Raw genomic sequence first — 57,020 nt, forward strand, 5'->3', positions numbered from 1 at the left:
GGTCGGCTGCGCTTCGGCGGGCATCTGAATGCCGCCAGGTAGAGCCGACCGCCGTTGGTCGGCTGCTTTTGATCGGACCATCCGGGCGCCTTGGCGAAGGGCAGCCGACCAACGGTCGGCTCTACCGTTGATCATTCCATCCGGGCGCCTTGGCGAAAAGCAGCCGACCAACGGTCGGCTCTACCTTTGATCATTCCATCCGGGCGCCTTGGCGAAAAGCAGCCGACCAACGGTCGGCTCTACCCGCTGGAACAAGGGCTTGCCCTTATTCCAGCTGTGACAGCGGCAGCGCGCGGAAATCCTTCACGGTGCGCAGCACGAAGCTGGAATTCACGTCGGCCACGCCTGCCGCGTTGAGCAGCTTGTCCAGCAGGAAGCTGGAGAAGTGCTCCAGGTCGCGCACGTAGATGTGCAGCAGGTAGTCCATGTCGCCGGTGAGCGCGTGGCAGGCCACCACCTCATCCCACTCCACCACGCTGTCGGCAAACACGCCGATGGCGTGCTGGTCGTGCTTCTCCAGCTGCACGCGCACGAACGCCTGCAGGCCCAGGCCGATCCGGCGCGGCTCCAGGCGCGCACCGTAGCCGGCGATCACCCCCTCGCTTTCCAGGCGCTGCACGCGGCGCAGGCAGGCCGACGGGGACAGGTTCACGCGCGCGGCCAGCTCGGCGTTGGTGGCGCGGCCATGTTGCTGGATCTCCGCCAGGAGACGCAGATCCGTGCGGTCGAACTGGGCATCTCCGGACATTGCTGCTCCGCAACATTGAATGGACGCAACGATATTGCGCCAATCCGCCATATCCGTGCAACTTTGCAATCCTCTTGCGCGCGCCCTGCCCTAGCATCGACAGATGACTTCCCAGGAGACCACCACGATGGAAACCGCCACCGCCCCGCGCCGCGTCGAACACCAGCAGACCGACAAGGGATACGTGCCGGTCTATACCACCGCCATCGTGGAACAGCCGTGGGACAGCTACACCGCCGATGACCACGCCACCTGGAGCACGCTATACCAGCGCCAGCGTGCGCTGCTGGAAGGGCGTGCCAGCCGGGAGTTCCTGCAGGCGCAGGACGAGATGGGCATGAGCGCGCACATGATTCCGCGCTTCGACCAGCTCAACGAGGTGCTCGGCGCGGCCACCGGCTGGACCCTGGTCGGCGTGGAGGGCCTGCTGCCCGAGCTGGACTTCTTCGACCACCTGGCCAACCGCCGCTTCCCGGTCACCTGGTGGATCCGCCGCCCGGACCAGATCGACTACATCGCCGAACCGGACATGTTCCACGACCTGTTCGGGCACGTGCCGCTGCTGATGAACCCGGTGTTCGCCGACTACATGGCCGCCTACGGCCGCGGCGGCGTCAAAGCGCACGCGATCGGCCCGGAGGCGCTGCAGCACCTCACCCGCCTGTACTGGTACACGGTGGAGTTCGGCCTGATCAACACCGACGAAGGCCTGCGCATCTACGGCGCCGGCATCGTCTCGTCCAAGGGCGAATCGCTGTACTCGCTGGAATCGGACGCGCCCAACCGCATCGGCTTCGATCTGGAGCGGATCATGCGTACCCGCTACCGCATCGATACCTTCCAGAAGACCTACTTCGTCATCGACAGCTACGAGCAGTTGATGGAAGCGACCGCGCCGGACTTCACGCCGATCTATGCGGCGCTGGAAGCGCAGGAGCATCTGCCTGCGGGTGACGTCCAGGACGGCGACCGGGTGTTCCAGAAGGGCACCGGCGAAGGCTGGGCGGACGGCGGCGACGTGTGAGGTAACGCGCCTCCATAAACGCTCAGGCGGTGACGCAACTCACCGGGCTTTTGAAGGTTGCGCACCTATCCTTCAAAAGCTCCTGGAGCATTTGAAGGTTGGCAACGGGTAGCGCCGGGCTCTGCCCGGCTGCTCATCAGCGCGGATACGCCAACAGGACCACCAGATCCTGCTCTCCCACCTGCTGCAGTGCATGCAGGCTGCCCACCCGGGTCAGCAGCGCATCGCCTGCCGCCACGTCGTACTGCCTGCCGTCCAGCACGTAGCTGCCCTGCCCGCTGACGATGTAGTAGATCTCGTCCTTGTGCTGCGGGTGCAGGCCGATGCCCGCGCCCTTGTGCAGCACGCGCTTGCGCAGCACGAACGGCAGGTCAGTGTCGTCGGCGAAGAACGGGTACGCGGTGGTGGGGCCGGGACCGCCATGTGGGCCGGGCTGGGTGATCGCGATGTCGCGTTCGTGCACCACGCGCGAGGGCTTCGCCGGATCGGCGCCCTGCCCTGCGGGCTGGCGCACGTCGCAGTCGATGTCGCGCTTCAACGCAGGCGTCATCGTCGGCTGAAAGGCCACCCAGTCGCGCATCACCAGACAGGCCACTGCGTTGGCACCGGCCACGCTGAAGTGCGTGCCATCGGCCTTGTTCTGCTCGGGCACGAACAGGAAGTACGGTTTGGCGCCCTGCTCGCCCAGTGCACGGATCCAGCGCGTGGAACTGCCGTTGAGATCGATCAGCGCGACCTGCTCGCGGGCAGCCAGCTGCTTGACCGCCTGGGTGTACACACCATGCGTATCCAGCAGCGAACCGAAGTCATACAGCAGCCGCGCCACCGGGGTGATCAGCACCGGCGTGGCGCCCTTGTCGCGGGCCACCTGCACGTAGCGCATCAGGAACTGCGGGTAGGCCGTGGCCGGATCGGTGTAGCGGGTGGGATCTTCGACCTTGGCATCGTTGTGGCCGAACTGGATCAGCAGCACGTCACCGCGCTGCAGCTCGGCGGCGATCGCGTCCAGGCGTTTCTCATCGATGAAGCTGCGCGTGCTGCGGCCGCCCTTGGCGTGGTTGCGCACTTCCCACACCGCCGGATCGAGGTAGCTCTGCAGGGCCTGGCCCCAGCCGGCCTGTGGCGCGCGCTCCGGGCCGTACGCGGCGGCGGTGGAGTCACCGGCAATGAAGACGCGGTGCGGCGCGCACAGCGCGCTGGGGGCCGCCATCAGCAGCGACAGGGACAGCAGCAAACGCAGCATGGTCATGCTCCTTGAGGAAAAGCTGCCGGCCAGCGGCCGGCACTACCGGGGAAGGGAGAGCGGCCGGCACTACCGGGCAGATGGGGGGCCCGAATGACAGATGGGCGCCCAAGGGCGCCCATCGTCTGCCCGCGTGGGCGCATCGTTGGAGGGGGTGGCTTACCGGGCCAGCCAGCCGCCGTCGACCGGAATGACCGAACCGTTGACGTAGTCCGAGGCGCTGGACGCCAGGAACACCGCCGTACCGGCGAGATCTTCCGGCGTGCCCCAGCGGCCGGCCGGAATGCGGTCGAGGATGGACTTGTTGCGGTCCTCGTCGGCGCGCAGCGCGGCGGTGTTGTCGGTGGCCATGTAACCCGGGGCGATCGCGTTGACGTTGATGCCCTTGTTGGCCCACTCGTTGGCCAGCAGGCGGGTGATGCCGGCGATGCCGCTCTTGCTGGCGGTGTACGACGGCACGCGGATGCCACCCTGGAACGACAGCATCGAAGCAATGTTGATGATCTTGCCGCGACCCTGCGCGATGAAGTGGCGGCCGGCCGCCTGCGAGATGAAGAACGCGGACTTGATGTTGACGTTCATCACGTCGTCCCAGTCCTGCTCGCTGAAGTCCACGGCGTCGGCGCGGCGGATCAGGCCGGCATTGTTGACCAGGATGTCCAGGCCACCCAGGCCCTCGACGGTTTCGCGGATGACGCGCTCGACCGGTTCGATGCTGATCAGGTTGGCTTCGATCGCCAGGCAGCGGCGGCCCAGCGCGGTGATCTTGGCGATGGTCTCGGTGGGCGGCGCGATGCCGGCCACGGCGACGTCGGCACCGGCCTGCGCCAGTGCCACCGCGATGCCCTGCCCCAGCCCGGTATTGCCACCGGTGACCAGAGCGACCTTGCCTTCCAGACTGAACGGATTAGCCATTGCGTATGCGGTCCTTTTCAATGCGTAACAGGCGCCGCCCGCACACTGCGGGCGGCGCGCGAGGGGTCACTTGAGCTGGCAGATGTCCAGCACGTGCATGTCGGTGTAATCCAGGTTTTCGCCGCCCATCGCCCAGATGAAGGCGTAGTTGCTGGTGCCGGCGCCCATGTGGATCGACCACGGCGGGGACACCACCGCTTCGTTGTTCTGGATGACGATGTGGCGCTGCGCGTCCGGCTCGCCCATGAAGTGGTACACGCGGTCGTTCTGGCCGAGATCGAAGTAGAAATACACTTCGCTGCGGCGGTCGTGCAGGTGCGGCGGCATGGTGTTCCAGACGCTGCCCGGCTTGAGCACGGTCAGGCCCAGCAGCAGCTGCGAGGACTGGCAGGTGGCCGGCACGATGTACTGGTAGATGGTGCGTTCGTTGCTGGTTTCCAGCGCACCGCGGTCCAGGGCCACTGCGTCCTTGATCGACAGCGCCTTGGTCTCGAAGCGCGCGTGCGCCGGGGTCGAGGCCAGGTAGAACTGCGCCGGGGTGGCGGCATCGTCGGACGCGAACACCACGTCCTCGCTGCCCATCGCCACGTACAGGCCGTCCTTCGGCCCGAGGGTGTAGACGGTGCCGTCCACGGTGACGGTGCCGCTGCCGGCGCCGACATTGATCACGCCCAGCTCGCGGCGCTCCAGGAAGGCATGGCCGGCGGCCGAGGCCGGTTCGGTCTGGCGCGGCAGCGAGACCGGGCCGGTGACCGGGGCGGCACCGCCGAGCACGAAGCGCTCGTAGTGGGTGTACTTCAGCGTCACCGCATCGGCATTGAACAGGCCGTCGAGCAGGTACAGCTCGCGCAGGTCGTCGTTGCTGGCGCCCTTGATGGCGTCGGGATGGGTGGCGTAGTGGGTCTTGCAGTACATGGCGTCTCCAGAGCAGGGGTGGGCCGACGGGTCGGCCCCGGCGCGGTTTCCGATCATTCTAGCCAGATAGGAAACCGGTGTCATTTTGCGGTGCACCGTGGCGGGGCTGGCACCGGCTGAAGGGTGCGTTGGGGGTTGCGGGGGGGTGGGGTTGGGGTTGGGGAGTCACGACTAACAGTCGTGACCTACCGTCGTGACCTACCGTCGTGACCTACCGTCGTGGCCTACCGTCGCGGCCTGCCGGACTGGCGCCTTCGGCGTCAGTCCTCCGGCGGTTGGCAGGAATCGCGGACGATCAGATGCGGGCGCACGCTGGCGATCTGCAGCGCGGCCTGGCCATCGGGCTGGATCAGCATCGCCGCTGCGGTACGCCCGGTGTCACGGGTGTGGCGGCGCACCGAGGTCAGCGACGGCCACAGGCGCGAGGCCAGCGGGCTGTCGTCGTAGCCGATGATCGAGAGCTGGCGCGGAATGTTGATGCCCGCGCGCAGGGCGACCTTGTACACACCGGCCGCCATTTCATCGTTGCCGGTGAAGATCGCGGTCGGGCGCTGCTTGCCCAGCAGCAGCTTCTCGGCCGCAGCCACGCCGGATTCGAAGGTGTAGCCGGCCTCCACGATGCGCGCCGGCGGCAGCTCGATGCCGCGCTGGGCGAGGGCATCGATGAAGCCGGCGGTGCGTTCGTGGGCCGAGCGGTACGCGCTCGGGCCGGTCACCAGCGCGATGTCGCGATGGCCCAGCGACAGCAGGTAATCGGCCGCCTCGGCCGCGCCGTCGCGGTCGTGGGTGACCACCATCTGCGAGGTGTCGTCCAGCGGCAGCGAGGCGATGCGGGTGAAGCGGCAGCCGATCTCATCGAGCATGTCCACCAGCGCCTGGTCTTCCGACGCACGCGGCACCAGGATCACGCCGTGCAGCTTCTGCTGCTGCACGAAGCGGCGCACGCCTTCGATGTAGCCGGGGCTGCGCGAGTCGCACGGGTGTACCACCAGCTCGAAACTGGAGCCGCGCAGCGCGTCGAGCGCGCCGTACTGCATGTCCACGATGTACTGGGCGGTGGGGTTGTCGTACACCATGCCGATCAGGAACGAGCGGCGGAACGCCAGCCCGCGCGCCAGCGGATCGGGCGCGTAGCCGACTTCGCGCATCAGCGCCTCGACCTTCTCGCGCGTGTCCTTACGCACCAGCGGGGAGTTGTTGATGATGCGCGAGACGGTCTTCTTGGATACCCCGGACAGACGCGCGATGTCGTTGATCGTGGCGGCCTTGCCCTTGGTCAATCCGTGCGGGGACGGATCGGTTTTGCTGCGCAATGACATGTCGTTTCGAACCGGGATGAGTCAGGGGATTCTAGCGGCCCTCTCAATCGAGGGCGCGGTAGCGGAAGTTGCGGAAGCGGACCTTGCCGTCGCCGGCGGCATACAGCGCCGGTTTCAGGGCCAGGAACTTCCCGGCCACATTGTGATGGTAGCCGGAGACTTCCATCTGAACCGGGTACTTCTGCCAGGTTTTGCCGTCGGTGCTGGAGTGGATGGTGACGATGTGGCGGTTGTTGGTCACCCGCAGCCACAGCCGGCCGCCGGTGGCGCTGGGGGCCAGGCGGGTAGGGCGCTCCTCGCCGTAGCGGTGCATGATGAACTTCTCGCCGTTGCTGCCCACGCCCACGTACAGGCGGTCGCTGTAGAAGAGCAGGGCGCCGCCGACCGCGCCGGGGGCGATCTCCATCTCCACCTCGAACTGGTAGGCCTTGTCGCCGGCGATGGCGGTCAGCGGCGAGCTGTCGCGCGGGGTTTGGCCCTTGCCCTGCAGCAGCAGGCCCTCGCCACTGAAGTCCAGGCGGCGGTATTCGTCCTGCGCCGGGTTGAAGAAGGACCACTGCGCGCCTAGCGCCGGGCCGGCGAAGGTGTCCGACAGCGCCATCCCATGCGCGCCTACCGAGCTCCCGGAGGGCTTGGCCAGCGGCTGGCCGAGGTCGCCGCCCTTGGCCACGAACCAGCCGTCGGCGGTCCACTCGATCGGCTCCAGCAGCGCCTGGCGGCCCAGCGTCCAGTACCCGTTCTCGTAGCCGTGGTACATCATCCACCAGCGCCCGTCGGTGCCCTCGATCACGGTGGCATGCCCACGCGACCACCACGGCTCGGCGGCCGAGCGGGTGCGCATGATCGGGTTGTTCGGCGCATTCACCCACGGCCCGTGGATCGAGCGCGAGCGCGCGGTGATCACCATGTGGCCGGTCGGCGGGCCGGCGGTGCCGCCCACGGCGGTGGTCATGTAGTACCAGCCATCGCGGAAATTGATCTTCGGTCCTTCCTGCGCGTACGCCTCCACATCCCAGCTTTCCGGGTACTTCCAGCCGTCGTAGACGTGCTTGGGCGTACCGGCCACGCTGAGGCCGTCGTCGGCCAGCTGCACGTAGTCGCCGCCGCTCAGGAACAGGTAGCGTTTGCCGTCTTCACCCACCGCATGGCCCGGATCGATGTAGCCGCCCAGGCCGATGTCGATCGGCTCGCTCCACGGGCCCTTGATGCTGTCGGCCCAGACCACGAAGTTGCTGCGGTGCTCGCCGGTGCGGGCGGGGAAATAGATGTAGTAGCGGCTGCCGTGCTTGACGATGTCCGGCGCCCAGATCGCGCCCACGTTCTTTGTGATGGCGTGGCCCAGCGGCTGCCAGTTGACCAGGTCGCGCGAGTGCCAGATCGGCAACCCGGGATAGGCGTCGAAGGACGACAGCGTCAGGTAGTAGTCCTCGCCGTCCTTGAGCACCGACGGGTCGGGGCGGTCGCCGGCGAACACCGGATTGAGGAAGGTGCCGTTGCCCAGGTCGGCCTGGCGCTGGTTCTCGATGCCGCGCGTCCAGGCGGTGGACGGCTCGGCCGCATGGCCGGCGCCGGCCAGCAGCAGGCAGGCGGTGGCGATGCTCGCCAGGGTCTTCCTCAGATGCATCCGTTCTCTCCCGATGGGTGGATCGTGGGCCGGCCGCGCTCAGCGCGTGCCGGTCCGGGCAAGGCGCTGCTGCCAGCGCGGGTAGTCGGTGGCGATCAGCGCCTGTGGCCAGGTGCCGTACCAGTGGTAGCCGGTGCGGCGCTCGCGCGGCACCTGGTCGAAGCGCGCCACGCGCTCCCCCTCGCGGTTGGCCAGCACCACCGTGCTGTCGCGCAGGTCGTGGAAGCGGCCCCACAGCAGTGGTGCGCCGGGATCGTCCACCAGGCGGCGGTCGATCGTGCTGCGGTGATGCTGGAACTGCTCTGGCGCGGCCTCGAACGTCTCCAGGCGCACGCCCTGCAGCGCGTGCGCCTGGAACCACGCCATCGCCCCGTCGACCGCCGCGATCACCTCCGGCGACGGGTCGGGAATGGACATCAGGTAGCGCACCACACCCACGCTTTCATCGACCACCAGCGCCGGCAGCTCGAAGCGGCGCCCCTGTGCGGGCTGCAGCGTGGTCGGGTCGTACTGCCCGGCCCAGAGCGTCAGCACATCGCCCTGGCGCACCTGCAGGCGCAGCACGCAGGCATCGCCCTGCTGCACGGCACGGTCGACGCCGGCGCGCTGGTCGGCATCGATGAAGGCGAAGACCGGGTCCTGCTGCACCCGCCGCAGCGTGGTCAGCACGCCGCTGGTGACGTCGTCAGCGAAGGTCACATGCCCGTGATACGCGGTGCGTGCGGGCACAGAATGCGGCCATCCGCCGCAGGCGGGGATCTGCTCGGCAAGGATGAACGCCAGCCCGCGTACGGCGGCCTGGCGGTAGCGCGCATCGCCGCTGCGGTCGAAGGCCTGTGCCAGGTAGGCGACCTGGGTATGGATGTTGCGGTTGTCGAAGCTGCCGCCGGCGGTGGACTGCGCGGCCACCACCTCGGCCCGCGCACGCTCATCCAGGATCCGCTGCGGGTCCTGGTTGACCGCCCAGCCACCCCCCTGGTGCTGCAGCAGCACCAGGTTGTCGGCGATCTCCCGGTACTGGTCGGGGCGATAGCGCGGATAGTCCGTGCCATGCCCGCTCTGCCAGTGGTTGATCGCATCCTGGAAGGCACGCAGCGGAATGTCCTGCGCCTGCGCGGCAGATGCGGCGCAGGGCAGGGCGATCAGCAGCAGGGCGGCAACGCGCCGCATGATCAGGCGCGCAGCAGGGCCGGCAGCCACAGCGACAGCTCCGGGAAGAAGGTGACGATCATCAGCACGCCCAGGGCGGCAAACCAGAACGGCCAGATCGAGCGCATGCTCTCGCCCACGGTGATCTTGCCGATCGAGGTGCCGATGAACAGCACCGAGCCCACCGGCGGCGTCACCAGCCCCAGGCCACCGGTCAGTACCAGCACCAGGCCGAAGTGGATCGGATCGATGCCATAGGCCTTGGCCACCGGCAGGAAGATCGGCGTGCAGATCAGGATCATCGGCGCCAGATCCATGAAGGTGCCCAGCAGCAGCAGCATCACCACGATCATCAGCAGCACCATGAACTTGCTGTGCGCGAAGGACTGCAGGAAGTCCACCGCGGCCGCCGGCACTTCCAGGTAGGCCAGCAGCCAGCCGAACACCGCCGCGGTGGCGATCACGAACAGGATCACGCCGGTGCTGCGCGCGGCATGGGTGACGGTGCCGAGGAACTCGCGCCAGTTGAGCTGGCGGTACAGCACCGTGGTGACCAGCAGTGCGTAGACCACGGCGATGGCCGCGCTCTCCACGGCGGTGAAGATGCCGGCACGGATACCGACGAAGATCAGCGCGACCAGGCCCAGGCCGGGCAGGGCGGAGACCAGCCGCAGTGCCACCGCACGCCAGCCGGGAAACACCTCCACGCCATAGCCGCGACGCCGCGCGACCACGTAACCGGTGACCATCAGCGCCAGCGTCATCAGCAGCGCCGGGGCGATGCCGGCCGCGAACAGATCGGCAATCGACAGCCCGCCACCGGCCGCGGCCGAGAACAGGATGAGGTTGTGCGACGGCGGTACCAGCAATGCCACCAGCGCGGCGGTGATGCTGACGTTGACGGCGAAGTCGCGGTCATAACCGCGCTTGACCATCTGCGGGATCATCGTGCCGCCAACCGCCGACACGTCGGCGATGGCCGAACCAGACACGCCACCGAAGAACAGCGAGGACAGGATCGAGACCTGGCCCAGGCCACCGCGCAGGCGCCCGACCAGCGAGGACGCCAACGAGATCAGGCGCTCGGAGATGCCCCCGCGCATCATGATTTCACCGGCGAAGATGAACAGTGGAATGGCGATCAACGACGCAGACCCGGTGCCGGCGGAGATCTGCTGGACCAGCACCAGCGTGGGCAGGTCCAGGTACCACAGCGTTGCCAGCGCGGCGGCGGCCAACGCATAGGCCACCGGCACGCCGAGCAGCAGCAGCACCGCGAAGACGGTGAAAAGAATCGTAATACCCATGACTCAGCGGTCTCCTTCTGCGTCGGCAACCGGCGGTTGCGCGGCCTGCACCATCTGGTTGAGCGCGAACACCGCCATCAGTGCGCCGCCGATCGACAGCGGCAGGTAGTTGATGCTCTGCGGCAGCGTGGCGCCGGCGGTCTTGATGTCCAGCCCATCGAGCAGCAGCACGGCCGCCCACCAGGCGATCACCGCGCCAAGCACCACCACCACCAGCGCGGCGAACATGTCCACCGCGCGGCGCAGGCCCGGGCCCATGTGCGCGGCCAGCAGGAAGAAGCCGAAGTGGCGGCGCGTGTGCACGCCGGTGGCCGCGCCCAGGCTCATGGCCGTGGCCAGCAGCAGCAGGGTCACCGGCTCGGTCCAGCTGGGCGAATCGTTGATCACGTAGCGGGCAAACACCTGCCAGCCCTGCACCACCACCAGCCCCAGCAGGGCGGCAACGGCAATGTAGATGGCCACGTCGGCGATACGGTCAAGCGCGCGCTGCGGCGCCGAACGCAGGTCGGCGGAAGTGTCGGAAATCGGGTCGGACATCGCAGCAGGGCCTCAGGCGAAGTCGCGGATGCGACGGGTGAGGGCGGCCAGCTCCGGCTGCTGCAGGTACTGCTGCAGCAACGGGTCGGCGGCCTTGCGGAAGGCCGGCATGTCGACCTGGTTGAAGCGGATGCCGAAGTCGGCAACGGCCTGGCGGGCCGTGTTTTCCGAGGCATCCCACTGGTCGCGCATCACCTGCACCGATTCGCGCGCGGTCTCGATCACCAGGGTGCGGTCGGCCGGGCTCAGCGCATCGAAGCTCTGCCGCGACATCAGCAGCACGTCCGGCGCATACGAATGGTCGCTCTGCGACCAGTAATGCGCCGCTTCGAAGTGGCGGCTGGAGTGGAAGCTGCGCATGTTGTTTTCCGCACCGTCGATCATGTGCGTTTCCATGCCCGAGAAGGTGTCGCCCAGCGACATCGGCGTCGGGTTGGCGCCGAGCAGGCGCATCAGCTGGATGAAGATGTCCGAAGACGCCACGCGCAGCTTGAGGCCGTGCAGGTCCTTGGGTTCCACGATCGGGTGCTTGGTGTTGTAGAAGCAGCGCGCGCCGGAATCGTAGATCGCCAGGCCGACCAGGTCGCGGCGCTCGAAGCCCTGCAGCACCGTGTCGGCCACGCCGCCGTCGAGCGCGCGGCGCATGTGCGCCACCGACTCGAACACGTAGGGCAGGCACAGCCCCTGGGTCAGCGGAAAGGCGTTGTTGAGCGCGCCGGAATACACGCGGGTGATGTCGATGGCACCGAAGCGGGCCATATCGATCGCTTCGGATTCGCGGCCGAGCTGGCCGGAGTGATACTGGCGCAGGCGCAGCCGGCCGCCGGTCTTTTCCTCGAGCGTCCTGCCGATCCACTTCACCGCGGTCACGGTCGGGTAGTCGGCCACATGGACGTCGGTGGCGGTCAACAGCTGCGCACCGGCCGGTGCGGCATTGGACGACCGTGAGCAGGCCGTCAGTGCGGGCACGGCAAGCGCGCCCAGACCGGTGGCCATGAAACTTCTGCGAGTGAACATCTGCGCCCTCCCAAGCGTGCTCGCCATGTCCGCGCGGTTACCCGGCGGCGATGGCCTTGCAGGTAATGTCGCCGTAGCCGGCGAAACGGATCAATGCCTGTTGGCCCACGGCAATGTCATGGATGCCGGTGGCGTTGCCGCTGGCGATCAGGTCGCCGGCCTTGAGCGGGCGGCCGCGTTGGGCCGAGCGCGCCAGCGCGAACGCATAGGCGGTGCGCAGGCCACCGGGCAGCAGGGTCGCACCACCGGTCCCGACCACCTCGCCCTCGATGCGGGTTTCCGCACGCAGGTCGGCGTCGTCCAGCGCGGTCCAGTCCGGGATCTCGGCGCCGAGCACCAGGCCGTTGTTGTTGCCGAAGTCGGACACCACCACGCGCGGGCCGAGCTTGTTGATGGTGGCGAGCGGGCTGCTGGCCACTTCCACGCCGATGAACAGCCGGGCGGGCAGCGCTTCGGCTTCCTCCGGGGTCCAGTGCAGCTTGTCGGCCGGGGCGTCCTGCTCGAGCTGGATCACGAACTCGGCCTCGACCGCGCCGAAGCCGCCGACGAACACCGGAATGTCCACTGTTCCACCGGTAGCATTCCAGAGCCGACGCGAGAAAATCGGGCCCAGCAGCCGGTCGTCGCCGGACCCATCGCGGCGCTCGGCGGCGATGTAACCCACTTTCCAGCCCACCACGCGGTCGTCCCAGAGATCGATGGCCTGGTCCTGCACACGGTAGGCCGTGAGCAGATCGTCGGGGATATCACCCGGAAAATCGGCCAACGCCTGCCCTTGCTGGCGGGCACTGACGAACGCGCGGGCGATCTCGCCCAACCCCTGGTCTGGCAGGTCCTGTTTGCCCTGGTCGTTGCTCAAGCGGGTCTCCCGATGATTTGTTGCACTGCCAATCGACAGCGCTTGGATGTGCTGTATATGGTAAACCGGTGTCATTGGCAATGTGCAGCGCGTCAGAATCGCGTCGGCAGGGCACGATGACCGTTCCCCACCCCTGCAGAAGGACGTTTGCGGATGCCGCGCGCCGTAGTGATGCCGTTGCTGGCCGGCTGGTTGCTGATTGCCGGGCTGTGCCTTCCCCTCCACGCCGCCGAGCGCGCGGACGCCACTGAGCCGGCCGCGGGCAGCCCGGACCGCCTCGCGCTGTGGCCGGCCGGCCAGGTGCCCGGCGAACAGGGCCCGCCGCGCGTACCCAACGTGATCGAGCGCAGCACCGATCCGGCGTTGCCGGACCGCTACATCGACGACGTCGATGCGCCCTACCTGGTGGTCTACCGGCCGGCGCACCCCAACGGTACCGGCCTGCTGGTCATTCCCGGCGGCGGCTACCAGCGCATCGTGCTGGACAAGGAAGGCACCGCACTGGTGCCGGCATTCGCCGCGCAGGGCGGGGTCACGCTGTTCGTGCTGCGCTACCGGCTGCCGGCCGGGCGCAGTGATCGACAGGCGGCGCTGGCCGACGCGCAGCGCGCGATGCGGGTGATCCGTGCCGGGGCAGCGCGCTGGCAGCTCGATCCGGCACGCATCGGCGTGATGGGCTTCTCCGCCGGTGGCCATGTGGCCGCGCGGCTGAGCAACGGTTTCGATGCGCCGGTCTATCCGCCTCGCGATGCCATCGATGCACTGAGTGCACGGCCCGATGTCGCGCTGCTGATCTACCCGGTGATCGACATGGGCCCGCATGCGCACACCGGCTCGCGCGAGCGTCTGCTCGGGCCGCACCCCGATGCCGCGCTGGAAGCGCAGTTCTCGATGCAGACGCAGGTCCGCGCGGACACGCCGCCCACCTTCCTGGTGCACGCACAGGACGACAGCGTGGTCTCCGTGCACAACAGCCTGGTCTATTACCAGGCGCTGCTGCGCGCCGGCGTGTCCGCCGAGATGCATCTGTTCCCGTTCGGCGGCCACGGCTTCGGCGTGCGCATTCCTGCCGGTTCAACCGTTGCGCAGTGGCCCGACCTGGCCCTGCGCTGGATACCTTCGCGCCACACGGAGCCTGCGCGCCATGACTGAGTCCCCCGCCGATCTGCAACGGCGTCGTTTCCTGCGCGACAGCGCGCGCTATGCACTGATGCTGGGCGCCACCAGCCTGCCGCTGCTGCCGGCCTTCGCCGGCGTACCGGGTCCGCGCCACGACGCCGCACCGCTGGCGCGCGTGCGCGGTGGCCGCCTGCGCGGGCAACTGGAGCAGGGGGTGAATGTGTTCCGCGGCATTCCCTACGGCGCCGATACCGCGCCCAGGCGTTTTCAGCCGGCCGTGCAGGAAGCCGCGTGGCGCGGTGTGCGCGACGCGCTGGCGTACGGCAATGCGGCCCCGCAGGGCGGCAGCGAAGGACCGGGCAGCGAAGACTGCCTGTTCCTCAACGTGTGGACACCGGCCCTGCGCGATGGCGGCAAGCGGCCGATCCTGTTCTACATCCACGGCGGCGCCTACAACAACGGCTCCGGCAGCGATCCGCTGTACGACGGCAGCGCGCTGTGCCGGCGCGGCGACGTGGTGGTGGTGACCGTCAACCATCGGCTCAACGTGTTTGGCTACCTGTATCTGGCGCAGCTGGGCGATGCACGCTTCGCCGCGTCGGGCAACGTCGGCCAGCTCGATCTGGTGCAGGCGCTGCAGTGGGTACGCCAGCACGCGGCGGAGTTCGGCGGCGACGCGGACAACATCACCGTGTTCGGCCAGTCCGGTGGCGGCGCCAAGATCGCCACGCTGATGGCCATGCCGGCCGCACGCGGGCTGTTCCAGCGCGCGTGGACCATGAGTGGTCAGCAGGTCACCGCCGCAGGCCCGCGAGCGGCCACCCAGCGCGCGCAGATCGCGATGCAGGCGGTGCGCGCGGCCAATGCAGATGCGCTGCGCACGATGCCGATGGAGGCGCTGCTGGCTGCCACCCGCGCGCGCGATCCGTCGCGGGTGGAGAACAGCAGCCTGTATGTGGGGCCCGTACTGGACGGACACGTGCTGCCGACGCATCCGTTCTGGCCGGACGCGCCGGCGCAGTCGGCCGGCATTCCGATGGTGATCGGCAACACGCACGATGAAACCCGCGCCTTCCTCGGCAACGACCCGGCCAACTTCGCGCTGACCTGGGAAACCTTGCCGGCCAAGCTGGAGAAGGAGCAGTACGTCGATCTGCTGCCGGCGGTGGTGATCGCCGAATACCGCCGCCTGTATCCGCACTACACGCCCTCGGACGTGTTCTTCGCCGCCACCACCGCCGGACGCTCGTGGCGCGGCGCGGTGGAGGAGCTGGAGGCACGTGCGCGGCAGGGTGCGCCCACCTGGGCCTACCAGCTGGACTGGGGCTCACCGCTGGATGGCGGCAGGCTCGGTGCCTTCCACACGCTCGACATCCCGCTGGTGTTCGACACCACCGGCCAACCCGGCTCCCGCACCGGCGATGGCGACGAGGCCACGCGCGTGGCGGCCACGATGAGCGCGGCGCTGATTGCCTTTGCCCGCCACGGCGACCCCAACCATGCGGCGCTGCCGCGCTGGGCACCCTATTCGCTCGCCCGCCGCGAAACGATGCTGTTCGATGCCACCTCGCGGCAGGCCGACGACCCGCGCGGTGGCGAGCGTCGTCTGTACCAGCAGGCCCCCTTCATTCAACGAGGCACGTTCTGATGCGATGGATGTCCTGGCTGCTGGGCAGCGCGCTGTTCGGCCTGGTGAGCGTGGCGCAGGCCGCCGTGGACCCGGCGGTGCTGGACCGCCCGGCCCCGACCCCGATCCGCGCCGGCAAGATCGTGCTTGTCGGCGATTCCACCACGGCGGTGCAGGGCGGCTGGGGGCCGGCATTCTGCGCCCGCCATGTCACCTCGTTTCTGACCTGCACCAACCTGGCGCGCGGTGGACGCAGCACCTACAACTACCGCGCCGAGGGCTCGTGGGCGCTGGCCGAGGCGGAAATGCGCACGCCGGGCTATGCGACGACCTGGGTGCTGGTGCAGTTCGGCCACAACGACCAGCCGGGCAAGCCAGGCCGCTCCACCGACCTGCAGCGCGAGTTTCCGGACAACCTGCGCCGCTACGTGCGCGAGATCCGTGCGGCGGGCGCACAGCCGGTGCTGCTGACGCCATTGACCCGCCGGCAGTTCGCCGAGGGCGTGTTGATCGACGACCTGGCGCCGTGGGCCGACGCGGTGCGTGCGGTGGCCCGCGAGCTGGACGTGCCGCTGGTCGACCTGCACGCGCGCAGCCGCGCGGTGGTGCAGGCGCTCGGCCCGGTCGGCGCAATGCCGCTGGCGCAGGCCGCCGCCAGCCCGGCGCAGGTCAGCGCCGCGCTGGGCGGCACCACGGTCGGCGCAGCCCCGGTCGCGGGTGCACCGGCGGTGCAGAACAACGCCGTGGCCGAGCCGATGGGCCAGGCCAAGGTGGCCTTCGACTACACCCATCTGGGGCCGGACGGCGCGGCGGTGTTCGCCACGCTGGTCACTGCCGAACTGGCGCGGGAAGTGCCGGCGCTGCGGTCGATGCTGATTCCCTGATCGATAGGTGCGCCAAACCAAAATCGGCGAAGTGATCGCTATTTCGCGCATCGTTGCGCAATGGCCGTGATTTGAGTCAAACACGCCGTTGACGCGGATCGCCTAGACTGGGGGCATGCAAGAGCAACTGACTCCGTTTCCGCCGTTTCATGGCCGTGATCGACTGATCGCGGCCATCGACCACGCGGTGCAGCACGACGACGCGCATCGGATCGCCGCCACCCTGCGTGGCGCGCTGTGTGATGCCATCGCCGACAGCCGCATCCAGTTGCCTGCGTGCGTACACCGTCCGATCGCCGACCATTACGCGCGGCGCGAGCTGTACCGCAGCAGCGCGCACGGCTACAGCATCGTGGCGATGAGCTGGGGACCGGGCCAGGGCACGCCGCTGCACGACCACAGCGGTCTGTGGTGCGTGGAAGGGGTGTGGCTGGGGCAGCTGGAGATCACCCAGTACCAGCTGCTGGAACGCGATGGCGAGCGCTTCCGATTCCGCGCCGAGCCCGCGATCGTCGGCGACTGCGGCAGCGCCGGCAGCCTGATCCCGCCACACGAGTACCACACCATCCGCAACACCAGCGACGACGACCTTGCCATCTCGGTGCATGTCTACGAAGGCGAGATGACCCGCAGCGCCATCTTCGAACCCGACGGCACGCAAGGCTGGTACCAGCGCCGGCTGCAGGTCATGGAAACCGACGCCGCCTAGGTCTCCAATGGGGCGTTGTAGAGCCGACCTCTGGTCGGCTTCGCGCGCAGCGCGCAGGTTTTCCGTCATCGGAACGGAGAGCAGCCGACCAACGGTCGGCTCTACCAGGGCGTTGTAGAGCCGACCTCTGGTCGGCTATCGCGCGCAGCGCGCGGGTTTTCCGTCATCGGAACGGAGAGCAGCCGACCAACGGTCGGCTCTACCAGGGCGTTGTAGAGCCGACCTCTGGTCGGCTATCGCGCGCAGCGCGCGGGTTTTCCGTCATCGGAACGAAGAGCAGCCGACCAACGGTCGGCTCTACCAGGGCGTTGTAGAGCCGACCTCTGGTCGGCTATCGCGCGCAACGCGCGGGTTTTCCGTCATCGGAACGAAGAGCAGCCGACCAACGGTCGGCTCTACCCGTACGTGTGCAGAACCCCCCGTAGAGCCGACCTCTGGTCGGCTTCGCGCGCAGCGCGCAGGTTTTCCGTCATCGGAACGGAGAGCAGCCGACCAACGGTCGGCTCTACCCGTGCGTGTGCAGTACCCCCGTAGAGCCGACCTCTGGTCGGCTTCGCGCGCAGCGCGCAGGTTTTGCGTTGTCGGAACGAAGGGCAGCCGACCAACGGTCGGCTCTACCAGGGCACGCGCAGTCCTCTGGTCGGCTTCGCGCGCAGCGCGCGGGTTTTGCGTCATCGGAGCGAAGAGCAGCCGACCAACGGTCGGCTCTACCCCCCCGTAGAGCCAGGCGAGAATGACTCACCCCCCGCGCAGGAGCGCCCCATGTCCCTCCACCCCTTCTTGCAGATCGACGTCTTCAGCACCGACCCGCTGCTGGGCAACCCGCTGGCCGTGGTGCTGCAGGCCGATGCGCTGAGCGAGGCGCGCATGGCGGCCTTTGCGCGCTGGACCAACCTGAGCGAGACCACCTTTGTCTCGGCGCCAACCGACCCACGTGCCGATTACCGGGTGCGCATCTTCACCACATTGGGTGAACTGCCGTTCGCCGGGCATCCCACCCTGGGCAGTTGCCATGCGTGGCTGGCCAATGGCGGCGTGCCACGCGACGTGGAAATCGTGCAGGAGTGCGGGATCGGGTTGGTGCGCATCCGCCGGGATGCATCCGGGTTGGCATTTGAAGCGCCCCCGTTGCGGCGCGAGGGGCCGCTGGAGCCCGCGCTGCGGGAGCGCATACGGACAGGGCTGGGCGTTGCCGCCGATGACCTGGTGGATGCGCAGTGGGTCGACAACGGTCCACCGTGGCTGGCGCTGCGTCTGCGCAGTCGTGCGGCGGTGTTGGCCGTGCGACCCGACTACGTCGCGCTGGAAGGATGGATGGTGGGCGTGTTCGCGGCGTGCGATGCGGGCGACGGTGTGGACACGCAGTTCGAGTCGCGCGTCTTCATTGCCGGTGAGGCCGCGCCGGAGGACCCGGTGACCGGCAGCCTCAATGCGGGTATTGCACGGTGGCTGCTGCGCGAAGGCGGCGTGCCCGACCGGTATGTGATCGGCCAGGGCACGGTGTTGGGCCGGGCCGGGCGGGTACAGGTGGAGCGGGTGGGGGACACGCTATGGATCGGCGGTGCGTGCGTGACCTGCATTGAGGGTTCGGTGACGTTGTAGGCGGCATGGCGGTGAAGCCATGCCGCTCGCGGTTACTCCACCGGCACCACGTTGTTGAGCTGCGTCACTTCAGCACCGCCATCGGGCAGCATCACCCGCACCCGCAGGCCCGCGCGGCTGGCGGCCGGCAACGGCAGCGCCACGGTGGTGGTCTTCGGCACCAGGTCGAGGGGCGCGTCCATCGCCGGGATCTCGACGCGGGCCACTTCACGCCCGTTCGCGTCTTCAAGCACCGCCGTTCCCACCGGCGTTGCCACGTGGCCCAGGCTGTGCACGGTGACGTGCACCTGACGGCCGTCCACCCGCACATCGCCACGGCCGACGCCGAGGTCGGGGCGCTGCTCGACCGGCGTACCGGCCTGCACCAGCACGAACTCGAACACCTGGCTCTGGCCGGGTGCGAAGCGCAGCGTGGTCGACGCACTGCGCTCCAGCGTGAGCTCCCGCGTGGTCGCCTTGCCATCGATCCTGTCGTCGCCGTCGCGATCCACGCCGCTGGTCATCCGCCATTGCCCGGCGGTGACGTTCCAGGTGGTCATGTCCGCCTCCACGGCCCGCTTGCCCAGGTTGTAGGCAATCACCTTGAAGCGGTCCGGCGAGGGCGCGTGCACCAGCAGCGCCACCTGCTCGGCCGCATCGGGCTGGGCGAACCGCCAGCTGACGGTATGCCCCGGCCAGCTCTGGTTGCGCTTGAGCGCGATGCCGCCCAGGCGCGCACGCTGCAGGAACTCGCTGGGCGCTTCGACACGGTCGGACCACCAGTGGCCCTCGGTGTTCATGTACTCGCGTTGCGCCTTGGCCTGGATGCCATCGGCATGCAGCGCCTCAAGGTAGGTTTTGTCGCCGGTGGCCTGCCAGGCCATCAGGCTGGAGAAGCCGGTGTTGCCGCCGTCGGCGTCGGCGATGAAGCGCGGATTCCACTGCGCGCCACGCCCCAGCACCTCGACGTAGTTCTCGCCCAGGTTGGAGAGCGCACCCGGGCCGCCGCGCTCCACGCGGTAGTCCAGCGCCTTGAGGTACTTGTCGTCGCCGCTCCAGCGCCATGCCGCCCAGAACGTGTGCATGACATCGCCGCTGCCCGAGCCGCTGTTGAGCTCGCCGCCGCGGGTTTTGCCGGTCGCCCAGTGGATCTCGTTGGGCAACGCCCAGCGGCCCTTGTCGTCGGTATAGGCATGCGCCAGGTAGCTGTCGGCCAGCCCGGTGACCAGCTTGCGGCCGGTCGGATCGGCGTTGTACTGGCCGATCAGGAACGCCGGATGCAGTGCCGGGAACGAGTAGGGCTTCTGCCACTGCCAGTTCGGGTCGCGGTACACCTTGTTGCCACCGAACCAGTTGCTGGAGAACAACAGGTGGCCCTGCGGGTTGGGCAGGATGATGCGCTCGTCGAAGGCCTTCACCGTCTCCATCAGGCGCTCCACGGTCAGCGGATCGCCCCAGTTGAGGTACAGCATCGCGCTGTTGGTGTTGATGCCCTCTTCGTAGGCGTGCAGCTCATCGGTCTCGATGGTGCTCAGGCCGTTGCTGAACATCCCGTTGCGGTACACCGCATCGGACAGCGCGGTGAGCGAGGCGTTGAGTCTGTCCGGCTGCACGCCCATGAGTGCCAGGCCCGGCCACTGCTGGGTCAGGTCGGAGTCGTCGGAGATGCCGCCGCCGAAGTCGCCGTAGGCGACCTGGCGATGGTCGATCCACCAGTCGATGAAGCGGCGCACGTAGCGCAGGTCTTCTGTCTGCCGGAACGCCCACAGCGGCACGCCCTTGGGCGCCTCGGGCTGGGTGAACGGCGGTTTGCCCTGGCTGTTGTAGCTGATGTAGTTCCAATACAGGCGGCCGAGCGCATGGTCCGGATCGACCCGCAGCAGGTCGCTCAGGTCGGCGTACACGCGCGCGTACAGGCGCTGGCGCTTGGACGTGGTGTGTTCTTCGACCAGGAAGCCCCAGTTGTCGCGGACCTGGTTGAAGCGGTCGGCCAGATGCTCCTTCTTCGCCTCCTCGCGGTCCTTGTAGACCATCCGGATCTCGGCGCCGTCCAGCGTGCCCGCGCTGAAACCGGGCGCCGCCGAAGCGATGGAGATCCACAGGCTGTCGGCGGTGAGGATGCGGTCGCGCAGGTCCAGCCATAGCGTGCGCTTCTGGCCCGGCTTCACCGAGACCGACACGTCGATCATGTCGCGCGCCGGCCAGATCGGGTCCTTGATGCGGATGTTGAGCGGAATCAGCCCGTCGCGCGTGGCCGGCAGGTCGAGCGCCGGCAGGTCGATGGCAACCCCGTCCAGGCCGTCGTGCATGTTTTCCCAGCTGTGCGCCCAGCTGCGGATCAGCGGCTGCGCGGCCGGCGCGTCGCTGACCCCGGAAGGAATCAGCACGTGCACGATCGGCAGTGGCTGTGCCGGCAGCGTGTCGGCGCCACGCCGGCGCGAGCCGGCGCCCTTGGGCAGGGCCATCACGGTGCTGCGTTCGGCGGGCGGGTAGCGGCCGTCGATGTAGGCGCGCAGGTCGGCGATGTTGGTGTAGTCGGGCAGCGCCTGGCTGTCGATCAGATAGCGCTGCTTGACCGTGCCGTCCGGCTCGGCGGCATCGCTGACCTGGTAGGCCCAGATCTCCTGGATCGGCGTTTCCTGCTCGGTGTTGCGGAAGTGCAGCACCCCGCCGGTCTGCGCGGGAATGTCGTTGACGCTGCGTACCACGCCCTGCGGCCGCTGGAACAGCGCCTGCGCCGACTGGTCGCCTACGCTGTGGCCGAGCCCGCCGAAGGCCGCGCCGCGCACCTCGATGCGGTTGACCGTCTCACCCTCGGGCAGGGTCAGGTCGAGCTGCTGGCCGCCGTCCACATACGTGTTCCAGTCCGGCAGCTGGAAGTAGTCGTTGCGGCCGGGCAGGCGCGAGCGGTTGTACACGCCCGGCCAGGTGGTCTCGGCAATGCCGTCGGTGGCCTTCCACATCCACTGCTTGTGGTCCTTGGCATCGGCGAACTCGACCTTGCGGATCGTGGTGGTCGCGGTGGCCAGTGCCGGGGGGGGCGCGGCGTCCCAGCCATGCCGGTGGTTCCAGGCGCGCATCGGATCGACCGGCGCAACGGCGGTGGTGGGCGCGGCGTTGCGGGCCAGCGCGGCCATGCCGGCCGGGTCGAGCAGGCGGTCGTAGACGCGGATCTCGTCCAGGTCGCTGCCGCGCAGGAAGTTGTAGCGGCTCTGCACCTGGTAGGGCGCCATCACCCGGCCGGCCAGGCCGAGCTGGTCCAGCGCCGCGTCGTAGTCGGCGGTGGTGTCCTGGCGGGCCACCTCCCTGCCATCCACGTACAGGCGCACGCCGTGGTTCTCATCCCAGCCGAAGGCGATGTGCTGCCACTGCTGCGCTGATGGCATCCGGTCCAGCCGGAACGACACGCGCGTACGCGCCAGGTTGGCGTCGGTAACGAAGGCGTCGAACCCGTGGCCGTTCCAGTCGATGCGCAGCCAGGCCATGTCCCAGCTGCTGTGGTCGGCATAGCCGACCCGGAAGATCACGAACGGCGCTTCGCCCACCGCGTAGCGCGGGCGCCAGAAGAAACCCAGCGTGCCGCGCTGGGCCTGGATGTTGCCGGGCGCGTTCCACGACAGCACGCCATCGTCGGCCCACTGGATGGCGCGGCCGTGGGCCCCATCGGCCACCGGCTTCACCTTGTCCTGGAAGTTCGGCACCGGATCGCCGGCGGCGGTGTCCGCGTCCAGGCCATGCTCGGCCGACACGTGGAACAGCAGCTGTGGCGCGTTCTGCGCCCAGGCGGGGCCGCTGGCAAGCAGCAGCGCCAGCAGGCTGGCGGAGAGGCGGGACGGGCGGAGCAGGGCAGGAGCAGCGCGGTGCATGGGGCCTTCCTTTCGACAACGGTGACGGTACAGCGGAACCAGGCGGGGCCGTCACCCCGTCAGGGCGGTCGTCCGCCGCGGCACCGCGCCCGCCAGCCCGGAGAGACGGACGGCAGCGGACGCGATACCCGGGGCGGACGCCGAAGCACGGGTCAGAACTTGTAGCGCAGGCCGACGTAGTACTGGCGGCCGGTGTGGGTGTAACGGTCGGGCAGCGACAGCGCCGAGTCGACGTAGCGCTCGTCGGCGGTGTCGAGCAGGTTGATCGCCTCGAAGGTCAGCGAGAGCTTCTTGTTGACCTTCCAGGACATGTTGAAGTCCACGTTCTCCACGCTGTACTTGCCCTGCACGTCGGCGGTGGCGTACTGGTTGTTGTCCAGGTCCCAGACGTTCTCCTGCGACAGGATGGTGCTGATGTAGGCGTCGCGGTAGCTGGTGGAGACGCGGGCACTGAAGCGGCCATCGTCGTAGTACAGGGTGGCGTTGTACGAGTTCGGCGACAGGTTGAGCAGGTCGTTCTCGGTGTACGTGGTGACGATGGTGTTGCCGGTGCCGGAGCTGAAGATGTATTTGATCTTCGAATCGACGTGCGTGTAGTTGAGCTGCACGCCGAAGTTGCGCCAGAAACCGGGCAGGAAACTGAAGGGCTGCTGGTAGGTCAGCTCGTAGCCCTTGAGCGGGCCGCCCGGGGTGTTGAAGTAGCTCTGCACATTGAACACCGTGCCCGGGCTGAAGCCGCTCGGCAGCAGGTCCAGCGAGTAGCCCATGTCTTCCCAGGTGGTCAGCAGGCGCGTGCGCTGCACGTAGCTTTCGATGTCCTTGTAGAACACCGCGGCCGAGAGCAGCCCGCCTTCCTGGAAGTACCACTCCGCGCTCAGGTCGTAGTTGGTGGAGCGGAACGGGTCCAGCTTCGGGTTGCCCAGGTTGATCGAGTAGCTGCGGTCGTCGTCGAAGTACGCCGTCGGGCCGCCGCTGACGCTGGGCGACAGGTTGGACAGGGTCGGGCGGGCCATCGTCTTGGCCGCGCCGAAGCGCAGCACCACGGTGTCGGTGAGGTCCCACGCCAGGTTCAGCGAGGGCAGCCAGTCGTCGTACGAATGGCCCACCTGGGTGCCCACCAGCAGGCGCTCGCCGGCATCGGCGGTGGCGCTTGCCACGCCCAGGAACGGTTCGCACGCTGCGGACAGGTCATTGGCATTGGCGGCCGTGCACGGCGCATAGCCGGACGCGGTGATGTCGGTGCGCACGTAGCGCACGCCGACGTTGCCGCGGAACGCACGGCCGAGCAGGTCGGTGTTGAAGTCCAGCTGCAGGTAGCTGCCGTAGCTCTTCTCGTTGACGTCGAAGTTGTTGTTGGACGCGCCGAAGTGGCCGACGCTGGCCAGACGGTAGTCGCCGCCGAGGGTGCCGGTGTTGCAGTTGCAGTAGATGTCCAGCAGCTTGGCGATCTTGTTGAAGTCCGGCACCAGCCAGCCGCTCGGGATGTTGCCGTCCAGACCCTTGCCGAACCCGTCCAGGGTGGTGCTCAGGTCGCCCACGCCCACACCGGCCGGCAACGCCTGCGACAGGCGCCCGTAGCTGATGTTGCGGAACTCCTGGGTGCGCATGTCGTAGTCCTTGTAGGCAAGGCCGCCGCGCAGGGTGAAGGTGGGGTTGATGGCGAAGGTCAGGTCGACCTTGGCGGTGTCGAAGCTGTTGTCCACGTACTGCGGGTTGAGCCGCACTTCGCTGATGTTGCCGCCGCGCGCGGTGCCGTTGGCGTTCACCGGCGTGCTGCCGTAACCCAGCCACTGCCAGTTGTTGGCACTGCCCAGGTCGAACGGGAAGGTCATGGTCGGCACCTTGCCGCCATTGCGCATGTCCAGCACGAAGCCGTCGAGGTTGCTGTTGTCGAAGCTGACCATCGAGAAGATGGGGCGCTCGTAGTTCGATTCGGAATGGCCGACCAGCGCATCCAGGCGCACCGCGTCGTTGAAGCGGTGTTCCAGGTTCAGGCTGAACTGCTTGAATTCGGTGCTTTCCTCGATCGCGGTGGACTCGGTGCGGAAGTCCACGTTGTCGAACACGCCATAGACCAGGCGGTTCTGTTCGTCGGCCTGCGCCTCGCGCACCACGATCTGGGTCTTGCCGCCGTACTGGGCGGTGCGATGCAGGTTGGCGCCGATGGAATCTTCGCGCACGTTCTTGTCGAGCTTGGAGTACAGCATGTCCAGGTTCAGCTGGGTGTCGTCGCTGACCTTGAACTGCAGCGCGCCGGTGATGCCCAGGCGCTCGATCTCGTGGTCGGTGCGCACATAGCGCGGGTAGCGCGGAATCCAGGCGTTGGTGGCGGTCTCGTAGGCGGCGATGTTCTCGGCGGTCGCCGCCGGGCGATCCAGGCCGGGACCGCAGTGGGTCGCATCGATGCCGTAGCTGCCCCAGCCGTTGTTGCGCGCCTGGTTGGCGGCGCTGCCCACACCGGCGGCGGTTTCATTGGCCAGCGGGTTGCGCGGGGTCTGCGGGTCGTAGCCGGCCGGGCTGCAGAAGCCGTAGGTGCCGTTGTTGGTGGCCGTGCTCTGGTTGGAGTTGCGGTAGTTGCCGTGCTCCCAGCGGACCGGGTTGTAGCCTTCCTCGTAGATGGTGCGCTTGCTGTAGGCCACCGACATCAGCGCGCCGACGCGGCCATCGGCCCAGGTGTTGCTGATCAGACCGGAGATGCGCGGGTCCTTGTTGCGCGACAGTTCGTTGAAGCCGTACTGGCCGCCCAGCGAGGCCTGGAAGCCCTCGAAGTCGAACGGGCGCGAGCCGCGCAGGTCCACCGTCGCGCCCAGCGAGCCCTCGTCGGTCTGCGCCGACTGGGTCTTGTTGATCTTGACCCGGCTGAAGAGCTCGGAGGCAAAGGTGTTGAAGTCGAAGCCGCGGCTGCGGTTGACGCCGGTGGTGCCGCTGCCGGCGGTGGACAGCGCTTCCAGGCCGTTGATGCGCACGCGGGTGAAGTCCGAGCCAAGGCCGCGCACCGAGATCTGCTGGCCTTCGCCACCTTCGCGGTCGATCGAGACGCCGGCGATGCGCTGCATCGACTCGGCCAGGTTGAGGTCGGGGAACTTGCCGATGTCTTCGGCGTAGATCGCATCGACCTGCTCGACGCTGTAGCGCTTTTCATCCAGCGACTGCTGCAGGCTTTCGCGGTAGGTCGCCTTGACCTCGACCTTGTCCAGGTCCACTGCATCCACCGCCGGCGCCTGCTGCGCCGAGGCGATGCCGGCCATGCCCTGCAGGGCGAACGCGATCGAGACCGCGAGCGTGGTAACCGGTGTCTTTTTCCGTGGGTACTGTCGTTCCATCGTCTGTTCCCCTCCCAGGGTGCGCCGCCATGCGAGCGTGAAGTGGTGTGGTGCGCACGGGCCGCGTCTGACACCGATGGTCAGCCGAAACGTAACAAACCCTTCACGCGCGGGCATCTTGCGCCGCAGCAGCGTGATCGCGATTGCGTGGGTAGGACGAACGGTGAAAGCAGGCGCGCGCGCGGCCGGCGGCGTGATCGCTCACGCCGCCGGATGCTTCGCGGTTGAATCAGAATTTGTAGCGCAGGCCGAGCAGGTACTGGCGGCCGGTTTCGGTGTACTGCAGCGGCAGCTTCCACTGCGAGCCCACCCATTCGTCGGAGGCTTCGTTGGTCAGGTTGACTGCTTCCAGGCTCAGTTCGAGCTGGTCGCTGATCTTGTAGCGCACCGACGCATCGATGACCGTCGTGCCGGTCATGCCATGCACGTCGAAGCCGGCTTCGGTGGCGGGCACCTGGGTCAGGTAGTCATCGCGGTTGGTGGCCGACACGCGCGCGGCGAACACCGGGCCTTCGTAGAACAGCGTGGCGTTCCACGAGTTCTTGGACAGGCCGGTCAGATCGGTGTTGAGCGAGTTGGCGCCGGTCGCGGTGAGGTACTGGATCTGCGAGTCGACGTAGGTGTAGTTCAACTGCAGGCCCAGGTTGGACCAGCTGCCGGGCAGGAAGGTGAAGGGCTGGATGTAGTTCGCTTCCAGGCCCTTGAGCTTGCCGCCGGGGGTATTGAGCGGAACGCTGAACACGAAGTCGTCATCCGGGCCGGCACCGGTGCCGTCCAGCAGGCTCAGCGGCAGGCCGCTGGACGAGTACGGGCGCACTTCGCGCGCGGTCTGCACGGCGCTCTCGATGTCCTTGTAGAACAGCGCCAGGCCCAGCATCGCGCCTTCGCTGAAGTACCACTCGAAGCCGAGGTCGGCCGTGTTGGCGCGGATCGGGTTGAGGTTCGGATTGCCGCCGCTGACGGTACGCGCGCCGCCGCTGACATTGACGGTCACGCCGGGGGTCAGGCTGCCCAGGCCCGGGCGTGCCATCACCTTGGCCGCGCCGAAGCGCACCAGGAAGTCCGGGGTCAGTTCGGCCACCAGGTTCATCGACGGCAGCGTGTCGCTGTACTCGCGGTCCACGGTGCTCTGCACCGGTGCGCCGCTGACGGTGGCATAGCCGGTGGAGCTCTGCTTGGTCTTGACGTAGCGCACGCCGAAATTGCCCGAGAACGGGATCGACCCCAGCTCGGTGGAGAACTCGCCCATCAGGTAGCCGCCGCGGTCCTTCTCTTCCACGCTGCGTGCGTTGACCACACGCTCGGTGAGGGCGAAGGTGCCGGTGTTGCTGTAGATGCCGAACAGATCGTTGAAGGCATCGATGTTGGGCACTACCCAGTTCGACGGCGAGCCGGTGATGCCGCCCAGGCCGGCCTGCTGCGTCATGTCCGCCGGCACCTGCTTGTTGCCGCTGGCGAAGTTGGGCACGGACGTTTCAGAGCCACGCCGCCATTCGCGCGTGGCGAAGCTGTAGTCCTTGCCGAGGAATCCACCCTTCAGGCGGAAGCCGGGGCTGATGTTCCAGTTGAAGTCGACCTGGGCGGTGTCGAAGTCGTTCTTCACCCACTGCGGGCGCAGGCGGATTTCAGCCAGGGTCCAGCCGTTCGGATCGGTGGGATCGATGCCGTAGTTCAGCACCGGGAAGCGGCTGTTGCCGCGGTAGTCATAGCTGTAGCCCTTGACGTTGAGCTTGTCCATGATGACCGTGGTCTGGATCGGGTTTTCGTGCTCCGAGCGCGAGGTGCCGATCTTGCCGCTGACCTTGAAGTCGTCGGTGAACTGGTGCTGCGCGTTCAGCGCGAGCTGCTTGAACACCGTGTTCCACTCGTCGTGGCGGTTTTCCGAGCGCACGTCGACGTTGTCGAACACACCGTAGACCAGCGCGTTGTCGCGGATTTCGCCATCGCGCACGATGGTTTCCGGCTTGCCCTGCTGCGAGGCACCGCGGCTGAACGAGATCGCTTCGATGTAGTGCTCGTCGCGCGTGGCGTCGATCTTGGAGTACAGCGCATCCAGCGACAGCTCGGTGCGGTCGGTCGGCTTCCACTGCAGCGAACCGGTCACGCCCAGGCGCTTCTGGTGATGCTCCATCTGCACGTAGCGCGGGAAGCGCGGGTGGTTGACGTCGGCGGCCAGCGCCGGCCTGTACGTCGAGGCCTGGTTGAACCCGCCGTTGCTGGTGCCGCCGGCCCAGCGGCCGGTGTTGGACCCTTCTTCGAGCAGCTGGCGCTCGGAGTAGGCCACCGAAAGCAGCGCACCGAAGGTGCCGTCGGCGAAGGTGTTGGAGATCAGCGCGGCCATGCGCGGATCGGCCTTCTGGGCCATGTCGTTGTAGCTGGCCTGGCCGCTGGCGGCGAAGGTGAAGCCGTCGTAGTCGAAGGGCTTGGCGGTATTGAGGTCCACCGTGGCGCCCAGCGAGCCTTCCTCGACGTCGGCCTGCGCGGTCTTGCGCACGATCAGCTGCGAGAACAGGTCCGAGGCGAACACGTTGAAGTCGAAGCCGCGGCCACGGTTGGTGCCGCCGGACTGGTCGCCGCTGCCAACGGTGGTCAGCGCTTCCATGCCGTTGATGCGCACGCGGGTGAAGTCCGGGCCGAGGCCGCGCACGGAGATGTTGCGGCCTTCGCCGGCATCGCGGGTGATGACCACGCCGGGGATGCGCTGCAGCGACTCGGCCAGGTTCAGATCGGGGAACTTGCCGATGTCTTCGGCGACGATCGCGTCGACCATGCCCGATTCACCGCGCTTGATGTCCAGCGCTTTCTCGACGCTGGCGCGGTAGCCGGTGACGGTGACGGTGTCCAGATCGGTCGGATTGGTGGTGCCGGCCTCCTGGGCCCATGCACCGCCGCTCAGCGCCAGTCCGATCGACAGCGCGAGCAAGGTAACCGGTGTCTTTTTTTCAGTGTTTCGAGATTGCATGCCTTCCCTCTCCCAAAGGTGCTACATGAAACAGCTATCCGGCGACATGTCAGTGCAATGACACCGCTGGTCAGGGCGGACGTTAACAGTCCGTTCGGAGCAGGGCATCTTGCACCGCAACAGACTTTCAATGTCCCGTAGACGCTTGCGGGACAATGCTTCCGACATTCGGAGCAGGTGGACGAAGGGCGTTGCACCGCTAGAATGACACCGCTAGCCATTGTCGCGCCTGCCCTCCCGGCCGGTGCGGCCTTCACAAGGACCCGGTAACCATGAGTCGTGTCGTCTGTTTTGGAGAGTTGTTGCTGCGCATGAGCGCGCCTGGCCGGGAGCTGCTGCTGCAGACCCCCCAACTGGCGGTGCACGCCGGTGGCGCCGAGGCCAACGTGGGCGTCAGCCTGGCCCACCTCGGGCATGAGGTGGCGATGGTGGGTACCGTCGCGGACAACGCGCTGGGCGCGTTCGCGCTCGGCGAACTGCGCCGGCACGGTGTGGATACCCGCGCGGTGCAGGTGCGCGAAGGCCGCATGGGCCTGTACTTCCTCACCACCGGCGCGGTGCAGCGTGCCAGCGAAGTGGTCTACGACCGCGCCGACTCGGCCTTCGCGCTCAGCCGTGCCACCGATTACGACTGGGATGCCGCGCTGGATGGCGCGCAGTGGCTGCACCTGTCCGGGGTGAGCCCGGCGCTCAACCCGACGATGGCCCAGGCCACTCTGGCCGCCGCGCGCGCGGCCTGCGAACGCGGTGTGGCGGTGTCCTTCGACGGCAACTTCCGCCCCTCGCTGTGGGCACGCTGGCAAGGCGATGCGGCGGGCATCCTGCGCGAGCTGTTCGCCTGTGCGCAGGTACTGTTCGCCGATTACCGCGACATCGGCGTGGTGCTCGGCGGCGAGTTCGCGCAGGCGCAGCCGCAGGAGCGCGTGGACGCGGCGGCGGCGATGGCCTTTGCGGCGTTCCCGCGGCTGCAGTGGATGGCCTGCACCCAGCGCACGCCGCACAGCGTGGACAACCACGCGCTCGGCGCGATGCTGCTCGGCCGCGACGGCACCCGTGCAGTGGCGCCCACCCGCGAAATGGTCGGCATCGTGGACCGCATCGGCGGTGGCGATGCCTTCGCCGCCGGCATTCTGCATGGCATGATGCGCGGCTTCGCGCCGGAGGCGATCGTGCGCTTCGGCCTGGCCGCCGGATGTCTCAAGCATTCGATTCCCGGCGACTTCAACCCTGTCAGCGAGGCTGACATCATGGCCCTGACGGGCGAGGAGCGATTCGATGTCCGGCGCTGATCCGCGCGTACGCGCAGTCCTGAAGCTGGCCCCGGTGATTCCGGTGTTCACCCCCGAGAGCGTCGAGGACGCGGTCGAGGTGGCCCGCGCGCTGTTCAACGGCGGCCTGCCGGTGATCGAAGTGACCCTGCGCACCCCGGTGGCGATGGACGCCATCCAGGCAATGGTGGAGGCCGTGCCCGACGCGGTGGTCGGTGCCGGCACCGTGTTGACGGCGGCGCAGATGGAACAGGTGAAGGCCGTGGGCGGCCGCTTTGCGGTCTCGCCCGGTGCCACCGACCGGCTGTATGCGGCCGCGCGCGATACCGACCTGCCGTTCCTGCCGGGCGTGGCGACCTCCTCCGAGCTGATGCGCGGCCTGGAGAACGGGCTGGATACGTTCAAGTTCTTCCCGGCGGTACAGGCGGGCGGCGCGGCGATGCTGTCGGCCTGGAACGGCCCGTTCGGCGATGTGCGGTTCTGCCCCACCGGCGGGATCAGCGCGCAGACCGCGCGCGACTTCCTGCACCTGCCCAACGTGCTGTGCGTGGGTGGCTCGTGGTTGACCACCCGTGCCCTGCTGCAGGCGCGCGACTGGGCCGGCATCGAGCAGCTGGCGCGCGAATCGGCCGCACTGGTCGGCTGACCGCCGCGCCCGCCGTCAGTGACGGCGGCGGGCGCTCTCGCCGACCCGGCGGTACAGCGTGCTGCGGCTGATGCCGAGCAGGCGGGCCGCCTGGGCGACGTTGCCCCCGCAGCGCGCCAGTGCCTCGCGCATGGCCTCGGTTTCAATCGCGTCCAGGCCCCTCTCCGGCGCACCGGGGTGCTCTGCGCGCGACGCGCCCGGCGCATCGCGCAGGTAGCTGGGCAGGTCGTCGTGGCCGAGCACCTGGCCGGCATCGCTGAGTGCCACCAGCGTGCGCAGGCAGGCGCTCAGCTGGCGCACGTTGCCCGGCCACGCATACGCGGCCAGCGCATCGAAGGCCGCCGCATCCAGCTGGCGGCCCTGTCCCAGCCGTTCCCACAGGCCCTGCACCAGCGCTGCGCGGTCCGGGTGCGCGCGCAGCGGCGGCAGGGCCACGCAGTGGTCGGCGATGCGGTAGTACAGATCACTGCGGAAGGTACCGGCCGCCATCGCCTCATCGAGGTCGCGATGGGTGGCGCAGATCAGCGCGAAGTCCAGCTGCACCGGCTTGCCGCCGCCAAGCGGCGACAGCGTGCGTTCCTGCAGCACCCGCAGCAGGCGCGGCTGCAGGGCCAGCGGCATGTCGCCGATCTCATCCAGGAACAGCACCCCGCCCTGCGCCTGCCGCAGCAGCCCGGTGTTGCCGGTCTTGCGCGCGCCGGTGAACGCGCCCTCCTCATAGCCGAACAGCTCGGCCTCGATCAGCCCTTCCGGCAGTGCCGCGCAGTTCACCGCCACGAACGGCTTGTCGGCGCGTGCGCTGCGCCGGTGCAGCGCGCGCGCGAAGACCTCCTTGCCGGTGCCGGTCTCGCCCTGCAGCAGTACCGGCAACTGAGCATCGAGCACCCGGCACGCACGCGCCAGCGCCTGCTGCTGGGCCGCATCGAACAGCGGTGAGGCGTCCAGGCGTGGCGCCGATGCGCTGACCCGCGCGGGGGCCACCACAGGCGTACGGCCCACTGACGGCGGCGCACGCCGTGCCGGGGCCTGCCCAAGGTGGCCATACAGCGCGCGGCCCTGGCGGTCGATCAGCGCGCCGTCATCGTGCAGGCGCGACAGGGGCACATCGAACAGCGCCTCGTAGGACGCGCGCCCGAGGTCGCCGTGTTCCAGGCCGAACAGCGCCAGCCCGGCGCGGTTGGCCGCCACCAGCCGCCCGCCGCGGAAGCCGAACACGCCTTCGCGTGCGGTGCCCAGCAGCGCGGCGTCGTGATGCAGGCGCACCACCTCGCAGTCGCCCAGGCCGGCGTCGAAGTAGCGGTGTTCGATGTGCGCCACCGCCTGGCGCGCCAGCACCCGGGCGTGCAGGTGCTGCAGGCGCGCGTCGCCGGAGATGTCGAGCACGCCCACGCGCTGGCCGTACGGGTCGAAGATCGGGGTGGCCGAGCAGGTCAGGATGCCGTGCGGGGCGAAGTAGTGTTCGCCGCCGCGGACTTCCACCGAGCGCCCCTCGACGATCGCGGTGCCGATGGCGTTGGTACCCACCGACGTCTCGTCCCAGCGCACGCCCGGCATCAGCGCCACACGGCCGGCCTTGTCGAGGAAATCCGGGCTGCCTTCTGCATCCAGGATCCAGCCGGCCTCGTCGGTGAGCAGCACGATGCTGCCGGCCACCGCGATGTCGGCCGCCAGGCCGTCCAGTTCCGGGCGGGCCAGCCGCCACAGGGTCTCCTGGCGCTGCCGCAGCTCGCGCAGTCGCGCATCGGGCAGCGGCGCCACGTCCGGCTGTGCATCCACTGACAGCCCGCCGCGCAGGCAGCGCTGCCAGGACTGCAGGATGGTATCGGGCACGATCCCGATCGGCGCGGCACCCCGTTCAAAGAACGAACGTCGCGCGTTGCCGACGCGGTGCTGGAGCGGAAGCTGGGACACCTGATTTCTCCAGTGTCGCAATCTGCGACAGTTGTAGCGGGGCCTGTTCCGATAAACACCACAGCCGGCGTTACCACGCAATGACCATGCGTGGTGCAACGCAACATTGGAGTGAGTGTGCATCAGTGTCCGCGCGGCCCCGGCACGTGCCGCAGCGCACCACGTCAAACCTGGCATCGTCCTTGCGGCAGGGGAAGGACCCGAATGGGCCCGTTCCCACCTGTACCCCGGAGATCCACCGATGAATGCCGTCACGTCCGCCAAGCCGCACGCCACCGACCCGCAGTCCATCTTCAAGCCGCGCTACGGCAACTACATCGGCGGGGAATGGGTCGCCCCGCGCAGCGGCCAGTACTTCGAGAACACCACCCCGGTCACCGGCAAGGTATTCACCGAAGTGGCGCGCTCCAATGCCGAGGACATCGAGGCCGCCCTCGACGCCGCCCATGCCGCCAAACGCGGCTGGGCCGAGACCTCCACCACCGCGCGCGCCAACATCCTCAACCGGATCGCCGACCGCATCGAGGAGAACCTGGAGCTGCTCGCCCACGCCGAGACCTGGGACAACGGCAAGCCGATCCGCGAAACCCTCAACGCCGACATTCCGCTGATGGCCGACCACTTCCGCTACTTCGCCGGCGCGGTGCGCGCGCAGGAAGGCAGCCTGTCGGAGATCGACAAAGACACCATCGCCTACCACTTCCACGAGCCGCTGGGCGTGGTCGGGCAGATCATCCCGTGGAACTTCCCGATGCTGATGGCCGCCTGGAAGCTGGCCCCGGCGCTGGCGGCCGGCAACTGCGTGGTGCTCAAGCCGGCCGAGCAGACCCCGGCGTCGATCCTGGTGCTGATGGAGGTGATCGGCGACCTGCTGCCCAAGGGCGTGCTCAACGTGGTCAACGGCTTCGGTGTGGAAGCCGGCAAGCCGCTGGCGTCCAACCCGCGCATCGCCAAGATCGCCTTCACCGGCGAGACCACCACCGGCCGGCTGATCATGCAGTACGCCAGCCAGAACCTGATTCCGGTAACGCTGGAGCTGGGCGGCAAATCGCCGAACATCTTCTTCGCCGACGTGATGGCCGAGGACGACGACTTCCTCGACAAGGCGGTGGAAGGCTTCGTGCTGTTCGCCTTCAACCAGGGCGAGGTGTGTACCTGCCCCTCGCGCGCGCTGATCCAGGAATCGATCTACGAGGAATTCATGGCGCGCGCGCTCAAGCGCGTGGCCGCGATCAAACAGGGCAACCCGCTGGACCCCAATACGATGGTCGGCGCGCAGGCGTCCTCCGAACAGCTGGAGAAGATCCTGTCCTACTTCGACATCGGCCGCCAGGAAGGCGCCGAGGTGCTGATCGGTGGCGAACAGGCCCACCTCGACGGCGATCTCGCCGGTGGCTTCTACGTGAAGCCCACTGTGTTCAAGGGCCACAACAGGATGCGCGTGTTCCAGGAGGAAATCTTCGGGCCGGTGGTGTCGGTGACCACCTTCAAGACCGAGGAAGAAGCACTGGAGATCGCCAATGACACGCTGTACGGCCTCGGTGCCGGTGTATGGAGTCGCGATGCGTCGCGCCTGTACCGGATGGGGCGCGGCATCCAGGCCGGCCGGGTCTGGACCAACTGCTACCACGCCTATCCGGCGCACGCTGCGTTCGGTGGCTACAAGCAGTCGGGCATCGGCCGCGAGAACCACAAGATGATGCTCGACCACTACCAGCAGACCAAGAACCTGCTGGTCAGCTACTCGCCGAAGAAGCTCGGTTTCTTCTGAGCCCGCGCGGGCTTGATCACGATCAAGGCGTCGGCCGGAGGTCGACGCCACTGTGTCGTTCCTGGCAATCCACGGAGATCCACGCATGAACAAGACCATGAAGGCCGCCGTTGTCCGCGAATTCGGCAAGCCGCTGCGCATCGAGGAAGTCCAGGTGCCGCGCCCCGGTGCGGGCGACATCCTGGTGAAGATCGAAGCGTGTGGCGTCTGCCATACCGACCTGCACGCGGTGGATGGCGACTGGCCGGTGAAGCCCAATCCGCCCTTCATTCCCGGCCATGAGGGCGTAGGCCACGTGGTCGCCGTCGGCGCCGGCGTCAGCCACGTCAAGGAAGGCGACCGCGTCGGCATCCCGTGGCTGTACTCGGCGTGCGGCTACTGCGAGCACTGCCTGGGCGGCTGGGAAACGCTGTGCGAGAGCCAGCAGAACACCGGCTATTCGGTCAACGGCGGGTTCGCCGAGTACGCGCTGGCCAATGCCGGCTATGTGGGCCATCTGCCGAAGAACGTCGGCTTCATCGAGGTGGCGCCGATCCTGTGCGCCGGCGTCACCGTCTACAAGGGCCTGAAGGTCACCGACACCAAGCCGGGGCAGTGGGTGGTGATTTCCGGCGTGGGCGGGTTGGGCCACATGGCCGTGCAGTACGCCAAGGCGATGGGGTTGAACGTGGCCGCCGTGGATATCGACGATGACAAGCTCGCCTTGGCCGAACGCCTGGGCGCGACGATCACCGTCAACGCGCGCACCACCGACCCGGCCGCCTTCCTGAAGAAGGAAATCGGCGGTGCACATGGCGCGCTGGTGACCGCGGTGTCGCCGATCGCGTTCGAGCAGGCGCTGGGCATGGTCCGTCGCGGCGGCACCGTCTCGCTCAACGGCCTGCCGCCGGGCAACTTCCCGCTGGACATCTTCGGCATGGTGCTCAACGGCATCACCGTGCGCGGCTCGATCGTGGGCACCCGCCTGGACCTGCAGGAATCGCTGGAGTTCGCCGAGCAGGGCAAGGTGGCCGCCACGGTCACCAGCGATTCGCTGGAGAACATCAACGACATCTTCGCGCGCATGCACGCCGGCAAGATCGAAGGCCGCGTGGTGCTGGACATGAGCGCGTAACCGGCTGGGCGTTGTCGTCCTGCGTCGCTTCCCCTCTCCCGGCGGCAGCAGGACGGCAACGCCGCTGTTGGTAGTGCCGGCCGCTGGCCGGCTCCCAGGACCCCAGACCCATGCCCGACCTCCCGCTCCAGGTCATCGCCACCCTCCCGGCCCTGCAGCTGATCGAGACGCTGCGCGCGCGCCACGGCGAGCTGCTGTTCCACCAGTCCGGCGGCTGCTGCGACGGCTCCTCGCCAATGTGCTTTGCCCAGGGCGACTTCATCGTCGGCGACCGCGATGTGCAGCTGGGCGAGATCGGCGGCGCGCCGTTCTACATCAGCCCATCGCAGTTCGCGTACTGGAAACACACCCAGCTGATCATCGACGTGGTGCCTGGCCGCGGCGGCATGTTCTCGCTGGAGAACGGCGAGGGCGTGCGCTTCCTGGTGCGCTCGCGGCTGTTCAGCGATGCCGAGTTCGCCCAGTTGCAGGCCGCCGGCAAAGCCTGAGCCCGCCGCGCGGGCCATAATGGCCGCGTCTTCCTCTGCCATTGAATGCCCATGTCTGCGTTGTCGCTCGCCAAAACCGGGGTGTTGTCCGTGCTGTCGGTGGTGGTGGCGCTGTTCGTGCTGGGCATGGTCGCCGGTGCCGGCGGCTGGGTGGCACCGTGGGTCGGCCTGTCCGACAGCAGCCCGCTGCGGCTGGCCTGGGACCTCGGCTGGACCGTCCTCGGTGGCGTGGCGGCCATCGCCTTCGCCAGCCGCTATGCGCCGGCCTGGCCGTACGTGCACGGCGGGGTGGTGTGGGCGGTGATCGCGTCCGCCTCGGTGTATGCCGTCTGGAGCCTGGGCAGCGACTATCCCTTCTGGTTCGTGCTGACCCTGCTGGTCTCGCTGCCGTTCCAGGCCATCGGCGCCTGGCTGGGCGCGCGCTACCGGCCGCGCTGAGCGGTGCCGGCCCGGCTCATGCGCCGGGCAGCACCTGCTTGACCCTGTCGATGCCCTCCCACGGGTCCTGCTTCAGCCGCTGCGCGCGTTGCAGGGCCTTGGCCAGCGGGAAGGCATCCGGGGCGCTGACGCGGCCCAGTTCTTCCCAGCGCAGCGGTACCGCCACACCCGCCGCAGGCCGCGCCCGCAGCGACCACGAGCACACGCTGGTGGCACCGCGCGCATTGCGCAGCCAGTCGATGAAGATCACCCCGGTGCGCTTGGCCTTGCTCATGGTGGCCACGTAGCGCTCCGGCGCGTGTTCGGCCATCGCCTGCGCGAACGCCTCGCAGAAGTCCTTGGCCTGCGCCCAGTCCGCCGTGGGCTGCAGCGGCACCACCACGTGCACGCCCTTGCCGCCGGACAGCCGCACGAAGCTCTGCAACCCGGTGTCCTGCAGCCGGTCACGCACCTCGCGTGCGGCTGCCTTCACCTGCGGCCAGCCCACGCCCTCGCCCGGGTCCAGGTCGAACACCAGCCGGTCCGGGTGTTCCGGATCGGCCACGGTGGCGCCCCAGGGATGCAGCTCCAGGGTGTTCATCTGCACCAGCTGCAGCAGCCCCTGCACGTCCTCGATGTACAGGTAGTCCTCGCGCCCGCTCTTCTGCTCCAGCGGGATGGCCTTCACCGCATCGCCCAGGCCGGTGCCGTGGTGCTTCTGGAAGAAGCACGGTTTGTCCACGCCATCCGGGCAGCGCAGCAGCGACAGCGGCCGGCGCGCCACCTCGGGCAGGATCCAGCGCGCCATCTGCCGGTAGTAGTCGGCCACATCACCCTTGGTGAGCTTCGCCTTGGCAAACACCACCCGCTCGGGATGGCTGATGGTCACCTCGGTATCGTCGGCGCGCACGGCCGTCTCCTTCACGCCCAGGTCGGTGGCCTGCTTGTCCTCGCGCAGCCGCTTGAAACTGGCCTGGCGCAGCAGGCCTTCTTTCGCCCAGCCGCGGAACGCCACTTCGGCTACCAGTGTCGGTTTGACCCAGTGCACGCTGCGCGCCGTGAACGGCACATGCGACGGCAGTTCGACCGCGGCGGTGTCAGTGGCCAATGCCTTGAGCTGCCGATGCAGCGCGGCCAGTCTGGCCTCATCGAAGCCGGTCCCCACGCGCCCCACATAACGCAGCCCGCCCGCGTCGGGCGTCGCCATCAACAGCGAGCCGAAGCCGCTGCGCGCGCCCTTCGGGTCGGTGTAGCCCACCACCAGGAATTCGTCGGTGTTCTCGTGCTTCACCTTCACCCAGCTGGGCGAACGCGCGTTGACATAGGGCGCGTCCACACGCTTGCTGACGATGCCTTCGAAGCCGGCCTCACCGCTGGCGGCAAACACTGCCGGGCCGTGGTCGCGTACGTGATCGCTGTAGGCCAGGGTGCCGGGCGTGTCGCCCAGCAGCGCCTTGATCAGCGCCTTGCGGTCCAGCAGGGGCGCGCGGCGGATGTCCACGCCGGCGATGCCGGGCATATCGAACACCACGTAGCGCAGCGGCTGCCTGGCGGTGCCGTCGATGACCTTCTGCAGCGCGGTGAAGTCGCTGCGCCCCTGCGCGTCCAGCACCACCAGTTCGCCGTCCAGGCGCAGGTCGCGCACCGGCAGGCGTTGGATCGCCTGCACCACCTCGGGAAACTCATCGGTCCAGTTCAGGCCACCACGCGAACGCAGCGACACCACGCCATCGCATACGTCGGCGAGCAACCGGTAGCCGTCCCATTTGATCTCGTGCAGCCAGCCGTCACCGTCCGGCGCGGTAGCGCGATGGTCGGTCAATTGCGGTTTGAAGCCCGGCGGATAGGGCGTATCCCGCGCGCCGTCCAGCGCCAGCGCGCGGGTATGCCAGCGCGCGTCGGCCTTGCGCGCGGCCGGGGCGCGGGCTGGCTTGGGGGCGGCCCGGCGTTTGCCGGCTGCCGGCCGCGGGGGCGCCTTCTCGAGCATGTCGTCGGCCTCCATATCGCGCGCCTGATCATCATCGCGTTTGATCAACAGCCACTGGTGCTGTTTGCCCTTCATCGCGGTGCGTACCAGTTTCCAGCCGCCCTTGAGCCGTTTGCCGTGCAGCACGAAGTCCACCTTGCCGGCAGCGATCGCCTCCAGCGGGTCGCCCTCGCAGGCCCAGGTACCGTGGTCGTACACGTCCACGTGCCCGGCGCCGTAGTGGCCCTCGGGAATATCGCCTTCAAACCCGGCGTAGGACAGCGGGTGATCTTCCACCTCCACCGCCAGGCGCTTCTCGCCGACGCGCAGCGACGGGCCCTTGGGCACGGCCCAGCTCTTGAGGACGCCGTCGGCTTCCAGGCGGAAATCGTAGTGCCGCGAGCTCGCATGGTGCAGCTGCACGACGAAGATCGGCCGCCGCGCCGGCGCGCCACGGCGCTCGGCATCCGGTTCGGGGGTGCCATCGAACCGGCGTTTGCGGCGGTACTCCTGCAGCGACATGGGCGATCAGCCGGCCTTGCGCGAGGTGCTGCGCGTGGCGGTCTTCGTGGTGGCCTTCTTGGCAGCGGCTTTTTTCACGGCCGCTTTTTTCGCGGCCGCTTTTTTGGGTGCCGCAGTCACCGCCGTCTTCTTCGGCGGCGTGCGCTTCTTCGCATCCAGGCTCTTCTGCAGCAGCGACATGAAGTCGACCACGTTGGTCGCATCGTCCTCGCGCGGTGCCGGTTCCTCTTCCACGCGGGTGGTGCCGCCCTTGGCCTTGATGCGCTTTTTCAGCAGCGTGTGCAGGCGCTCGCGGAATTCATCGTGGTACTCCTCCGGCTGCCAGTCGCCGGACATCGACGCGATGAGCTGCTCGGCCATCGCGGTTTCCTTGCTGTTGATGCGGTAGTCGGCCAGGCTGCCGGTGGGCAGCTTGTAGTCTTCCGGGTCCACCAGTTCCTGCGGGTAGCGCAGGATCATCAGCACCAGCGCATCGCCGTGCGGCATCACCGCGCACAGGTACTCGCGGGTGCGCACCACCACCCGCGCGATACCCACCTTGCCGGTCCTGCGCAGGGTCTCGCGCAGCAGCACGTAGCCTTTTTCGGCCTTCTTGGCCGGTACCAGCAGATAGGGCTTCTCGTAGAAGCGCGGATCGATGCTGGCCGCATCGACGAAGGTCTCCACTTCAACCGCTTCGTGGCTCTCCGGTGCGGCCGAGCGGATGTCCTCTTCTTCAAGCACGACATAGCTGCCCTTGTCGTACTCGTAGGCTTTGACGATGTCCTTCCACGGCACTTCTTCGCCGGTATCGGCGTTGACGCGCTCGAAGCGGATCGGCTTGCGGTCGCGCGAATCCAGCATGCGGAACTGCAGGTCGACCTTGCGCTCGCCGGACATCAGCGACACCGGGACGTTGAGCAACCCGAATGACAGCGTGCCGGTCCAGATCGGTCGGGCCATGACGGCGCCACTCCAGCGGTAGGGGGAGGGCAGCTGTACCGCGCGCGGCGTGAAACGCCCGTGTCCGCGCCGTGCAGGCCGCCTCTACGCAGCCGCGCTACTGCAGCAGGCCGTGCACCGCCGCCGCCGGCATGTGGTCCAGCGCCAGCCACGCGTCCTCCACAATGGCGCGCGCCTGCGGCCAGCCCAGCCGCGATTGCCCGCGCATCTGTTCCCAGTGCTCGGCCAGCTCGCCATCGGTATCGTCGTCGTTGCCACGCGGCCAGTCGGCGTAGTGCGTGGTCAGCGCGAAGGCGTAGGCCGGGTACAGATCGCGCCAGCTGCGGCGGCCCTGTGCACGGCGCTGTTCGTAGTCGTTGCGCATGTACTGCAGGTAATCCTGCGCGACGGCCTGCGGCTCCTCCAGGCGCTCGCGCCGGGCGCGGCGCCCGCTGCGTTCGGGCTGCAGGTAGGCGTTGAACAACGCGGGGACGGCACGACGGTCCAGGCGGGGCATGGCACGACTCCGGCAGCAGCAGGGGCAGGCAGGAATAGCCCCGCCGCCGTTATCCAGCCGTGACAGATCCGTTGCGGGTGTGGCCATTCAGCGCCGGCTTCACGGCAGGTACCCACCGCAGGTGCGTACGCTGCAGGCACCTCTCCCTGGAGACATCCCATGCCACGCGATCCCCTGCGCGACGCCACGACCCCGGTTCCGGGCGAACAGCGCGCCAAGCACGACCTGCAGGACGCCGAGAACCGCGGCGCCGGCATGTCCACCCCGAATGAGGAACCGGACCATCTGCCGGTGCCGGCCAGCTCCTCCCACGGCTACCGCGACCGCAAGGACCCCACCGGCGCGCCCGCGCCGGGCCGCCGCGAGAACGAGGACCAGCGCCGCGAGCGCAAGGAACACGCCAGCGACAACCAGGACGAGGCGCTGGAAGAGACGTTCCCGGCCAGCGACCCGACCTCGCCGTTCGTGCCGGCCAAGGTGCCGCGCTAGCCGCCGCTCACGGCGCCCACTGCCACTGCAGCCCCACGCTGTAGCGGCGGTCCGGCCCGGGCTCGAAGAAGCGCTGGTTGCCATCGTTGACGATCACCGAGCCGATGTAACGCTGGTCCAGCACGTTGTCGATCCGCGCGAACGCGCGCAGCGTGCCCTGCGCGCGCTGCCAGCGGTGCGACGCCTCCAGATTGAGCAGGGCATAGCCGGGCGCGCGCTCGGTGGCCAGGTCGTTGACCACCGTATCGCTGGAGGCCACCACCTCGGCCGCCCACTGCCACGGGCCAGGACGGTACTGCAGGCGCGCGTTCCACTGCTGCTGCGGCACCCCGGGCAGGCGCGAACCCGCCGCCACGGTGCCGGCAGCCAGCGCGTAGGGATCGCGCACGGTCGCGTCGATCCAGGTGTAGGCCAGGGCCAGATCGGCCTGCGCGCCCAGCGGCTGCACGTAGCTGGCTTCCACGCCCTGGCGGCGGGTGCGGCCGATGTTGCGGTAGGTGGCGCGCCCACCGGTGTTGCTGGCCACCGCCAGCTCGTCGTCGGTGTCGGCGCGGAACAGCGCCGTTTCCAGTTGCGCGCCGCTCTGCGCATGCCACTTGGCGCCCACTTCCAGATTGCGGCTGCGCGCCGCCGACAGATCCAGCGCCAGCCCGGCCTGGCCGTCCGCGCGGTAGCCCAGCTCATTGAACGTCGGGGTTTCGAAGCCGCGCCCGGCCGAGGCGTACAGCCGCCATGCCTCGCTGGCGCGGAACACCACGCCGGCTACCGGCGTGGTCGCATCGTAGCGGCGCGACCCGCTGTCGTCGGGGTTGGTGGCGGTGATGTAGTGGTCGTTGGAGCGGAAGCGCACCGTGCTGTGCCGCACCCCCAGCAGCAGCGACCAGCGCGGCGCCCACTGCCACCAGGCCTGGGCGAACTGGTCCACGTTCTCCACCCGGTCGGCCTGGTCGCGCCGCAGGCGGCCCTTGATGCCCAGCGTTTCGCCGACGAAGTTCTCGTAACCTCGTCGATCCTGCCGCTGACGGTCGGCATTGGCACCGATCACCACATCCAGCGGACGGCCGGCCCAGTCGCCGTGCCACGCCCAGCGCGCGTCCACGCCGCCATAGCCACCGTCCAGATCGATCACCCCGCCCGCATGCAGCGGGTTGGCCTGCGGCCCGGGCGGAATGGCCAGGTACTGTTCCACGCTGCGTTGCCCGGCATAGCCCATCGCACGCCAGATATGGGCCCCTTCGGTACGGCTGAACACCAGCCCGGCCTGGGCCTGCCGCGCCGATTTGCGGGTGTTGTACTGGGTGGCCACCGCCGTGGCCTGGCGCGGGTTCGCGCGCACCTGGGCGCGGGTCAGGCCGAGCGGGTCCTGCGCGTCGGGGGCATCGAGGTAGTTCAGCACCAGTGCCAGCTCACCGCCGGCCACCTCGGTGCCCAGCCGGGCGTTCACCGATTCGCGGCGCGCGCGGCTGTGATCGCGCCAGCCGTCGGTGCGGAAGTGATTGGCCGCCACGTTGTAGCGGACCGGCCCCTGCTGCCCGCGCAGCTGCGCGCCGATACTCAGGGTGGCGTCGCTGCCGGTATCCAGGCGTACGCGCCAGGGGTCGCCCGGCGCGCCGTCGGCGCTCCACACCTGCACCACGCCGCCGGACGAGTTGCCGTACAGCGCCGAGAACGGCCCGCGCAGCACCTCCACCCGCTGCGCGCCGAGCAGGCTGGCGTGCGAGAGCTGGCCCTGCCCGTCGGGCATGGTGGCCGGCACGCCGTCCACCAGCACCCGTACCCCGCGCACGCCGAAGGTGGAGCGCGCCCCGAAGCCGCGGATCGACAGCTGGGTGTCCTGCGCGTAGTTCTGGCGGTCGCGGGCCACCACACCGGGAATGCCACCCAAGGCGTCGGCGATCTGCACCTGGGGGCCGGCCGCCGCGTCATCGATCCACACCGTGGTGATCGACGCCGGCAGGTCCACATCGGCCACCTGCTGCACCCGCGCGGCCTGCACCTGCACCGTGGGCAACCGTTGCGCCGGAACAGGGTCCGGCGACGTGTTCTGGGTGTGTGCCAGGTTCGGCAGCAGCGCGGCCGAAAACAGCGCCAATCGGCGGGCAGACGGGGTGAAACGACGCATGCGGGTGGGTGTCCTCAGAATTCGGGCGTGCCACACGCAATGGTACGGAAACGAACGTGACGGCGGCCGCCGCGCCCTCGGCGCGGCTTTGTTACGATGGGTCGGTTTTGGCTGATTCTGCCGCAACCTGCGTCGCGCCATCCTCCCCCCTTCCGTCATCCGAATGAGTACCGCCGTGTCCTTCTTTGCAAATGTGGAACTGGTCCCAGGCGACCCGATCCTGGGCCTGACCGAGGCATACAACGCCGACAGCCGTCCGACCAAGGTCAACCTGGGTGTGGGCATCTACTACGACGAGGGCGGCCGCATTCCGCTGCTCCGCGCCGTCAAGCAGATCGAGCAGCAGCTGGCCAGCGAGGCCAAACCGCGCGGCTACCTGCCGATCGACGGTCTGCCCGCCTACAACCAGGCCACCCGCGAACTGGTGTTCGGCAAGGACTCGCCGCTGCTGGCCGCCGGCCGCGTGGCCACCTCGCAGACCATCGGCGGCAGCGGTGCGCTGCGCGTCGGCGCAGACCTGCTGCACCGGCTGCTGCCGCACGCCACCATCGCCATCAGCAACCCGAGCTGGGAAAACCACCGCGCGGTGTTCGGCGCGGCCGGCTTCGAGGTCGTGGAATACAGCTACTTCGACCCGGCCACCCACGGCGTGGACTTCGACGCCATGCTCGCCGACCTGGCCAAGCTGCAGCCGGGCACCGTGGTGCTGCTGCATGCCTGCTGCCACAACCCGACCGGTGCCGACCTCACCGTCGCGCAGTGGAAGCAGGTGGCCGAGCTGCTGAAGGACCGCCAGCTGTTCCCGTTCATCGACATGGCCTACCAGGGCTTCGACAAGGGCATCAGCGAAGACGGCGCCGCCGTGCGCATCATCGCCGAGGCCGGCATCGACAGCTTCGTGGTCGCCAACTCGTACTCCAAGTCGTTCTCGCTGTACGGCGAGCGCATCGGCGCGCTGTCGGTGGTGGCACCGGATGCGAACGCGGCCAAGGCCGTGCAGTCGCAGGTCAAGCGCATCATCCGCACCATCTACTCCAGCCCGTCCAACCACGGCGCGGCACTGGTGTCCGGCGTGCTCAACAGCGTTGAACTGCGCCAGGTGTGGGAAGCGGAACTGACCGAGATGCGCGAGCGCATCCACGCCCTGCGCCACGGCCTGGTGGAAAACCTGGTTGCCGCCGGTGCGCCGGAGTTCGCCTTCATCAACGACCAGGCCGGCATGTTCTCCTACTCCGGCCTGAGCCGCCCGCAGGTAGACCGCCTGCGCGACGAGTTCGGCATCTACGCCGTCGGCACCGGCCGCATCTGCGTGGCCGCGCTGAACCAGGGCAACCTGGCGTACGTGGCCAAGGCCGTGGCGACGGTCGCCAAGGGCTGAACAGCTGCGCCCCTGCGATGAAAAACGGCCGCCCCAGGGCGGCCGTTTTTTTTGGTCGGGCTGCGTTACAGCGGTGGCTGAGCCGACCGTGCGCTACTCAGTCGCGTGATCACGCGCACGCGAACGGTCCATATCCATGTAGTGGGAAATGAATAGTGCCGCCACCAGGCCGCCGATCATCAGGTATACATAGCCGTCGATCGATTCAGGGTACCGCTGGCAGATCTGCATGTCTCCGGACTCGATGGCTATGGTCATGCAGGATCTCAGCAGCGTGTAGCTGTTCGACACCTTCAGCAGCGCATAGAGTGCGGCACCGATGCAGATCAGCCTCGGCACATAAAGAAGTTTCTGCAGGGTCGTTGGCTTCAGGGTCATTCACGGTACTCGACGAGGATGTGTGCGTTGTTCAGCCTGAGCGGCTTTTCGCATACATCAAACGCAATGTCTACCTCCGCCAGCGATGCGCGTAGCGGGTGCGGTCGTCGTCGTTTGGCAGGGACAGGCGCCAGCGCGCGCTGGAAACGGTTACCCCCGTGGCTGCCTCGTAATGCCGCCACCAACGGGCCACAATACGGCCCCCAAATGTCTGTGGCAGCCATTCCATGTCCCGTACGTCGCTTACCCGGTACCTGATCGAAGAGCAGCACGCCGGCCGCATCAACGCCGACCTGCGCCAGCTGATCGCCGTCGTCGCCCGCGCCTGCACCAGCATCTCCATCGCGGTCAGCAAGGGCGCCCTGGGCGGCGTGCTGGGCGAAGCCGGCACCGGCAACGTGCAGGGCGAAGCGCAGAAGAAGCTGGACGTGATCAGCAACGAGATCCTGCTCGAAGCCAACGCCTGGGGCGGCCACCTCGCCGCGTGCGCGTCCGAAGAAATGGACCACTGCCAGCCGGTGCCGGATACCTACCCGCGCGGCGACTTCCTGCTGCTGTTCGATCCCCTCGATGGCAGCTCCAACATCGACGTCAACGTGTCGGTCGGCACCATCTTCTCGGTGCTGCGCTGCCCGCCGGGCACCGAGCAGCCCAACGATGCCAGCTTCCTGCAGCCGGGCACCGCCCAGGTCGCGGCCGGCTACTGCATCTACGGGCCGAGCACGCAGATGGTGCTCACCGTGGGCCACGGCACGCATGCCTTCACCCTGGACCGCGAGAAGGGCGAGTTCGTGCTGACCACGCCGGACATGCAGATCCCGGCGGACACCCAGGAGTTTGCGATCAACATGTCCAACCAGCGCCACTGGGAAGCGCCGATGCAGGGCTACGTGCAGGACCTGCTCGCCGGCAAGGACGGCGCGCGCGGCAAGAACTTCAACATGCGCTGGATCGCCAGCATGGTCGCCGACGTGCACCGCATCCTGACCCGCGGCGGCATCTTCATCTACCCGTGGGACCGCAAGGACCCGTCCAAGGCCGGCAAGCTGCGCCTGATGTACGAGGCCAACCCGATGGGCCTGCTGGTTGAACAGGCCGGCGGCGCCGCCACCACCGGCCGCGAGCGCATCCTCGACATCCAGCCCGACCAGCTGCACCAGCGCGTGCCGGTGTTCCTCGGCTCGCGCAACGAAGTAGCCGAAGCCACCCGTTACCACCGCGACCACGACGCCGCGCAAGGCTGAGCCGTCGCCCGGGACCGGCGCATTGCCGGTCCCGTGGCACAGCAGAAAACCAACGTGGCAACGGCGTGACATCGGCCATCGCAGCGGTCACCATCGGGGCATCGCGCCCACGGAAGACCCCATGACCGCCGACCCGTCGCTGGACTTCATCGAAGTAATCCACAACGCCATCCCCGCCGAATCCTGCGCGGCAATCCTGGCCCGGATGCGAACCAGTGCGCAGTTGAAGCCCGGTGAAGTGGGCAGCGGAATCTACCCGGAACTCAAGCACAGCAAGGATCTTCGGATCAGCGGCGATCCGGCGTGGGCGCAGGTTGAAATGCAGCTGCAACAGGCCGTGTTTGCCGGCGTGATGAGTTATCTACGCCGTTATCCACAGGCCTTGATCTCGCCGCTGATGCTGCAGGTCCACGACAGCGCCGGCCAGCCGCGCCGTCTGGCGGCCGAGGATTTCGCCACGATGGACGCCGACACGCTGTCCAACCTGGCCCGCACCTGCCTGCGCCCCGGTGCCATCAACCTGCAATGGTATGCGGCAGGCGAGGGCGGCTACCCCTATTGGCACTGCGAGCTGTACCCGCGCGACCCGGCTGCCGAGACGCTGCACCGCCACCTGCTGTGGACGCTGTATCTCAACGACGACTTCGAGCAGGGCGAAACCGAGTTCCTGTTCCAGGACCGCAAGATCGCGCCGCGCACCGGCAGCCTGCTGATCGCACCGACAGCATTTACCCACACGCATCGCGGCAACCGTCCGCAGGGTGGCGACAAGTTCATCGCCACCAGCTGGATCCTGTTCCAGAGCGCGGAGAAGCTGTACGGCGGCGGGTGAGATCTGCGGGCCAGTTCCCATAAACGCCCGGGATGCGGGGCGGGACCGCGCTGATGGCGACATCCGGTAGGCGCCACCTACTCAAGCTGAAAGTTCAACAGAAACAATCGACTTCGTTTCTTCTGCACCACTCGGCATGGTGGTCAACGGAGCGCAAAAACTCCACAAGAACCAAAATTATGGATGCCCCATGTCGGGAGGGTGGCTAATACAACACCCTCATGGGGGAATACGCCCGCCGTTCGGTTCTTGCGGTTTTTGACCTCCCGACGCCCTCGCCCTCACCGGCGAGGGCCCTTCCGCATTGGAGGCAATCATGAAAACCAACCCCATCAAACCGCCCGAAGGCGCATCCACCTCGCGCAGGCAGCCGCACGCGCCCCGCAGCATCCACAACGTGCGTGCGCTGCCACAAGTGGGGCCCGAGGACCGCGACGCGTTCGGTCCCATTCCCTTCGTCATGCTGCGTGGCGCCTGGCTGCGCGCGCTGGGTTTCGAGGTAGGCGTGCAGGTAAGGATCGAAGCCATCCCCGGCCAGCTCACCGTCACATCGCTGTGGCAGAACCCACCGCCCGACAGTGCCGCTCCGGCGCCCGCAAAGCCCACGTTGCGATACGCCGAAGTGGAAGATCGGTAGCGCACGCCGGATGCGCTGCAGGCACCCAACGCAGACGGGTTGCCTCAACGCGAGCCAGGTGTTGAGCATGCCGGCACCATCAACTGCAGTAGGTGCCGGCTCGCGCGGCGGTACAGGGCGCGCCACCGCTTCCCCCTGACACAGGCATAGGTCAGCCCCTACATATAAGGACGCACACGCTCAATCGTGTGCGAACACTTCCTGATGATGTACTCGGCGCCTCCGCCTTTCACCGTGCCTCCCGGATACGTCGAGGGCGTGAAACGAATAGTGTAGTGGTCCCCTTCAAGGCTGATCTTTATCTGATAGTTCTCCATGCGAGCAAGAAATCCCTTTAGACCTTCTTGCGACCCCACACGCATCGTCTTAGACAGATCATGATCGAAGTGCTCGTAGGCGACCCTAAGTGCCGAAGAAGCGTCCTCACCACCCCCTCCAACACATGCCTCTTCAGCACTGGCAAATGGGATAGCCCCCATGAGAAGCGCGGCGAAACCAAGACAGTAAGCTTTATGCATCAGCTGTCACTTCCGATGTGGCGCCATCGCCGTTGAACTTCATTGGCTCTGCATCAGCGATGTCCGCGTTTGGGACTCAGAACAGCAACTGTCTGAAGCGCTTTCAGTAGCGTTGCGCGCAGAAGGGACTGAGCATCTTTCTTCTCACTGTTCGGGTCGTGGTTTTAGCCCGTACCGCAGGGGTCTCTCCACCGCAATCTTCACGGTCACGTTCCGTGAGTGCAGGAACATTGGCGGAACCCACACGAAGAGGGTGCTGGCAAGCAACGCTCCGCCCACCCATAGCCAACGCCCGGTCAATGCTCCCGTTATCAGGAATATTCCTACCGGTGCGGCGGCAATCTGGGTATAGAGCAGAAAAAGCACATACTTGATTCCGCAAAATCTGGATTCAAGCGCTACGCCGCAGATCGAGCACGACGTTCGCGTTGTCTTTTCGAGTGATCGAAAAATCGAGAATCCTTGTCCCTCCGCGCGGCAGTGTGGACAAGAGAATCTAAAGGGCGACTTCAGATGCATAGCGCTTCCACGGTCATGGCAGCCACGGCCAGTGCCCCGGAATTGTTGCATGTTGCCTTGAGTGCTGATCCATACATTGCAGGTATTCCTGTTCTCCAGCCCACCGCCGCGCCAAAGCCCTTGGCCACCGCGACCCCAACGGCAGCTCGCCCTGCCACTTGAAGGGCGTGCTTGCTTGCACCTTCCGCTACGGCAGTCAGCGACTGCCCAGGATGTTTGGCCATCTGAGCAGCTGCTTGGGCGGGGTCTTCCAGCCATTGTGTCCTTGTGCCTGATCTATGTTGCGGGCGTGATTGCTTTGGCTCGACTGATCTTCTGCATCACAAGAACTGCGGCCTCAAAAACAACGTACATCCCGCCAAGCACTGCCAGATAAATCCAGCCGCTTGCAAGGGTTGGACCACAGTACCGTCCAGTTAGGCACTTGAAAATTCGTGCAGTGATTTGTACGTCAGCCCATAGGGCTACTGCTGCTATCAACGCAAGGAAGACGAATGATGCCGTTGTTGAGATGGTAAACGACCTGCTTGTAGATAGGCTCCTCAAGGTTTGCCAAGCTCGGAACGGAAGCAAGCCGATCGACGCAAGGCCAACGAAGCCAAACAGGTAAATCAGAAAAGTGAAAGACGATGCGCTCATGGTCCCTTCCTGAACTTGCGTAGCAGAGCCCCAGGGAGCGGAAAGGTCCCGAGGGGGCGTCTAGAGTTCCTTCTTCCACACATGGGAGAACGTGCCGAACTCAATCTCGATCTCGCCAGAGTGATCAAACAGGATTCGGTGCTTGAACCGGCCGGGCGAAACGATTGAGAACTCGTGAACCAACACGTCCGCATGCAGATGTGTATCCGAGTCTATTTCCTTGAAGAGGTACGAAGAGACATCGCCGTACCGCAATGTGGTTTTCCCTTCGAACATCTGATCAATGAAGCTCAGCTCGACGGACGAAACAACATGTGAGAACTCCCCGTCGTACTTCTTGTCAAGAATCGCTGACAGCAGCCTGGCGTCATGGAGTGTATTGGTTCCACTAAGGGCATAGGATTCCCAATCAGTCGAATAGTCTCCAAGCGGCTGCGGCATCAGGTGCGCAACACTTCTGATGTACTCAAAATAGTCGGAGAAATGCCAGGTTGTTCCGTCGAAATGGATTCGATCCAGCTTTAACACGTCGCCTCACATCCAGGATGGTCTGGGATCCTGTCGCAGATTCTTTTGAGCGGGGTTTCGATGGCGCCTACATCTCCGCAGATGGGGCGTCGGCTACATGGGCAATCCAGCCTGTGAGCTTCCCTGCTCAACGAGCATGTTCACAATCCCTTCGTAGTTGTTTTCTCTGGCAACGTCTATAGGCTCACGGCACTTCGCACATTTATGGTGGATGTTGGCACCATGTCGCAACAGCAAGGCGACGATATCCTCATGACCATATTTGGCAGCCCAGTATAGAGGGGAGTTTCCGCCTCCCTCCAGCTTGTTGATGTCAGCTCCTTTTTCGATCAGAAAACTGACAACGCTTACGTTCCCGTCTTTGGCTGCAAATGTCAGCGCCGTCCACCCATCATTGAGATATGCGTCTATTACATCCGGCTTCTTCTCAACGATCGATCTGATTTCGACAAGATCGCCTGAGTTGACGGCCGCGAGCAGATTGTTTTTTGTTCCGTCAGCGTAACAACCAACAGCTCCCACTGCTGCCAGCGCGGCCAGGAGAATGGCGGCAATCTTTCGGTTCATGGGCGTGGATTGACCGGGTTCAGTGTGGAAGGGAGCGCGATTGAGTGCTGCGGGATGGCAGTTTCCGGGCCATCAAGCCCTGCCGCCAGGATTCGGGGTTGAACACGGGGGCTTCTTCGATTTCTCCGACAGCTTGAATCTCAACGGGACGAGCTAATCGCCACCACAATGGCAACCGTCAACGCGACCAGGATCGGCACCATCACCATCAACGCGGCGCGACCGCCTTTGGCCGTTTTCTTCTCGTAGGCAAGCAATGCCTCGGCGTCGAGATAAGCGCGGCCATGCTCGGCGTCCTTGATGATGCCCTGCGCGCGCAGCTGCGTGAGCGTGGATTGCAGTGCCGGCTCCAGCTCGGCAGTGGGCACTGCGCGCTCGGGTGACAGCGCCTGCAGGTCGTTGAAGTGCGCCAGCACCTTGCGCCGTTGCTCCTGGATCACGGCGATGATCGTGGCGTTGACGGCGGTGGTGACCGCCGTGGTGGCACCGATGTTCATGTCACTCTCCTCTGGAACGCCCGTCGTGGGCGACGTGGATGGTTGGTGTGGCCGGGGCACGCGGTCCAATGCACCTGCAGCGGCTGCCCTGCGGTAGGAAGCATGGCTAGTGGTGTCGAACCACTCCGCTCTCACGGGTCCAGATCAGCGCCTGTTCGTCTCCAAACGTCACCTTGTCCACCGTGTCATTCAGGACGACGTCGTAGGCGAATCGCCCCGACTGGCCTTTGCGTGCCGGCACCAGCACCACCCGGACCTGGAGAGTGCGATTGCCTGGCACGCTCTCGATGCGCGCAACGGACAGCGAGCTGTGCATCGCCAGTCCGGCGATGCGCAGTTGCTCGGGCTGGGTCTGCTGGACGTTGAGGAACTGGATATCGTCCAGCTTCAACGTCCGCTCCCCCCAGTAGTCGCTGCATCCCACCATGACGGTTGCGACAACGATCGCGCAGATCCAGTGTGCCCACGTCCGCAACAACGGATGTGCCCGTGATCTTTCGACGGCCATGCGCCTCTCCCTGTGCACGCTGCACCCGCCGGATTATTCGCGCAGGTCCGGCCGGGTGTCCAGCCGCCAACCTAGAACAGCGACCCCTGCGGCGAATCCTCGCGCGGCGGCAACGGGCGCTGGAAGCGGCTGCAGTCCAGGCGCGGCCAGTGGCTGTTCTGCGCATCGAAGCCCAGCCGCCGGCGCGCGAGTTTGAAGCGGTTGGAGAGCAGGTCGGCGTAGACGCCTTCACCGCGCATGCGGGTGCCGAAGGCGCTGTTGTAGTCCTTGCCGCCGCGCAGCTGGTTGATGGTGCTCATCACGTGAGCGGCGCGGTCGGGGTGGTGGGTGTCGAGCCAGTCGCGGAACAGCGGGGCCACTTCCAGCGGCAGGCGCAGCAGCACGTAGCCGGCGGTGGAGGCGCCGGCATCGTGGGCGGCCTCGAGCACGGCCTCCAGCTCGGCGTCGTTGATCCACGGAATCACCGGGGCCACCATCACGCCCACCGGGATGCCGGCCTCGTGCAGCCGCCGCATCGCGCGCAGGCGGGCGTGGGGTGCCGAGGCGCGCGGTTCGAGGCGGGCCGACAGATGCGGGTCCAGCGAGGTGACCGAGAAGTGCACGCTCACCAGGTTCTTCTCGGCCAGCGGCGCGAGCAGGTCGATGTCGCGCTCAACCAGCGCGTTCTTGGTGATCAGCGAGAACGGGTGCTGGGTTTCCAGCATCACCTCGATCAGCTGCCGGGTGAGCTTGAGCTTGCGCTCGATCGGCTGGTAGGCGTCGGTGTTGATGCCGAGCGCGATCGGTTGCGGCACGTAGCCGGGGCGCGAGAACTCCTTGCGCAGCAGCTGGGCGGCGTTGGTCTTGGCGAACAGCTTGGTTTCGAAGTCCAGGCCGGGCGACAGGTTGAGGTAGGCATGCGAGGGCCGCGCGAAGCAGTACGAGCAGCCATGCTCGCAACCGCGGTACGGATTGACCGATTGGCTGAAGCCGACGTCGGGCGACTTGTTGCGGCTGATGATGCTGCGCGCGGTCTCGGCGCGCACTTCGGTGCGCAGGCGCGGCGTGGCGAACTCCTCGCTGTCGTCCGCCTCCCAGCCGTCGTCCACGGCTTCGCTGACGGTGACCTCGAAACGGCCCGCCAGGTGCGTCGTGGAACCTCGGCCTTTGATCGCGATACCCATGATCAAAGGCTAGCCGGGGCGGGTCTCATCGATTGAGACCCGGCCGGGAGGCGGGGGGCTGGCAGCGGGGTACACATGGGTTAGCAGTATTACTAACCACAACCCAAAAGGGAAGCGAAACCCTTGTGCCTGCTGGGTTTGCGGGCCTATGGCGTGGGTTCGTCCCCAACGTTGTCCACAGGCCACGCGGGCGGGTCACGCCACGTCAGTGACGGGTCAGAGCAGGGCCAGGTAGCCCTTCACCGTGGCATCGAGGCCGTCGTAGAGGGCTTCGCTGATCAGCGCATGGCCGATCGAGACTTCCAGCACGTCAGGGACGGCGCGCAGGAAGTCGGCGAGGTTGTCCTGCGACAGGTCGTGCCCGGCGTTGACCCCCAGGCCCACGGCCTGGGCCCGGCGGGCGGCGTCGGCGAACAGGGCCAGCATGGCGGTGGCATCGCCGGCGGCATGCGCGTCGGCGTAAGGGCCGGTGTAGAGCTCGATGCGGTCGGCGCCGATGGCGGCGGCCTGGGCCAGGTCCGGGTTGCCGGCATCAACGAACAGGCTGACCCGGCAGCCGTAGGACTTCAGCGCGGCGATCAGCGGGCGCAGGCGCTCGGCGTCGCGGGCGAAGTCGAAGCCGTGGTCTGAGGTGAGCTGGCCGTCGCCATCGGGCACCAGCGTGGCCTGTGCGGGGCGGGTCTGCTCGCACAGCGGCAGCAGGCCCGGATAGCCCTCGCGCGGCGGGGCGAAGGGATTGCCTTCGATGTTGAACTCGATGCCACGCGCGGTGGTCAGCGCCGACAGCGCCAGCACGTCCTCGGCGTGGATATGGCGGCGGTCCGGGCGCGGGTGCACGGTGATGCCGTGCGCGCCGGCGTCCAGGCAGGCGCGGGCGGCCTGCAGGACATCCGGATCGGTGCCGCCGCGCGAGTTGCGCAGGACGGCGATCTTGTTCACGTTGACGCTGAGCTGGGTCATGGGACTACAAGGGGTCGGAGTCGTCGGTAGCCGGCTGCTGGCGGGCCTGGGCCTGCTCGCGCAACCGGCGCAGTTCGAGGGGGTCGATGAGCTGGCTGGTGTCGCGCTGCAGGCCACCGAAGCGGGCGACATACAGGCCTCGCACCCAGGCCAGCAGGAACAGCAGGGTGCCGGCCAAGGCCAGCATCATCCATCCCATCTGGGATGCCTTGAGCGCGAGGGCGAAGCAGCCCAGCGCGAGCAGCAGAAACAACCAGTACATGTCAGCACTCCCCGTTTGACCCGGCCAGTGTAGCGCCGAGGCCAAGCGTGGTTCCACGCTGCCCGTCTCAGAGCAGCGGTGAGGCCAGGCGGGCGAAGGCTTCGGGCACGCGGTGCCGCCACAGGGCGCGCTGGCGGTCGTTGCGCACCGGCACGGCGGCGTCGAACTCGGCACTGAGCAGGGCGGCGAGGGCGGCCACGCGGTCGGCGTCGCCAAGCATCATCGACAGCTCGAAGTTGAGGCGGAAGCTGCGGTGGTCGAAGTTGGCGCTGCCGACGATGCAGACATCGTCGTCGGCAATGAAGGCCTTGGTATGCAGCATGCGCGGGCCGTACTCGTAGATTTTGACGCCGGCCTGCAGCAGCTCGTCGAAGTACGAGCGCGCGGCCTGGGTGACAAACCAGGAGTCGCTCATCTTCGGCACCAGCAGGCGCACGTCCAGGCCGCCGAGCGCGGCCGAGGTCAGCGCCATGCGGGCGGCCTCGCCGGGCACGAAGTAGGGGGTGACCAGCCAGACCCGTTCGCGCGCCTCGTGGATGGCGGCCACGTGCAGGCGGTGGATGGTTTCCCAGGACGAATCCGGGCCGGACACCAGGACCTGCGCGTTGATGCGCCCCTCGCCGCGGCTGGCCATGTCGTTGGGCCACAGCTGGGCGATGTTGAAGCGCTCGGGCCGTTCGCCACTGGCGTAGATCCAGTCTTCGATGAAGACCAGCTGCAGGCTGCGCACGACGTGGCCGCGCAGGCGCATGTGCAGGTCGCGGTAGGCGTCGGCGCGGCGGCTCTCGTCTTCCTCGTCGGTGATGTTGATGCCGCCGGTGAAGGCTTCGCGGCCGTCGATGATGACCAGCTTGCGGTGCGTGCGCATGTTGAGCCACGGCCGCTTGAACGGCTTGAGCAGCTGCCGCGGGTGGAACCACACCACCTCGGCGCCAGCCTCCAGCAGCGGCGCCAGGAAGCGCTTGCGGATGGCCGAGGAGCCCACGGCATCGAGCAGCAGGCGCACGCGTACGCCGGCGCGGGCGCGCTCCACCAGCGCGTCGCGCAGGGCGGTACCGGCGTGGTCGGGGTTGAAGATGTAGTACTCCAGGTGCAGGTGGTCGCGCGCCTGCGCGATGGCCTCCAGCAGGGCGCGGTAGGTGGCCGCGCCGTCGACCAGCCATTCAACCTCGGTGGCCGAACTGGGCGCCAGGCCGGTGGTGGCCTGGGCGATCTTGGCCAGCTCGGTGCAGTCGGCGTCGGGCGGGCACACGCTGCTGTAGTGCTCCATGCCCGACCGCGAGCGGCCGCGGCGCAGGCGCTGCCGCTTCACCTTCTGCGGGCCCAGCAGGTAGTAGATGAAGAGGCCGAGGTAGGGCAGGGCGGCCAGCGACAGGATCCAGCTCAGCGTGGCCACCGGCTCGCGCTTCTGCAGCATGATCCAGCCGGTCAGCCAGAGCAGGTAGAGCACGTAGGCCACGGCAAGCAGCGGGCCCAGGTGGGGAATGCCCGCGATCCAGTCGCGGAGGGTGTGGAAGGTGGCGAGCATGTGCGGATGATAGCGGGCGGCATCCGGTGCGGCGCCAAAAAAAAAGCCCCTGTTTCCAGGGGCGTTTTCCAGTCGCGTCATGACTGCGGTCTTGCGTATTACTGCTGCACGAAACCGATCTTCTTCATCTGAGCATTCTTCGCGGCAGCCAACACCTTGGCCATCACGTCGTACTCGGAGTCCGGGCTGGCGTCGATGCGCAGTTCCGGCTGGTTGGTCGGATCGCGCTGGACGGCCTGCTCCATGCGCTGCTGCAGCTCGTGCACGGGAACCGGACTGTTGTCCCACGTCACCTGATTGCTGGCGTCCACCTTCAGCTCGATCGGCGGCGGCGGCTCGACCAGCACCGGCGGTGGGTTGAGCACGCGCTGCGGCAGGTCCACGGCGATCGGGTACGTCATGATCGGCGCGGTGACGATGAAGATGATCAGCAGCACCAGCATCACGTCCACGAGGGGCGTGACGTTGATGTCGGCCATTGGGCCCTTGTTACCACCGGTACTGAATGCCATGGCTTACTGCCCCTTCTCTTTGGTGGCAACGAAGCCAACATCGAGCATGCCCTGTTCCTGCGCAACCTTGGTCATCTCGTTGATGACGCGCATCTTGGTGGTGCGGTCACCACGCAGGTTGAGCGGCGGCTGCGGGGTCTGCTGGGCGGCGGTCGCCAGGCGAGACTCGAGAGTCTGCTTGTCGATTTCCTCGTCGTTCCAGTAGATCGAGCCGTCTTCCTTGACTGCCAGGGTGATCGGGCCCGAACGCTTTTCAGCGTCATCCGGGTTCTGCACCAGGTTGGCCTCGGGCAGATCCACCTTGACCTTGTGGGACATCAGGGGCGCCGTGATGATGAAGATGATCAGCAGCACCAGCATCACGTCCACGAGGGGCGTAACGTTGATGTCGGCCATTGGGCCGCCGCTGTTACCACTACTGAAAGCCATAACGGGCTCCGTCTAGATCGTGTTGACTACGTTCTCGCCTGGGTACAGCGCGTCGCAATTAGCGGACGCGCGAACCGGTGGCGAAGAAGTCGTGCAGGTCGTGAGCGAACGTATCGAACTTGCTGATCGTGGCGCTGTTGATCTTGCTGAAGAAGTTGAAGGCGAACACGGCCGGGATTGCCACGAACAGACCGATGGCGGTCATGATCAGGGCTTCACCCACCGGGCCGGCAACGGCGTCGATGGAGGCCGAACCGGTTGCACCGATCTTGATCAGCGCGCCGTAGATGCCCCACACGGTACCCAGCAGACCCACGAACGGAGCGGTTGCGCCGACGGTGGCCAGCAGGGTCATGCCCGACTGCAGGTTGTTGCTTTCGCGGGTCACGGCCTGACGCAGGGCGCGGTCGACGAACTCCGAACGGCTCAGGTTTTCACCCAGGCCACCGGTGGCGCCGCCTTCGGCACGCTGGTGGTGGGCAGCAGCCTGCGCAGCGTCCAGGGCGATCTTCGAGAAGGGCTCGGAAGCCGGCTGCTCTTCCATCGCACGGATGGCGTCCTGGGCGTTCGGGGTATCCCAGAACAGGCTCACGACCTTGTCAGCAGCGCTCTTCAGGCGGGTAGCACGGAAGATGTTGATGACGGTCCAGTACCAGGACATGGCGGACATGATGACCAGGGTCAGCAGCACGACCCAGGAGACGGCGAAGTCGCCCGGCTTGGTGGTCATTTCGTGGATCAGGTGCTCGAAGCCCATCTGCGAGAGGGCGTTCGACGAGTTGCCCCCGGCAGCAGCGGCGATGAAAATTTCCTGCAGCATGACGCTTACCTTTGTTGTGTGTGGTGATAAAGGGTGTGGCTAGAAACAACCGATGGAACGGTGGCCGGCGGGCCACCGGCAACCATCAGTTCAGCGCAAAGTTGACCGGGACGCGAACGCGACCTGCGACCTTCTTCCCGCCCGACTCCGCAGAACGGAAGCTCCACTTGCGAGCTGCTTCCATCGCGGCGCGGTCAAGGTCACGGTTACGGCTGGACTTC

50 protein-coding genes (1 of these 50 running past the window's edge) are annotated in these 57,020 nt (G+C 67.3%); 17 read left to right on the forward strand and 33 right to left on the reverse strand.

The genetic code is table 11. The features are described from left to right. Positions 1–265: 265 nt before the first annotated feature. Positions 266–748, reverse strand: coding sequence for an Lrp/AsnC family transcriptional regulator (locus tag ACO6VK_RS07925; RefSeq protein WP_017355505.1), 483 nt, complete (start codon positions 746–748; stop codon positions 266–268). Positions 749–875: 127 nt separating this feature from the next. On the opposite strand from ACO6VK_RS07925, the gene phhA reads away from it, so the two are divergent. Continuing rightward, on the forward strand, positions 876–1,772 hold the full coding sequence (phhA, locus tag ACO6VK_RS07930; protein WP_422506422.1) for a phenylalanine 4-monooxygenase: 897 nt from the start codon (positions 876–878) through the stop codon (positions 1,770–1,772). A 136-nt stretch (positions 1,773–1,908) separates the two neighbouring features. On the opposite strand, the gene ACO6VK_RS07935 is transcribed toward phhA, so the two are convergent. The 10 genes from ACO6VK_RS07935 to ACO6VK_RS07980 form a co-directional block, all read right to left on the reverse strand. After that, entirely contained in the window at positions 1,909–3,015 is a 1,107-nt protein-coding gene (locus ACO6VK_RS07935; RefSeq protein ID WP_422506350.1) for a GDSL-type esterase/lipase family protein, read from the reverse strand. A gap of 159 nt (positions 3,016–3,174) precedes the next feature. After that, positions 3,175–3,930 (reverse strand): 2-dehydro-3-deoxy-D-gluconate 5-dehydrogenase KduD, encoded by a 756-nt coding sequence (gene kduD, locus ACO6VK_RS07940; protein ID WP_411849378.1) that lies wholly within the window; start codon positions 3,928–3,930, stop codon positions 3,175–3,177. 66 nt (positions 3,931–3,996) lie between these two features. Next, complete coding sequence (gene kduI, locus ACO6VK_RS07945) at positions 3,997–4,845, reverse strand: 5-dehydro-4-deoxy-D-glucuronate isomerase (RefSeq protein WP_422506351.1); 849 nt, start codon at positions 4,843–4,845, stop codon at positions 3,997–3,999. 260 nt (positions 4,846–5,105) lie between these two features. Further along, complete coding sequence (locus ACO6VK_RS07950) at positions 5,106–6,164, reverse strand: LacI family DNA-binding transcriptional regulator (protein ID WP_017355510.1); 1,059 nt, start codon at positions 6,162–6,164, stop codon at positions 5,106–5,108. A 43-nt stretch (positions 6,165–6,207) separates the two neighbouring features. Continuing rightward, positions 6,208–7,788 (reverse strand): family 43 glycosylhydrolase, encoded by a 1,581-nt coding sequence (locus ACO6VK_RS07955; RefSeq protein ID WP_422506352.1) that lies wholly within the window; start codon positions 7,786–7,788, stop codon positions 6,208–6,210. 39 nt (positions 7,789–7,827) lie between these two features. Then, positions 7,828–8,988: a pectate lyase gene (pelA, locus tag ACO6VK_RS07960; protein ID WP_422506353.1), complete on the reverse strand. Its 1,161-nt coding sequence runs from the start codon at positions 8,986–8,988 to the stop codon at positions 7,828–7,830. Continuing rightward, positions 8,961–10,244: a TRAP transporter large permease gene (locus ACO6VK_RS07965; RefSeq protein WP_422506354.1), complete on the reverse strand. Its 1,284-nt coding sequence runs from the start codon at positions 10,242–10,244 to the stop codon at positions 8,961–8,963. The genes pelA and ACO6VK_RS07965 overlap by 28 nt, the downstream gene beginning before the upstream one ends. Before the next feature lie 3 nt (positions 10,245–10,247). Further along, a complete protein-coding gene (locus ACO6VK_RS07970) occupies positions 10,248–10,781 on the reverse strand; it encodes a TRAP transporter small permease (RefSeq protein ID WP_422506355.1) in 534 nt (177 codons plus the stop codon). 12 nt (positions 10,782–10,793) lie between these two features. Next, complete coding sequence (locus tag ACO6VK_RS07975) at positions 10,794–11,798, reverse strand: TRAP transporter substrate-binding protein (RefSeq protein ID WP_422506356.1); 1,005 nt, start codon at positions 11,796–11,798, stop codon at positions 10,794–10,796. 37 nt (positions 11,799–11,835) lie between these two features. Beyond that, positions 11,836–12,657 carry a 2-keto-4-pentenoate hydratase gene (locus ACO6VK_RS07980; protein ID WP_422506357.1) on the reverse strand — a complete coding sequence of 274 codons (822 nt, stop codon included), beginning with the start codon at positions 12,655–12,657 and terminating at the stop codon, positions 11,836–11,838. Between the two features lie 153 nt (positions 12,658–12,810). On the opposite strand from ACO6VK_RS07980, the gene ACO6VK_RS07985 reads away from it, so the two are divergent. The 5 genes from ACO6VK_RS07985 to ACO6VK_RS08005 all read left to right on the forward strand — a co-directional run bounded on the left by ACO6VK_RS07985 (position 12,811) and on the right by ACO6VK_RS08005 (position 18,598). Further along, positions 12,811–13,809, forward strand: a complete 999-nt coding sequence (locus ACO6VK_RS07985; protein WP_422506358.1) for an alpha/beta hydrolase — start codon at positions 12,811–12,813, stop codon at positions 13,807–13,809. Positions 13,810–13,867: 58 nt separating this feature from the next. Continuing rightward, a complete protein-coding gene (locus ACO6VK_RS07990) occupies positions 13,868–15,424 on the forward strand; it encodes a carboxylesterase/lipase family protein (RefSeq protein WP_422506423.1) in 1,557 nt (518 codons plus the stop codon). Continuing rightward, on the forward strand, positions 15,424–16,287 hold the full coding sequence (locus ACO6VK_RS07995) for a rhamnogalacturonan acetylesterase (protein WP_422506359.1): 864 nt from the start codon (positions 15,424–15,426) through the stop codon (positions 16,285–16,287). The genes ACO6VK_RS07990 and ACO6VK_RS07995 overlap by 1 nt, the downstream gene beginning before the upstream one ends. Positions 16,288–16,402: 115 nt before the next feature. Further along, entirely contained in the window at positions 16,403–16,996 is a 594-nt protein-coding gene (locus tag ACO6VK_RS08000; RefSeq protein WP_422506360.1) for a cysteine dioxygenase, read from the forward strand. A gap of 762 nt (positions 16,997–17,758) precedes the next feature. Beyond that, a complete protein-coding gene (locus ACO6VK_RS08005) occupies positions 17,759–18,598 on the forward strand; it encodes a PhzF family phenazine biosynthesis protein (RefSeq protein ID WP_422506361.1) in 840 nt (279 codons plus the stop codon). A 32-nt stretch (positions 18,599–18,630) separates the two neighbouring features. Here ACO6VK_RS08005 and ACO6VK_RS08010 read toward each other — a convergent pair whose 3' ends face one another. The 3 genes from ACO6VK_RS08010 to ACO6VK_RS08020 form a co-directional block, all read right to left on the reverse strand. Next, entirely contained in the window at positions 18,631–22,443 is a 3,813-nt protein-coding gene (locus tag ACO6VK_RS08010; protein ID WP_422506362.1) for a LamG-like jellyroll fold domain-containing protein, read from the reverse strand. A 152-nt stretch (positions 22,444–22,595) separates the two neighbouring features. Beyond that, positions 22,596–25,766, reverse strand: coding sequence for a TonB-dependent receptor (locus tag ACO6VK_RS08015; protein ID WP_422506363.1), 3,171 nt, complete (start codon positions 25,764–25,766; stop codon positions 22,596–22,598). Between the two features lie 229 nt (positions 25,767–25,995). Then, entirely contained in the window at positions 25,996–28,728 is a 2,733-nt protein-coding gene (locus ACO6VK_RS08020) for a TonB-dependent receptor (protein WP_422506364.1), read from the reverse strand. A gap of 272 nt (positions 28,729–29,000) precedes the next feature. On the opposite strand from ACO6VK_RS08020, the gene ACO6VK_RS08025 reads away from it, so the two are divergent. Together ACO6VK_RS08025 and eda are read left to right on the forward strand one after the other, a co-directional pair. Further along, on the forward strand, positions 29,001–30,017 hold the full coding sequence (locus tag ACO6VK_RS08025) for a sugar kinase (RefSeq protein ID WP_422506365.1): 1,017 nt from the start codon (positions 29,001–29,003) through the stop codon (positions 30,015–30,017). Continuing rightward, positions 30,004–30,642 (forward strand): bifunctional 4-hydroxy-2-oxoglutarate aldolase/2-dehydro-3-deoxy-phosphogluconate aldolase, encoded by a 639-nt coding sequence (eda, locus tag ACO6VK_RS08030; RefSeq protein WP_422506366.1) that lies wholly within the window; start codon positions 30,004–30,006, stop codon positions 30,640–30,642. The genes ACO6VK_RS08025 and eda overlap by 14 nt, the downstream gene beginning before the upstream one ends. Positions 30,643–30,657: 15 nt before the next feature. Here eda and ACO6VK_RS08035 read toward each other — a convergent pair whose 3' ends face one another. Further along, the gene (locus ACO6VK_RS08035) at positions 30,658–32,553 is read right to left on the reverse strand and encodes a sigma-54-dependent Fis family transcriptional regulator (protein ID WP_422506367.1); all 1,896 of its coding nucleotides are present in this window, start codon (positions 32,551–32,553) and stop codon (positions 30,658–30,660) included. A gap of 241 nt (positions 32,554–32,794) precedes the next feature. On the opposite strand from ACO6VK_RS08035, the gene adh reads away from it, so the two are divergent. The 4 genes from adh to ACO6VK_RS08055 all read left to right on the forward strand — a co-directional run bounded on the left by adh (position 32,795) and on the right by ACO6VK_RS08055 (position 36,364). Further along, entirely contained in the window at positions 32,795–34,324 is a 1,530-nt protein-coding gene (gene adh / locus ACO6VK_RS08040; protein WP_422506368.1) for an aldehyde dehydrogenase, read from the forward strand. An 85-nt stretch (positions 34,325–34,409) separates the two neighbouring features. Continuing rightward, positions 34,410–35,438 carry an alcohol dehydrogenase AdhP gene (adhP, locus tag ACO6VK_RS08045; RefSeq protein WP_017356805.1) on the forward strand — a complete coding sequence of 343 codons (1,029 nt, stop codon included), beginning with the start codon at positions 34,410–34,412 and terminating at the stop codon, positions 35,436–35,438. Positions 35,439–35,548: 110 nt separating this feature from the next. After that, positions 35,549–35,926, forward strand: a complete 378-nt coding sequence (locus ACO6VK_RS08050) for a DUF779 domain-containing protein (RefSeq protein ID WP_422506369.1) — start codon at positions 35,549–35,551, stop codon at positions 35,924–35,926. Between the two features lie 51 nt (positions 35,927–35,977). Next, entirely contained in the window at positions 35,978–36,364 is a 387-nt protein-coding gene (locus ACO6VK_RS08055; RefSeq protein WP_422506370.1) for a hypothetical protein, read from the forward strand. 16 nt (positions 36,365–36,380) lie between these two features. Here the strand turns inward: ACO6VK_RS08055 and ligD are convergent, their stop codons facing one another. From ligD to ACO6VK_RS08070, 3 genes are all read right to left on the reverse strand, one after another. Further along, positions 36,381–38,831 carry a DNA ligase D gene (gene ligD / locus ACO6VK_RS08060; RefSeq protein ID WP_422506371.1) on the reverse strand — a complete coding sequence of 817 codons (2,451 nt, stop codon included), beginning with the start codon at positions 38,829–38,831 and terminating at the stop codon, positions 36,381–36,383. A gap of 6 nt (positions 38,832–38,837) precedes the next feature. Further along, positions 38,838–39,773, reverse strand: a complete 936-nt coding sequence (locus ACO6VK_RS08065; RefSeq protein ID WP_422506372.1) for a Ku protein — start codon at positions 39,771–39,773, stop codon at positions 38,838–38,840. 97 nt (positions 39,774–39,870) lie between these two features. After that, on the reverse strand, positions 39,871–40,269 hold the full coding sequence (locus tag ACO6VK_RS08070) for a hypothetical protein (RefSeq protein WP_422506373.1): 399 nt from the start codon (positions 40,267–40,269) through the stop codon (positions 39,871–39,873). Positions 40,270–40,560: 291 nt separating this feature from the next. Here ACO6VK_RS08070 and ACO6VK_RS08075 point away from each other — a divergent pair, with 291 nt between their 5' ends. Beyond that, complete coding sequence (locus tag ACO6VK_RS08075) at positions 40,561–40,758, forward strand: hypothetical protein (RefSeq protein WP_422506424.1); 198 nt, start codon at positions 40,561–40,563, stop codon at positions 40,756–40,758. A gap of 7 nt (positions 40,759–40,765) precedes the next feature. Here the strand turns inward: ACO6VK_RS08075 and ACO6VK_RS08080 are convergent, their stop codons facing one another. Next, positions 40,766–42,880, reverse strand: coding sequence for a TonB-dependent receptor family protein (locus ACO6VK_RS08080; protein ID WP_422506374.1), 2,115 nt, complete (start codon positions 42,878–42,880; stop codon positions 40,766–40,768). A 175-nt stretch (positions 42,881–43,055) separates the two neighbouring features. Here ACO6VK_RS08080 and ACO6VK_RS08085 point away from each other — a divergent pair, with 175 nt between their 5' ends. After that, the gene (locus ACO6VK_RS08085; RefSeq protein WP_422506375.1) at positions 43,056–44,258 is read left to right on the forward strand and encodes an aromatic amino acid transaminase; all 1,203 of its coding nucleotides are present in this window, start codon (positions 43,056–43,058) and stop codon (positions 44,256–44,258) included. 93 nt (positions 44,259–44,351) lie between these two features. On the opposite strand, the gene ACO6VK_RS08090 is transcribed toward ACO6VK_RS08085, so the two are convergent. Further along, complete coding sequence (locus ACO6VK_RS08090) at positions 44,352–44,636, reverse strand: hypothetical protein (protein WP_422506376.1); 285 nt, start codon at positions 44,634–44,636, stop codon at positions 44,352–44,354. Positions 44,637–44,863: 227 nt separating this feature from the next. On the opposite strand from ACO6VK_RS08090, the gene ACO6VK_RS08095 reads away from it, so the two are divergent. The 3 genes from ACO6VK_RS08095 to ACO6VK_RS08105 all read left to right on the forward strand — a co-directional run bounded on the left by ACO6VK_RS08095 (position 44,864) and on the right by ACO6VK_RS08105 (position 47,349). Next, a complete protein-coding gene (locus tag ACO6VK_RS08095) occupies positions 44,864–45,880 on the forward strand; it encodes a class 1 fructose-bisphosphatase (RefSeq protein WP_422506377.1) in 1,017 nt (338 codons plus the stop codon). Between the two features lie 121 nt (positions 45,881–46,001). Beyond that, positions 46,002–46,712, forward strand: a complete 711-nt coding sequence (locus tag ACO6VK_RS08100) for a 2OG-Fe(II) oxygenase (RefSeq protein ID WP_422506378.1) — start codon at positions 46,002–46,004, stop codon at positions 46,710–46,712. 316 nt (positions 46,713–47,028) lie between these two features. Beyond that, positions 47,029–47,349: a SymE family type I addiction module toxin gene (locus tag ACO6VK_RS08105; RefSeq protein WP_422506379.1), complete on the forward strand. Its 321-nt coding sequence runs from the start codon at positions 47,029–47,031 to the stop codon at positions 47,347–47,349. Between the two features lie 158 nt (positions 47,350–47,507). Here the strand turns inward: ACO6VK_RS08105 and ACO6VK_RS08110 are convergent, their stop codons facing one another. From ACO6VK_RS08110 to ACO6VK_RS08170, 13 genes are all read right to left on the reverse strand, one after another. After that, the gene (locus ACO6VK_RS08110) at positions 47,508–47,867 is read right to left on the reverse strand and encodes a hypothetical protein (RefSeq protein ID WP_422506380.1); all 360 of its coding nucleotides are present in this window, start codon (positions 47,865–47,867) and stop codon (positions 47,508–47,510) included. A gap of 1,218 nt (positions 47,868–49,085) precedes the next feature. Further along, positions 49,086–49,553: a hypothetical protein gene (locus tag ACO6VK_RS08115; RefSeq protein ID WP_422506381.1), complete on the reverse strand. Its 468-nt coding sequence runs from the start codon at positions 49,551–49,553 to the stop codon at positions 49,086–49,088. Positions 49,554–49,646: 93 nt separating this feature from the next. Next, positions 49,647–50,120, reverse strand: coding sequence for an ankyrin repeat domain-containing protein (locus tag ACO6VK_RS08120; protein WP_422506382.1), 474 nt, complete (start codon positions 50,118–50,120; stop codon positions 49,647–49,649). Between the two features lie 140 nt (positions 50,121–50,260). Continuing rightward, positions 50,261–50,617: a hypothetical protein gene (locus tag ACO6VK_RS08125; RefSeq protein ID WP_422506383.1), complete on the reverse strand. Its 357-nt coding sequence runs from the start codon at positions 50,615–50,617 to the stop codon at positions 50,261–50,263. A 106-nt stretch (positions 50,618–50,723) separates the two neighbouring features. Continuing rightward, entirely contained in the window at positions 50,724–51,125 is a 402-nt protein-coding gene (locus tag ACO6VK_RS08130; protein WP_422506384.1) for a hypothetical protein, read from the reverse strand. 71 nt (positions 51,126–51,196) lie between these two features. Next, positions 51,197–52,288, reverse strand: a complete 1,092-nt coding sequence (locus ACO6VK_RS08135) for a PA0069 family radical SAM protein (protein ID WP_422506385.1) — start codon at positions 52,286–52,288, stop codon at positions 51,197–51,199. A 216-nt stretch (positions 52,289–52,504) separates the two neighbouring features. Then, positions 52,505–53,248, reverse strand: coding sequence for a pyridoxine 5'-phosphate synthase (locus tag ACO6VK_RS08140; RefSeq protein WP_422506386.1), 744 nt, complete (start codon positions 53,246–53,248; stop codon positions 52,505–52,507). A gap of 4 nt (positions 53,249–53,252) precedes the next feature. Continuing rightward, positions 53,253–53,510 carry a hypothetical protein gene (locus ACO6VK_RS08145; protein WP_411849335.1) on the reverse strand — a complete coding sequence of 86 codons (258 nt, stop codon included), beginning with the start codon at positions 53,508–53,510 and terminating at the stop codon, positions 53,253–53,255. A gap of 67 nt (positions 53,511–53,577) precedes the next feature. Beyond that, positions 53,578–55,038, reverse strand: coding sequence for a cardiolipin synthase (cls, locus tag ACO6VK_RS08150; protein ID WP_422506387.1), 1,461 nt, complete (start codon positions 55,036–55,038; stop codon positions 53,578–53,580). A gap of 98 nt (positions 55,039–55,136) precedes the next feature. Beyond that, positions 55,137–55,550 (reverse strand): ExbD/TolR family protein, encoded by a 414-nt coding sequence (locus tag ACO6VK_RS08155; protein ID WP_422506388.1) that lies wholly within the window; start codon positions 55,548–55,550, stop codon positions 55,137–55,139. A 3-nt stretch (positions 55,551–55,553) separates the two neighbouring features. Continuing rightward, positions 55,554–55,979 carry an ExbD/TolR family protein gene (locus ACO6VK_RS08160; RefSeq protein ID WP_411849332.1) on the reverse strand — a complete coding sequence of 142 codons (426 nt, stop codon included), beginning with the start codon at positions 55,977–55,979 and terminating at the stop codon, positions 55,554–55,556. Positions 55,980–56,037: 58 nt separating this feature from the next. Beyond that, a complete protein-coding gene (gene exbB / locus ACO6VK_RS08165) occupies positions 56,038–56,799 on the reverse strand; it encodes a TonB-system energizer ExbB (protein WP_017356923.1) in 762 nt (253 codons plus the stop codon). An 85-nt stretch (positions 56,800–56,884) separates the two neighbouring features. Next, positions 56,885–57,020: the end of an energy transducer TonB gene (locus ACO6VK_RS08170; RefSeq protein WP_411849331.1), read on the reverse strand. The gene runs 533 nt beyond the window's last position; only the last 136 of its 669 coding nucleotides appear in the window; the start codon falls outside the window, past its right edge — the gene reads right to left on this strand; it ends in the stop codon at positions 56,885–56,887.

This window comes from Stenotrophomonas sp. GZD-301 (assembly GCF_049310345.1).
Lineage (GTDB): Bacteria > Pseudomonadota > Gammaproteobacteria > Xanthomonadales > Xanthomonadaceae > Stenotrophomonas.

Bases quoted from the DNA above. Each gene is read 5' to 3' on its own strand.
- ACO6VK_RS07925 (WP_017355505.1), bottom strand. From the start codon at position 748: ATGTCCGGAGATGCCCAGTTCGACCGCACGGATCTGCGTCTCCTGGCG.
- phhA (WP_422506422.1), top strand. From the start codon at position 876: ATGGAAACCGCCACCGCCCCGCGCCGCGTCGAACACCAGCAGACCGAC.
- ACO6VK_RS07935 (WP_422506350.1), bottom strand. From the start codon at position 3,015: ATGCTGCGTTTGCTGCTGTCCCTGTCGCTGCTGATGGCGGCCCCCAGC.
- kduD (WP_411849378.1), bottom strand. From the start codon at position 3,930: ATGGCTAATCCGTTCAGTCTGGAAGGCAAGGTCGCTCTGGTCACCGGT.
- kduI (WP_422506351.1), bottom strand. From the start codon at position 4,845: ATGTACTGCAAGACCCACTACGCCACCCATCCCGACGCCATCAAGGGC.
- ACO6VK_RS07950 (WP_017355510.1), bottom strand. From the start codon at position 6,164: ATGTCATTGCGCAGCAAAACCGATCCGTCCCCGCACGGATTGACCAAG.
- ACO6VK_RS07955 (WP_422506352.1), bottom strand. From the start codon at position 7,788: ATGCATCTGAGGAAGACCCTGGCGAGCATCGCCACCGCCTGCCTGCTG.
- ACO6VK_RS07965 (WP_422506354.1), bottom strand. From the start codon at position 10,244: ATGGGTATTACGATTCTTTTCACCGTCTTCGCGGTGCTGCTGCTGCTC.
- ACO6VK_RS07970 (WP_422506355.1), bottom strand. From the start codon at position 10,781: ATGTCCGACCCGATTTCCGACACTTCCGCCGACCTGCGTTCGGCGCCG.
- ACO6VK_RS07975 (WP_422506356.1), bottom strand. From the start codon at position 11,798: ATGTTCACTCGCAGAAGTTTCATGGCCACCGGTCTGGGCGCGCTTGCC.
- ACO6VK_RS07985 (WP_422506358.1), top strand. From the start codon at position 12,811: ATGCCGCGCGCCGTAGTGATGCCGTTGCTGGCCGGCTGGTTGCTGATT.
- ACO6VK_RS07990 (WP_422506423.1), top strand. From the start codon at position 13,868: ATGCTGGGCGCCACCAGCCTGCCGCTGCTGCCGGCCTTCGCCGGCGTA.
- ACO6VK_RS07995 (WP_422506359.1), top strand. From the start codon at position 15,424: ATGCGATGGATGTCCTGGCTGCTGGGCAGCGCGCTGTTCGGCCTGGTG.
- ACO6VK_RS08000 (WP_422506360.1), top strand. From the start codon at position 16,403: ATGCAAGAGCAACTGACTCCGTTTCCGCCGTTTCATGGCCGTGATCGA.
- ACO6VK_RS08005 (WP_422506361.1), top strand. From the start codon at position 17,759: ATGTCCCTCCACCCCTTCTTGCAGATCGACGTCTTCAGCACCGACCCG.
- ACO6VK_RS08010 (WP_422506362.1), bottom strand. From the start codon at position 22,443: ATGCACCGCGCTGCTCCTGCCCTGCTCCGCCCGTCCCGCCTCTCCGCC.
- ACO6VK_RS08015 (WP_422506363.1), bottom strand. From the start codon at position 25,766: ATGGAACGACAGTACCCACGGAAAAAGACACCGGTTACCACGCTCGCG.
- ACO6VK_RS08020 (WP_422506364.1), bottom strand. From the start codon at position 28,728: ATGCAATCTCGAAACACTGAAAAAAAGACACCGGTTACCTTGCTCGCG.
- ACO6VK_RS08025 (WP_422506365.1), top strand. From the start codon at position 29,001: ATGAGTCGTGTCGTCTGTTTTGGAGAGTTGTTGCTGCGCATGAGCGCG.
- eda (WP_422506366.1), top strand. From the start codon at position 30,004: ATGTCCGGCGCTGATCCGCGCGTACGCGCAGTCCTGAAGCTGGCCCCG.
- adh (WP_422506368.1), top strand. From the start codon at position 32,795: ATGAATGCCGTCACGTCCGCCAAGCCGCACGCCACCGACCCGCAGTCC.
- adhP (WP_017356805.1), top strand. From the start codon at position 34,410: ATGAACAAGACCATGAAGGCCGCCGTTGTCCGCGAATTCGGCAAGCCG.
- ACO6VK_RS08050 (WP_422506369.1), top strand. From the start codon at position 35,549: ATGCCCGACCTCCCGCTCCAGGTCATCGCCACCCTCCCGGCCCTGCAG.
- ACO6VK_RS08055 (WP_422506370.1), top strand. From the start codon at position 35,978: ATGTCTGCGTTGTCGCTCGCCAAAACCGGGGTGTTGTCCGTGCTGTCG.
- ligD (WP_422506371.1), bottom strand. From the start codon at position 38,831: ATGTCGCTGCAGGAGTACCGCCGCAAACGCCGGTTCGATGGCACCCCC.
- ACO6VK_RS08065 (WP_422506372.1), bottom strand. From the start codon at position 39,773: ATGGCCCGACCGATCTGGACCGGCACGCTGTCATTCGGGTTGCTCAAC.
- ACO6VK_RS08070 (WP_422506373.1), bottom strand. From the start codon at position 40,269: ATGCCCCGCCTGGACCGTCGTGCCGTCCCCGCGTTGTTCAACGCCTAC.
- ACO6VK_RS08080 (WP_422506374.1), bottom strand. From the start codon at position 42,880: ATGCGTCGTTTCACCCCGTCTGCCCGCCGATTGGCGCTGTTTTCGGCC.
- ACO6VK_RS08090 (WP_422506376.1), bottom strand. From the start codon at position 44,636: ATGACCCTGAAGCCAACGACCCTGCAGAAACTTCTTTATGTGCCGAGG.
- ACO6VK_RS08095 (WP_422506377.1), top strand. From the start codon at position 44,864: ATGTCCCGTACGTCGCTTACCCGGTACCTGATCGAAGAGCAGCACGCC.
- ACO6VK_RS08100 (WP_422506378.1), top strand. From the start codon at position 46,002: ATGACCGCCGACCCGTCGCTGGACTTCATCGAAGTAATCCACAACGCC.
- ACO6VK_RS08105 (WP_422506379.1), top strand. From the start codon at position 47,029: ATGAAAACCAACCCCATCAAACCGCCCGAAGGCGCATCCACCTCGCGC.
- ACO6VK_RS08110 (WP_422506380.1), bottom strand. From the start codon at position 47,867: ATGCATAAAGCTTACTGTCTTGGTTTCGCCGCGCTTCTCATGGGGGCT.
- ACO6VK_RS08120 (WP_422506382.1), bottom strand. From the start codon at position 50,120: ATGAACCGAAAGATTGCCGCCATTCTCCTGGCCGCGCTGGCAGCAGTG.
- ACO6VK_RS08125 (WP_422506383.1), bottom strand. From the start codon at position 50,617: ATGAACATCGGTGCCACCACGGCGGTCACCACCGCCGTCAACGCCACG.
- ACO6VK_RS08130 (WP_422506384.1), bottom strand. From the start codon at position 51,125: ATGGCCGTCGAAAGATCACGGGCACATCCGTTGTTGCGGACGTGGGCA.
- ACO6VK_RS08135 (WP_422506385.1), bottom strand. From the start codon at position 52,288: ATGGGTATCGCGATCAAAGGCCGAGGTTCCACGACGCACCTGGCGGGC.
- ACO6VK_RS08140 (WP_422506386.1), bottom strand. From the start codon at position 53,248: ATGACCCAGCTCAGCGTCAACGTGAACAAGATCGCCGTCCTGCGCAAC.
- ACO6VK_RS08145 (WP_411849335.1), bottom strand. From the start codon at position 53,510: ATGTACTGGTTGTTTCTGCTGCTCGCGCTGGGCTGCTTCGCCCTCGCG.
- cls (WP_422506387.1), bottom strand. From the start codon at position 55,038: ATGCTCGCCACCTTCCACACCCTCCGCGACTGGATCGCGGGCATTCCC.
- ACO6VK_RS08155 (WP_422506388.1), bottom strand. From the start codon at position 55,550: ATGGCATTCAGTACCGGTGGTAACAAGGGCCCAATGGCCGACATCAAC.
- ACO6VK_RS08160 (WP_411849332.1), bottom strand. From the start codon at position 55,979: ATGGCTTTCAGTAGTGGTAACAGCGGCGGCCCAATGGCCGACATCAAC.
- exbB (WP_017356923.1), bottom strand. From the start codon at position 56,799: ATGCTGCAGGAAATTTTCATCGCCGCTGCTGCCGGGGGCAACTCGTCG.